General features: G+C 71.0%; 35 protein-coding genes. 25 read left to right on the top strand and 10 right to left on the bottom strand.

Translation table 11 applies throughout. The features are described 5' to 3' along the window. The first annotated feature begins 384 nt into the window (after window positions 1-384). The 7 genes from N5079_RS29540 (at window position 385) to N5079_RS29510 (ending at window position 6,850) form a co-directional block, all read left to right on the top strand. Window positions 385-582 carry a hypothetical protein gene (locus N5079_RS29540; protein ID WP_261587427.1) on the top strand — a complete coding sequence of 66 codons (198 nt, stop codon included), beginning with the start codon at window positions 385-387 and terminating at the stop codon, window positions 580-582. 333 nt (window positions 583-915) lie between these two features. After that, a complete protein-coding gene (locus N5079_RS29535; RefSeq protein ID WP_261587426.1) occupies window positions 916-1,239 on the top strand; it encodes a hypothetical protein in 324 nt (107 codons plus the stop codon). Between the two features lie 56 nt (window positions 1,240-1,295). After that, window positions 1,296-1,970, top strand: coding sequence for a dienelactone hydrolase family protein (locus N5079_RS29530; RefSeq protein ID WP_261587425.1), 675 nt, complete (start codon window positions 1,296-1,298; stop codon window positions 1,968-1,970). Between the two features lie 25 nt (window positions 1,971-1,995). Further along, complete coding sequence (locus tag N5079_RS29525) at window positions 1,996-2,973, top strand: aldo/keto reductase (RefSeq protein WP_261587424.1); 978 nt, start codon at window positions 1,996-1,998, stop codon at window positions 2,971-2,973. A 102-nt stretch (window positions 2,974-3,075) separates the two neighbouring features. Next, window positions 3,076-3,966, top strand: a complete 891-nt coding sequence (locus tag N5079_RS29520; protein WP_261587423.1) for a carotenoid biosynthesis protein — start codon at window positions 3,076-3,078, stop codon at window positions 3,964-3,966. Next, complete coding sequence (locus N5079_RS29515) at window positions 3,954-5,432, top strand: phytoene desaturase family protein (protein WP_261587422.1); 1,479 nt, start codon at window positions 3,954-3,956, stop codon at window positions 5,430-5,432. Before N5079_RS29520 ends, N5079_RS29515 begins: the two co-directional genes overlap by 13 nt. 23 nt (window positions 5,433-5,455) lie before the next feature. Beyond that, window positions 5,456-6,850, top strand: coding sequence for a glycosyltransferase (locus N5079_RS29510; RefSeq protein ID WP_261587421.1), 1,395 nt, complete (start codon window positions 5,456-5,458; stop codon window positions 6,848-6,850). Here N5079_RS29510 and N5079_RS29505 read toward each other — a convergent pair. Further along, a complete protein-coding gene (locus N5079_RS29505; protein ID WP_261587420.1) occupies window positions 6,780-7,403 on the bottom strand; it encodes a glycerol-3-phosphate acyltransferase in 624 nt (207 codons plus the stop codon). The two genes, N5079_RS29510 and N5079_RS29505, sit on opposite strands and share 71 nt — an antisense overlap. 43 nt (window positions 7,404-7,446) lie before the next feature. Here N5079_RS29505 and N5079_RS29500 point away from each other — a divergent pair, with 43 nt between their 5' ends. Continuing rightward, window positions 7,447-8,082: a spheroidene monooxygenase gene (locus tag N5079_RS29500; protein ID WP_261587419.1), complete on the top strand. Its 636-nt coding sequence runs from the start codon at window positions 7,447-7,449 to the stop codon at window positions 8,080-8,082. Between the two features lie 23 nt (window positions 8,083-8,105). Here the strand turns inward: N5079_RS29500 and plsX are convergent, their stop codons facing one another. The 3 genes from plsX to crtI are packed head-to-tail and all read right to left on the bottom strand — an operon-like array spanning window position 8,106 to window position 11,569. Continuing rightward, window positions 8,106-9,101, bottom strand: coding sequence for a phosphate acyltransferase PlsX (gene plsX, locus N5079_RS29495; RefSeq protein WP_261587418.1), 996 nt, complete (start codon window positions 9,099-9,101; stop codon window positions 8,106-8,108). Between the two features lie 42 nt (window positions 9,102-9,143). Beyond that, window positions 9,144-10,103, bottom strand: a complete 960-nt coding sequence (locus tag N5079_RS29490; protein WP_261587417.1) for a phytoene/squalene synthase family protein — start codon at window positions 10,101-10,103, stop codon at window positions 9,144-9,146. Beyond that, a complete protein-coding gene (gene crtI, locus N5079_RS29485; RefSeq protein WP_261587416.1) occupies window positions 10,100-11,569 on the bottom strand; it encodes a phytoene desaturase family protein in 1,470 nt (489 codons plus the stop codon). The genes N5079_RS29490 and crtI overlap by 4 nt, the downstream gene beginning before the upstream one ends. A 351-nt stretch (window positions 11,570-11,920) precedes the next feature. Between crtI and N5079_RS29480 the strand changes: the two genes are divergently transcribed. The 3 genes from N5079_RS29480 to N5079_RS29470 all read left to right on the top strand — a co-directional run bounded on the left by N5079_RS29480 (window position 11,921) and on the right by N5079_RS29470 (window position 14,651). After that, window positions 11,921-12,949: a MerR family transcriptional regulator gene (locus tag N5079_RS29480; protein WP_261587434.1), complete on the top strand. Its 1,029-nt coding sequence runs from the start codon at window positions 11,921-11,923 to the stop codon at window positions 12,947-12,949. Between the two features lie 173 nt (window positions 12,950-13,122). Then, a complete protein-coding gene (locus tag N5079_RS29475) occupies window positions 13,123-13,641 on the top strand; it encodes an RNA polymerase sigma factor (protein ID WP_261587415.1) in 519 nt (172 codons plus the stop codon). A gap of 2 nt (window positions 13,642-13,643) precedes the next feature. Beyond that, complete coding sequence (locus N5079_RS29470) at window positions 13,644-14,651, top strand: YbgA family protein (protein WP_261587414.1); 1,008 nt, start codon at window positions 13,644-13,646, stop codon at window positions 14,649-14,651. 97 nt (window positions 14,652-14,748) lie between these two features. Here the strand turns inward: N5079_RS29470 and N5079_RS29465 are convergent, their stop codons facing one another. Continuing rightward, window positions 14,749-15,243 carry a MarR family winged helix-turn-helix transcriptional regulator gene (locus tag N5079_RS29465; protein WP_261587413.1) on the bottom strand — a complete coding sequence of 165 codons (495 nt, stop codon included), beginning with the start codon at window positions 15,241-15,243 and terminating at the stop codon, window positions 14,749-14,751. 129 nt (window positions 15,244-15,372) lie between these two features. Between N5079_RS29465 and N5079_RS29460 the strand changes: the two genes are divergently transcribed. The 3 genes from N5079_RS29460 (at window position 15,373) to thrS (ending at window position 20,562) form a co-directional block, all read left to right on the top strand. Further along, the gene (locus N5079_RS29460; protein WP_261587412.1) at window positions 15,373-17,724 is read left to right on the top strand and encodes a phosphoketolase; all 2,352 of its coding nucleotides are present in this window, start codon (window positions 15,373-15,375) and stop codon (window positions 17,722-17,724) included. A 158-nt stretch (window positions 17,725-17,882) separates the two neighbouring features. Beyond that, a complete protein-coding gene (locus N5079_RS29455; protein ID WP_261587411.1) occupies window positions 17,883-18,452 on the top strand; it encodes a glycoside hydrolase family 25 protein in 570 nt (189 codons plus the stop codon). Between the two features lie 133 nt (window positions 18,453-18,585). Continuing rightward, window positions 18,586-20,562: a threonine--tRNA ligase gene (thrS, locus tag N5079_RS29450; RefSeq protein ID WP_261587410.1), complete on the top strand. Its 1,977-nt coding sequence runs from the start codon at window positions 18,586-18,588 to the stop codon at window positions 20,560-20,562. A gap of 176 nt (window positions 20,563-20,738) precedes the next feature. On the opposite strand, the gene N5079_RS29445 is transcribed toward thrS, so the two are convergent. After that, the gene (locus tag N5079_RS29445) at window positions 20,739-21,407 is read right to left on the bottom strand and encodes an Asp23/Gls24 family envelope stress response protein (RefSeq protein ID WP_261587409.1); all 669 of its coding nucleotides are present in this window, start codon (window positions 21,405-21,407) and stop codon (window positions 20,739-20,741) included. A 206-nt stretch (window positions 21,408-21,613) separates the two neighbouring features. On the opposite strand from N5079_RS29445, the gene N5079_RS29440 reads away from it, so the two are divergent. Beyond that, window positions 21,614-22,162 carry an HIT family protein gene (locus N5079_RS29440; RefSeq protein WP_261587408.1) on the top strand — a complete coding sequence of 183 codons (549 nt, stop codon included), beginning with the start codon at window positions 21,614-21,616 and terminating at the stop codon, window positions 22,160-22,162. 85 nt (window positions 22,163-22,247) lie between these two features. On the opposite strand, the gene N5079_RS29435 is transcribed toward N5079_RS29440, so the two are convergent. The 3 genes from N5079_RS29435 to N5079_RS29425 form a co-directional block, all read right to left on the bottom strand. Further along, the gene (locus tag N5079_RS29435; RefSeq protein WP_261587407.1) at window positions 22,248-24,401 is read right to left on the bottom strand and encodes a hypothetical protein; all 2,154 of its coding nucleotides are present in this window, start codon (window positions 24,399-24,401) and stop codon (window positions 22,248-22,250) included. 380 nt (window positions 24,402-24,781) lie between these two features. Continuing rightward, a complete protein-coding gene (locus N5079_RS29430; RefSeq protein WP_261587406.1) occupies window positions 24,782-26,503 on the bottom strand; it encodes a glycoside hydrolase family 10 protein in 1,722 nt (573 codons plus the stop codon). Window positions 26,504-26,681: 178 nt separating this feature from the next. Further along, a complete protein-coding gene (locus N5079_RS29425; protein ID WP_261587405.1) occupies window positions 26,682-28,811 on the bottom strand; it encodes an elongation factor G-like protein EF-G2 in 2,130 nt (709 codons plus the stop codon). Between the two features lie 279 nt (window positions 28,812-29,090). On the opposite strand from N5079_RS29425, the gene pgsA reads away from it, so the two are divergent. The 10 genes from pgsA to N5079_RS29375 all read left to right on the top strand — a co-directional run bounded on the left by pgsA (window position 29,091) and on the right by N5079_RS29375 (window position 37,717). Beyond that, window positions 29,091-29,696, top strand: coding sequence for a phosphatidylinositol phosphate synthase (pgsA, locus tag N5079_RS29420; RefSeq protein WP_261587433.1), 606 nt, complete (start codon window positions 29,091-29,093; stop codon window positions 29,694-29,696). Further along, window positions 29,693-30,670, top strand: a complete 978-nt coding sequence (locus tag N5079_RS29415; RefSeq protein ID WP_261587404.1) for a phosphatidylinositol mannoside acyltransferase — start codon at window positions 29,693-29,695, stop codon at window positions 30,668-30,670. Before pgsA ends, N5079_RS29415 begins: the two co-directional genes overlap by 4 nt. Next, window positions 30,667-31,797: a glycosyltransferase family 4 protein gene (locus tag N5079_RS29410; protein ID WP_261587403.1), complete on the top strand. Its 1,131-nt coding sequence runs from the start codon at window positions 30,667-30,669 to the stop codon at window positions 31,795-31,797. Before N5079_RS29415 ends, N5079_RS29410 begins: the two co-directional genes overlap by 4 nt. Then, window positions 31,794-32,339, top strand: coding sequence for a hypothetical protein (locus N5079_RS29405; RefSeq protein ID WP_261587402.1), 546 nt, complete (start codon window positions 31,794-31,796; stop codon window positions 32,337-32,339). The genes N5079_RS29410 and N5079_RS29405 overlap by 4 nt, the downstream gene beginning before the upstream one ends. A gap of 151 nt (window positions 32,340-32,490) precedes the next feature. Further along, complete coding sequence (locus N5079_RS29400; RefSeq protein WP_261587401.1) at window positions 32,491-33,495, top strand: DUF3048 domain-containing protein; 1,005 nt, start codon at window positions 32,491-32,493, stop codon at window positions 33,493-33,495. Between the two features lie 114 nt (window positions 33,496-33,609). Further along, entirely contained in the window at window positions 33,610-34,524 is a 915-nt protein-coding gene (gene pdxS / locus N5079_RS29395; protein WP_261587400.1) for a pyridoxal 5'-phosphate synthase lyase subunit PdxS, read from the top strand. A gap of 109 nt (window positions 34,525-34,633) precedes the next feature. Beyond that, window positions 34,634-35,059: a MarR family winged helix-turn-helix transcriptional regulator gene (locus N5079_RS29390; protein WP_261587399.1), complete on the top strand. Its 426-nt coding sequence runs from the start codon at window positions 34,634-34,636 to the stop codon at window positions 35,057-35,059. A 33-nt stretch (window positions 35,060-35,092) separates the two neighbouring features. Then, a complete protein-coding gene (locus N5079_RS29385) occupies window positions 35,093-36,304 on the top strand; it encodes an MFS transporter (protein WP_261587398.1) in 1,212 nt (403 codons plus the stop codon). A gap of 66 nt (window positions 36,305-36,370) precedes the next feature. Continuing rightward, on the top strand, window positions 36,371-36,961 hold the full coding sequence (gene pdxT / locus N5079_RS29380) for a pyridoxal 5'-phosphate synthase glutaminase subunit PdxT (protein WP_261587397.1): 591 nt from the start codon (window positions 36,371-36,373) through the stop codon (window positions 36,959-36,961). Window positions 36,962-36,964: 3 nt separating this feature from the next. Then, complete coding sequence (locus N5079_RS29375) at window positions 36,965-37,717, top strand: YebC/PmpR family DNA-binding transcriptional regulator (protein WP_261587396.1); 753 nt, start codon at window positions 36,965-36,967, stop codon at window positions 37,715-37,717. Window positions 37,718-38,130: 413 nt separating this feature from the next. Here N5079_RS29375 and N5079_RS29370 read toward each other — a convergent pair whose 3' ends face one another. Beyond that, window positions 38,131-40,125, bottom strand: coding sequence for a DUF222 domain-containing protein (locus tag N5079_RS29370; protein WP_261587395.1), 1,995 nt, complete (start codon window positions 40,123-40,125; stop codon window positions 38,131-38,133). Between the last annotated feature and the right edge of the window lie 393 nt (window positions 40,126-40,518).

Raw genomic sequence — 40,518 nt, 5'->3', positions numbered from 1 at the left:
GTAGGCTTGCAGCACGAGCACGGCGTCGTAGCCGCTCAACCGGGCGATATCCAGCCCGTCCAGAACGGCGGCGAGCCCCGGGCCGGGCGCCATCCGCGCGAGCCCTTCGGGGATTTGCTGCCGTTCGACAATCACACGGTAAAACTACCAACCACCACCGACAAAAACGCGGCACGATAACACCGGAAATCGCCGCCAGATTCTAGGCGTTATGGCTAAGCCTGCCGACCGTACGGAAATGGGGATTTTGCACCTTAAGGGCTTCTGTATTTGATGGTCCTGGCGCTGAAGGTCGGCTGGTGCGGCATCGCATTGATGTCTCACTGGCGGGTGAAGGGATCCATCAGTCCTTGATGAGGATGGTCGCGAGACTGGGAGAAGGCGATGTTCGTCCCGGCCAGGTCGAAGGTGCGCGCCGCTCAGGCATTCGGCACCGTGATGGACATGACCGAGCGTTCCGCATGTGGCGCCGAATGGCTGGAACGCGCGTTGAACGGCGAGCGCGGCAAGCCCGGACGAGACGTCCGCCACCACGTCCAGCACGACGGCCGAACCACCGACGGCAGTGCCGGCCCCGCCTGATGCTCGGTGCCGCAGCGGCCGTGATCGCCAGGCCCGGCACCGCGGACCCGGCACAACCGACACACAGGGCACATATCGGCATACCGGGCATCCGGTTTGTTGTCTGCCTATACGGGTATGGACCATCGCTCCATCGGGGGAGACGAGAGCCATGTGGATTGCCGGGACGCCGGTCGGGTGCTGGCCGGACTTCTCGATCACTACCGCGGCCTGCCTGACATCGTCGTCGGATCGCCACGCGGCAGGGTGCCCGTGGCGTACGAGGGGGCGGGCGATGGGGCTGAACGCGCCGCTGGACGTCTTCCTGCTCCGCAAGCTAGACGCTCCCGGCGGGTGAAGCTCCCGATGGGCACGATCGTGATCTGCGCGACCACGCCGACGCCGTTCGTCGCGGTCGGTGAGTCGTACTGGAACTTCACTCAGATGACGGACGAAGGGGTGCGTAGGCTCCTCCGTGAGGCGGCGGAGAAGCGTCCCCCGGGTGCGCCGCGACCCACGGACGTGGCGGTCGTCCGCTTCGAACTGGTGCCGACGGACAACGCCGTGCCGGCGGACGACGGCGTGCCGTCCGACGAGACCAGTGCCGTCGAGCCGCTGGAGCGCACGGCGCGATGGGAGGAAGGGGAGATCCCTGAGACCTATCCGGTCGCGGTCTGAAACCCCCCGGAGCCGGCCCCCGCCAAGAGGGGACAGAGGAGGGAGAGGGAGGACAGATGAGCGACGTCGAGGTCAGCGTCCGGATCCCGGCGGGAGACGTCGTGCTGGAAGCCGACGTCGTCGTGCCGCGCCCGGCGCACGGGATCGTGCTGTTCGCGCACGGCAGCGGCAGCGGCCGCCACAGCCCGCGCAACCGTTTCGTGGCGCGTGAGCTGCAACGGGCAGGGCTGGCCACGGTCCTGGCCGACCTCCTCACGCGGGAGGAGGAGCGGACGGACGCGGTGACGGGTCGGATGCGGTTCGACATCGGCCTGCTCGCGGAGCGGGTGGCCGCGCTGGTCGACTGGCTGCCGGAGGACGAGTTCGCCCGGGGCCTCCGCGTCGGGCTGTTCGGCGCCAGCACGGGAGCCGCGGCGGCGCTGGTCTGCGCGGCGACGCGGCCGGACGTGGTGACCGCGGTCGTCTCCCGTGGAGGGCGGCCCGACCTCGCCGGGGAGTTCCTCCGCCTGGTGCACCAGCCGACGCTTCTGATTGTCGGGGAGCGCGATCCCATCGTCATCGAGCTCAATCGCGAGGCGATGGACAAGCTCGTCGGCGAGGCCCGGCTGGAGATCATCCCTGGCGCGTCACACCTGTTCGAGGAGCCCGGAGCGCTGGAAGCGGTGGCCGGGCTGGCTCGCGACTGGTTCCTGCGCCACCTCGGAGACCACACCGGGACGGAGTCGCGCTGACCTGGCCGGGCTACGATCGGACGCCATGGAACAGCGCGTGATGGGGAGACTCGGGCGGCAGGTGGGCGTCGTGGGGCTCGGGGCCTGGCAACTCGGAGCCGACTGGGGCGAGGTGAGCGAGGCCGACGCGCTGGACACCCTGCACGCCGCCGTCGACGCGGGCGTGACGTTCATCGACACGGCCGACGTGTACGGCGACGGCCGCAGCGAGAAGATCATCCGCCGTCTGATCGAGGAACGGCCCGGCCTCACCGTTGCCACCAAGATGGGCCGCCGGGTGCCTCAGACGCCCGAGGCGTACACCCTCGGCAACTTCCGCGCCTGGACCGACAGGTCCCGGGCCAACCTCGGCGTCGACAGGCTCGACCTGGTGCAACTCCACTGCCCGCCGACCTCCGTGTTCTCCGATGACGAGGTCTTCGACGCGCTGGACACGCTCGTGGCCGAGGGCCGGATCGCCGCGTACGGCGTAAGCGTGGAGACCTGCGCGGAGGCGCTCACCGCGATCGCGCGGCCTGGCGTGGCGAGCGTGCAGATCATCCTCAACGCCTTCCGGCTCAAACCGCTCGACGAGGTCCTTCCGGCGGCGGAGAAGGCGGGGGTCGGGATCATCGCCCGCGTCCCGCTGGCCAGCGGCCTGCTCTCCGGCAGGTACGGCCCGCAGACCGTCTTCGAGGAGGACGACCACCGTAACTTCAACCGGCGGGGGGAGTCGTTCGACGTCGGCGAGACCTTCTCGGGCGTGGAGTACGGCGTGGGCCTCCAGGCCGTCGACAGCCTCCGGGCGCTCGTGCCGGACGGCATGACGATGGCCCAGTTCGCGCTCCGCTGGATCCTCGACCAGCCCGGTGTGAGCGTGGTGATCCCCGGCGCCCGCAACCCGGAGCAGGCCAGGGCGAACGTCGCGGCCGACTGCTTCCCTGCGCTGCCCGAGGCCGTCCACGCCGCCGTCCGGGCGGTCTACGACGAGCTGATCCGGCCCCAGGTGCATCACCGCTGGTAAGAGCGTGGGTTTCCAGAGCCCCGGCGGTGGAGACGCCACTCGCGGGGGAAGTGCCGGTCCCGGGGTGCATCTGACTGCGGGGGTTCCTCCGAAGGACCCTGTGTGGGAGACGCGCGGGAGACGGGTGCCGACCGGCTGAAGCACGCCTGCCCCCAGTCGGCCGGACGCCCCGAGCCGGCCGGACGCCTCGAGCCCGCCGGACGCCCGGCTCCGGGGGGACCGTCGCCCGCAGGACGGGCGGGGGCCGGGGGCGCGGCTTGGTGGGCGTTCACTGTCGCCGGAACGGTTCTGCTGGCCGCCATGGTGGTCGCCCAGGTCGCCTCGGGTCTCCAGCCGCGACCGGTTCAGCTCACGGGCGTCGTGGTCGTCCTGCTCGCGGCGAGCGCCGTCGCCTACGCGGCGGCGGTCCATACCCCTGCCCGGGCCCTGGGGGCGTTCGCGGCGGCGGTGACCGCCGGATACGTGGCCGAATGGGTCGGGATCAGGACCGGCGTGCCGTTCGGGGACTACCGGTACACCGACCTCCTGCAGCCGCAACCGGGCGGCGTCCCGCTGATCGTGGCGCTCGCCTGGGGCGGCATGGGCCTGGCCGCGCACGCGGTGGCAGCCGCCGCGGCCCCGCGGAGCAGGCCGTCCCGGATCGTTCTCGGCGCTCTGGCGCTCACCGCCTGGGACCTGTTCCTCGACCCGCAGATGATCCGGCTCGGTCTATGGGAGTGGACGGACCCCGGCCTCTATCGCGGCGTGCCGGTCAGCGACTTCGCCGGCTGGCTGGTCGTGTCCCTGCTGGTCATGACGTTGATCGACCGGCTCGTCCAGCACCCGGCCGCCCGGAGCCCGGGGCTCGCCGCGGTCTACGCGGTGATGGCGGTCATGGAGACGGTCGGCTTCGCCGCGGTCTTCCAGCCGCCCGACCCGCTGGTCGCCGCCGCCGGCGGCATCTCGATGGGGGTGTTCCCGCTGCTGGCATGGAGGCGTCGATGGCGGAAGTGATCGTGGTCGGAGGCGGGGTCGGGGGCATGGTGTCCGCCCTGCTGCTCGCCCGCGACGGGCACGAGGTCAGGCTCTACGAACGGCTGCCCCGGCTAGGCGGCAAGCTGGCCGAGCACCGGCGCGACGGGTTCACCTTCTCGATCGGCCCGTCGCTGCTCACCCTTCCCGGGCTCTTTCAGGATCTCGGGGTGTCGCTCGACCTCGTGGAACTGGACGAGCTCTGCCGCTACCGCTTCGCGGACGGCTCGGTGCTGTCGGCCCACCGCGACCCGGAGCGTACGGCACGCTCGGTGGACCGGCTCTCACCGGGCGAGGGGCAGGCCTGGAGAGCCTATTACCGCTGGGCGCGGGGCTGCTTCGAGGCGTCGCGGCGCACGTTCTTCGCGGGCCCGATCCCGGGCCCGCTCACCCGGCCGCCCACCGAGGCTCGGCTGTCCGATCTGTGGGCCGTCGCGCCGGGCCGTACGCTCCATGGCCTCGCGAGCCGGTTCTTCCGGGACGCCCGCCTCCGCCAGTACGTCGACCGTTACGCCACCTATGCCGGGTCCAACCCTTACCGGGCGCCCGCGGCGCTCGGCTGTGTCCCGGCGATCGAGCACGGCGACGGCGGGTGGTACGTCCCCGGCGGCCTGCCTCGTGTCGCCGACGCTCTCGGAGTCCTGCTTGACAAGGCCGGGGTCGAGGTCCACCTAGGCACCGAGGTCGCCGGAGTGCTCGACGGCGGCGACCGGGTCCGCGGCGTGCGGCTGGCGCCCAACGGGGAGTCCAACGGGGAGAGGGTCGGAGCCGACGCCGTGATCGTCAACGCCGACGCGGCCGCGCTCTATGGGCGGCTGCTGCCCGACCGTCGGCGCCTGCGCCGGATCGCCGGCCTGGGCCGCTCGTCGTCGGCCTTCCTCATGCTCGCGGGAGTCGAGGGACGCACCGAGGGGCTTCCCCACCACTCCATCGTGTTCTCGGCCGACTACGAGCGCGAGTTCGCCGACATCTTCGACCGGGGCCTTCCTCCGGAGGATCCCACCGTCTACATCGGCTGCTCGTCCGTGGACGACCCGTCGCAGGCGCCCGGCGGCGCGGAGAACTGGGTGATGCTCGTCAACGTCCCCGCCCGCGACCCGAGCCGCTGGCCGATGCCGCCCGAGGCGTACAGCGGCCTGGTGCTCGACCGGCTGGCCGCCCGCGGTCACGACCTTTCGGGGCGGCTCCGGTTCGTCGACCTGTTCACCCCCGCGGACCTGCGCGACCGCTACGGAGCTTGGGGCGGGGCCATCTACGGCGGCGCCTACTCGGGGGCGCTCGCCCCCTTCCGGCGCCCCGGCAACCGGGGGCCTCGGCGCGGCCTCTACCTGGTCGGCGGGTCGGCTCATCCGGGAGGCGGCCTGCCACTGGTGGCGATGGGCGGTCGCATCGTCGCCGATCTCGTGAACGAGGACTTCCCCTCCCTCGGGAAGGGCTCCCGGCGATGAACCGCGCCAGGAGGAACCGTCCGATGAGGCCGCTTGACGTGGCACAGGCCGTCGCCGCCGTCGCCGTAGGCGTACGGCTCGCACGCGGCCGCCGTCGCCTCCCGCCCCTCGCGCCTGTCCCGCGTTCATGGGCCGGGCCGTTCGTCTCGGTCGTGGTGCCCGCGCGCAACGAGGAGGGGCGCATCGGGCCCTGCCTTTCCGCCATACTCGCCGACCCGGCCGCCGGTGAGGTGATCGTCGTGGACGACCAATCGTCGGACGGTACGGCGAAGCTCGCGGCGGAGATGGGCGCGAGGGTCGTCGCGGGGCGGCCGCCACCCGACGGCTGGGTGGGCAAGCAGTGGGCCCTCCACCAGGGGGTCGAGGCGGCGAGCGGTGAGATCATCGTCACCCTCGACGCCGACACCCGGCCGAAGCCCGGCCTGCTCGAAGCCCTCGTCACGGCCCTGTGCCACCCCGATGGAGAGCGCCACCCCGATGGAGAGCGCCACCTTGACGGAGAGCGCCACAGCGCGGCCCGCCATGGCTCCGGTCACGAAAGCGCGGGTCATGAAAGCGCGGGTCATGAAAGCGCGGGTCATGAAAGCGCGGGTCATGAAAGCGCGGGTCATGAAAGCGCGGGTCATGAAAGCGCGGGTCACGAGAGCGCGGGTCATAAAGGTGCGGGCCACGGCGGTTCCCGGCGCTACGACCTCGTCAGCGCCGGGCCTCGGTTCATCTGCGACGGTCCCTTGGAGCAGGCATTGCACGCGTCGTTTCTGGCGACGCTCGTCTACCGCTTCGGGCCGATCGGCCCCGCCACGCCGCCGGCGGCACACCGTGTCGTGGCCAACGGCCAGTGCATGGCCTTCCGGAGAGAGGCCATGCGGGCGGCGGGCGGGTTCGCCCGGATCCGGGGGCACATGACCGACGATGTGGCCCTGGCGCGGACTCTGGCCGCGAGCGGCTGGGTGGTCGGCTTCCTCGACGCCGGCGGGCTGCTGGAGGTGGACATGCACGAGTCCGTCACCGGCGTGTGGCGGGAGTGGGGACGGTCGCTCCCCTTGCGGGACGTCACCGGCCCCGCCTGGCAGGCGGCCGACCTGGCCGTGGTGTGGCTCACGGCGGCCCTCCCCGTGTTGCGGCTCGTGGCGGGGCGGCCGACCCGGCTGGACCTGGGGCTGATCACGCTCCGGACGCTCCTGGGTTCGGCTCTGCGGGGGAGCTACACGCGGCCCGGCATCGGCGTGCTGCTGTCGCCCCTGCTCGATCCGGCCACCGCCGTACGGCTCACGCAGGCGACGCTGCGGCCGGTGCGCACCTGGCGAAGCCGTACATATCCGCATGTCAGCGGCGGCCATTCGGAGATCATGAGTGGCCGTCCGCAGGTTGCGAGCGGCGCCCGGCCAGCGCCGCCTGCCCGAAACGCAGCCCGATGAGGCACATCAGCGCGCCCGTCCCCGCCACGTGCCCGATCGGGGCGAACAGGATCTGCGCCAGCGGGATGACGAACACCCCCGCACGGGCTCCGATCGCGAACGATCGCGTGAGCAGGCTGGTCACGACGAGGACGCCGACGGCGAGCAGGAACGCGGGCGGGCAGATGACGGCGAATCCACCGGTGAACGTGAGGATCGACCGTCCGCCCCTGAAGCCCGCGAACACGGGCCAGGCGTGTCCGATCATCGCGGCGGCCACGGCGGCGTACACGGGGATCGTGCTCGGCCCCGCCACCACCCCCAGCCCGGCCGTATGGGCCCCGCTCGCCCACAGCCCGAGCAGCCCCGCCAGGGCGCCCTTGCCCATGTCCCCGCAGAAGACCGGCGCGGACGCCCGCCGGCCGAGTTGCTCCTTGACGTTCCAGAAGCCGGGGTTGCGGTCCCCGCGCTCACGCGGGTCGAAGCCGTGCACGCGGGCAACGAGCACGGCCACCGGCACCGAGCCGAGAAGGTAGCCGCCGATGACCGCGACCAGCAGGGGAACGATCGCCACGTTTCACCTCAACAGATATGCGGATCTCGGTGCCATGCGGCACATGGCGTTCGATCGGCCGGTGCTGCGCCGCACGAGCGGGTTGCTGTTCTGGCGGCTGCTCGGCACCGGAAGAGGCACGTCGATGAGTCTCGGCGCGGACCCGCGCCGCTGGGCCCTGTTCGCGGTCTGGCGCGACGAGCGGTCGCTCCGCGACTTCCTGGAGCGCTCGCCCATCCCGGCCCGCTGGCGGAGGGAGGCGCAGGAGTCCTGGCAGGTGCGGCTCGCGCCCCTCGCCTCGCGCGGCCGGTGGAACGGCGTCGACCCGTTCGCCATCACCCCGGCGGCCGAGCCGTACGGCCCAGCCGGGCCGATCGCCGTGCTGACCCGGGCGTCGATCCGGCCCTCGCGCATGGTCGCGTTCTATCGGTCGGTTCCCGGGGTGGACCGGCTCCTGCGTGAGCAGGATGGCTGCCTGGCCTCGATCGGCATGGGGGAGTGGCCCCTGATCAGGCAGGCCACGTTCTCGCTGTGGCGTGACGCCGCCGCCGTCCGCGACTTCGCCTACCGGGGGCGGGCCCACCAGCAGGTGATCGAGCGGGTCCGCGCGTGCGACTGGTACTCCGAGGAGATGTTCGCCCGGTTCGTCCCCTACGGCAATGAGGGAACCTGGAACGGAGCCGACCCCCTCGCCCGGTGACCCCTTGATCCGGGGATGCGGCGTCATGTGGCGGGATTCACCGTGAGGTGGTCCCTGACGCGGGCGACGACCCCGCCCTCGGCGAGATCACGCGCCACCACGCAGGCCCGCGCGATCGTCCCAGCCCTGGAGGAGCCGTGGGCCACCACCACGGTGCCGGTCAGCCCGAGAAGCGCCGCGCCGCCGTGCGTCTCCGGGTCGTAGTGCCGGGCGACCTCCCGCAGCTCCTCCGCCCGCGCGATTCCGGCCGCCGCCGCCATGGTCAGCGCCGCCCGGACCGTCCCCTCGACGTTCTTGAGGACCACGTTGCCGGTGAAGCCGTCCGTGACGATCACGTCCACGGTCCCGGCCAGCACGTCGTGGCCTTCGACGTTGCCGTAGAACCGGAACGGCAGCCTTCCGGGGAAGGACAGCCCCACGCCGCGCAGCAACTCCTCCGTCCTGCGGGTCAGCCGGTTTCCCTTCCCGGGCTCGGACCCGATGGACAGCAGGCCCACCAAGGGGTCGGACACTCCCAGCACGAGCTCGGCATAGGAGGAGCCGAGAAGCGCGAACTGGGCCATCATCTCCGGCGTGGGGTCGGAGGTCGCGCCGGCGTCCACGAGCACCGTGGCTCCGCCGGTGACCGAAGGGAGCGCCACGGCAAGCGCGGGCCGGAGCACGGTCGGGGCCGTGCCGAGCCTGGTGATCGCGCTCACCACGACCGCCCCGGTCGAGCCCGCCGACACCAAGGCCGCGCCCGCGCCCTCCCGCACCAGGTCGCAGCCGACCGCCAGGCTGGAGCCGCCTCTGGCGGCCGCCCCGGCTCCCCGCTCGCTCATCGGTACGACGTCGTCGGCGTGCGTCACGTCGATCTCGCCGACGGCGCCGAGCTCCGCCAGCTCCCGCCGGATCACTCCGGCCTGGCCGACGAGGACGACGGGAACGCCGTGTTCCCGGGACGCGGACACCGCTCCTCGCACGGTCTCCGTGGGACCGTGGTCGCCGCCCATGGCGTCGACGACGACTGACTTGGCCATCCATCCTCCCGGCGGACTCGTACGATCTGCGGGGGCCTTGGGTCAGGGGACCACGATGGTCACGCGGCGCTCGGCCCTGTCGGCCGCGGACGCGGCGAACAGATGCCGGGCGAAGATGGCCAGCCTCCGCCTTCGCGGCACCCGTGCCCGCTGGGCGAGGACGTCGTAGCCGGCGGCCTCGATCTCGTCGAGGATGCCGCTGTACAGCTCGTAGGCCGCCTGGATGCACGGCCTCGACGAGGGCGCCAGCAGTTCGATCCCCTGGAGCGCCGCGGCATAGTGATCGCGCGCCCGTCCGGCTTCGAAGGCGAGGAGTTCGCGGACGGCCCGGGTGGCTCGTGGACGGCCCAGGTCGGCTTCGCTCACGCCGAACTTGTCGAGATCGGCGAGCGGCAGGTAGATCCGGCCCCGTGCGAGATCCTCCGCCACATCCCGGAGGAAATTGGTGAGCTGGAACGCCAGGCCGAGCTGCCGGGCGGGTTCCCGTGCCCTGTCGGCCGCGCCGCGGCGGGGTTCGAGCACCGGCAACATCATCGTGCCGATCGCGGCGGCGGATCCCTCCATGTACCCCAGCAGGTCGTCGTAGGTGGCGTAGCGGCGCACGGTCAGATCGGCCCGCATGGAGGCGAGGAACGCGTCGACGTCCTCCAGGTCGATGGCGAAGGACCGCACGGTGTGCGTGAACGCCGGGAGCACCGGGTCGTCGACCGGGTCGCCCGCCAGCGACCTGATCAGCCTGGAGGACAGGGCGTCGAGGGCGGCCGCGCGGTCGTCGATCAGGTGGAACGAGTCCACGATCTCGTCGGCGTAGCGGGCGAAGCCGTACAACGCGTGCACGTGCGGCCGTTTCCAGGCGGGCAGCAGGAGGGTGGCCAGGTAGTACGACCGGCCGTAACGGGCGTGCAGCTTGCGGCACCGCTCGTAGCCGGCGGTCAAGGTCATGGCGGCCGCCCTGCGCGCGGGCACGGGGCTGGTCGGCGAGGGGGTCTGGGGCCAGGTCATGGGGAGCTCTCCAGGATGCGCTGGGCGGCCAAGCGGCCGGATATGAGCACCGGCGGCACCCCCACTCCGGGGGCGGTGTACATGCCCGCGAAGTGCAGTCCGGGGATGCGCCGGGCGACGCCGGACGGTCTGAACCAGGCCGTCTGGGTGAAGCGGTGGTCGAGGGCGAACGGGGTGCCGGCCGAGTGGCCGAGCCGCCCCCACGCCGGAGGGTCGAGGATGAGCCGGGGGGCTCCCGACAGGTCGCCGTAGCCGAGCCCGGCGAGCCGCTGGAAGAGGCGGTCCACCAGCCGGGGCGTCAGCCGCTCCCAGTCGCCGCCGCCCCGCAGGTTGGCGGTGGGCTCCAGCACGCTGAGCGTGGCGTGGCCGGGCGGGGCGGCGCCCGCGTCCGACTCGGGGTAGGTGACCAGCAGACTCGGGTCCGGCTGCGGCCGCCCCGCCTCCAACGCGGAGAACGTGGACGCCCACTCACGTCCGAAGTGGATCGTGTGGTGGGCCTGATCGGGCAGCCGCCGGTCGAGGCCGAGATGCACGACCAGACAGGACGGCGAGTAGCGGGGCCGCCGGAGCCGCCAGTCCCCGGCCTTCTCCGGCAGCAGGCCCGCGTGAGCCGCCGGCAGGTCGCAGGCCACCACGACATGGCTCGCGGCCAGCCGTTCCCCGGTGTCCAGCCGTACGGCGACCACGCCCGCGGAGTCCGCCTCGATCTTCGTGGCCCGCGTGCCGTACCTGATGGACGCGCCCGTCTTCTCCGCCACGGCGGCCATGGCGCGCGGGATGGCGTGCATGCCGCCCTGGCGGGGGAAGTAGACACCGCCGACGGTGTCCATGTGCGCGATCGTGGCGTAGACACCCAGCGCTCGCCGGGGCGACAGACCCACGTAGAGCGCCTGGAACGTATGGGCCCTGATCAGTCTGTCGTCCGTGAGATGCCGCCTGACCAGCCCGTCCAGCCTGCGGAAGCCGCCGAGCGTGGCCAGCCTCCACAGCGCGTACGGCCGGGCGAGGCCGCGCAGCCGCGTCATGTCGCTGTCGATGAACGACGGCCACTCGGCCTCGAACATCTCGCCGAGGTGCCGCCGGAATCGCCGGTAGCGCTCGGCCTCCGCCGGTCCGCACAGCCCGCGCACCTGCTCGGTCATGTGGTCGGCGCCCGCCACCACGTCGAGTTGGGAGCCGTCGGCGTAAGTGAGCCGGTAGTACGGATCGAGCCGTCGCAGCGGCAGCCACCGCTCCAGTTCCTCGCCCGCGGCGGCGAACGTGTCGGCCAGCACGGCCGGCATGGTGAGCACGGAGGGGCCGGTGTCGAAGCGGTAGGCCTCCACATCGGCGGTGCCGCAGCATCCGCCGGGGACGTCGCGCGCCTCCACCACCGTGACCGGACGCCCGGCGGCGGCGACCCGGATCGCCGCCGCCAGGCCGCCCAGTCCCGCCCCGACCACCACCACGGGGTCACGCGCCGCCATCAGGCGCTCCTGCTGGTCGTGAGCTCGGCCGGCTCGAACAGGGCGGCGCCGGCCCGCGGGCGAGCGTCCGTGTCCCTGTTGGGCGGCACAGTCTCGATGTTCATCAGTAGAGTTTTCGGACTTGGTCGTTCCGGCGGTTGCATCCATGGCAGGCCCGCGTGGCGAAGTACCGGGATGGAGGAGCGCGGAGGGGCGGCACGCTTCGGGCCGGCGCGGCACGACCGAGTTTGTGCGCCAGAGCTCGGCACCGCAGTATGGCGACCAGTAAAGGTGCGCTAGGACGGTTCGCCAGGGACGGTGCGCCAGGACGGCGCGGTAGGACACGGACGACGGCAACGGAGCGGGGCGGTGATGGACGACGGTGGGCCGAAGGCCGGAGGGACACCGGTCTCCGACGATGAACCGGGATACGGCATCGGAGCGGTCGCGCGCAGGCTCGGCGTTCCAGCGCCCACCCTCCGCACCTGGAATCTGCGGTACGGCATCGGCCCCAGCCGGCGCAGTCCGGGGGGTCACCGGCGGTACGACGCCTCCGACCTGCGGGCGCTGGAGGAGATGAACCGGCTCATCCACGCCGGGCTACCACCGGCCGACGCCGCCATGCTGGCGCTCAGGCTCCGGGCTCCGGCCGCCAGTGCCGACGCCGGAGCCGTCACGCCCGCCGCCCCGCTCGACACGGAGGCGGGGGCGGAGGCCGTACGGGGCGGTCTCAGGCCGGAGGCGGCCTCTGCGGCGGACGCGGAGGTCGCCAGGCTGGCGGCGGCATCCGGGGACGGCCTCCTGAGTCCCGCGATGGTGGCCCGGGCAGCGATGGCGCTGGACAGCCGTACGGTCGGCGACGCCGTGCGGGCGGCGCTGAACCGGCACGGGGTCATCTGGACGTGGGAGCAACTCGTCATCCCGGTCTTCGCGACCATCGTCCGGAAGCAGCGGGAGACGGGCTTCGGCGTCGATATCGAGCACCTGTTCTCCGACCGCGTCCTGGCGGGGCTGAACGAGGTCGCCAGACGGTCCTTCGAGCCCTTGCACCCGAGGCCGGCGCTGCTGGCCTGCGCCGAGGACGAGCAGCACAGCCTGCCGGTGCGCGCCTTGGCCGCCGCGCTCGCCGAACGCCGGGTGGAGACCCGCGTGCTCGGCGCGCGGACGCCGTACTCCGCGCTCGCGGACGCGATGCGGCGGCTCGGCCCCGCCGTCGTCTTCGTGTGGTCGTCGCAAACGATGACCGGCGACCCCGCTCCGCTGGCCGGGCTGCCGAAACTGCGCCCCGCCAGCCGCGTCGTCGTCGGCGGACCCGGCTGGTGGGACGCCCTCCCGCCCGGCGTCCCACGGGTGTCCAGCCTTCCCGACGCCATCTCAGAGGTCATGTCCGCCCTGCGCTGACCGGCCCTTCCGCGCGCCTGAAACCGCGCGTCTGGAACCGCGCGCCGTCGCGGGTGCCTTTACGGAACCGTGCCCTGGGCCTTTGGCAAACCCGTGTCCGAAGCGGTTGCGCCTCTTACCCACGAGCGGATATGAATAGGTTTTGAATAAGTTTCTCAGGCAGGGGACATCGTATGAACGACTCGCTGGAGTTCCGCCTCGCCTCTGGAGACGCGGGAGCGCTGGGGGAGTGCTACCACGCGCACGCGCCCGCGGTCCGCTCCTACCTGCGGCGGCTTGTGCCGCAGGAGGACGTGGACGACGTGCTGCAGGTCGTGTTCACCGAGGTGTGGCGCTCGCGGAGCCGGTTCGACCCGGCGAGGAGCCTCCCCGCATGGCTGTTGGGAATCGCCCACAACCGGGCGGTGGACCATCTCAGGGCGCGCAGGCCGCAGACCGTGCCGCTGGAGGCGGTGGCCGACCCGGCAGGGCCGGACGGCCGGATCGACGGCGACGAGCTGGCCCACCGCGACGAGGTCCGCAGGGCGCTGGAGGAGCTGCCCGACGTCCAGCGCCAGGCCATCGAGCTCGCCTACTACGGCGACCTGACGCAGCGGCAGATCGCCGACCGGCTGCGGGTGCCGATCGGCACGGTCAAGGCCCGTACGGCACGCGGCCTGCATCGCCTGGCGACGCTTCTACCGGCGGCCTGATCATGGACCAGGTCAGGCCCCGTGTCGCGGTGTCGAGCTGTCTGCTCGGCGAGCCGGTGCGGTACAACGGGGGCCACAGCCGCGACCGGTTTCTCTCCGGAGCACTGTCGGACCATGTCGAGTGGGTGCCGATCTGCCCGGAGATGGAGATCGGCCTGGGCAGCCCCCGGGAGACGCTCCGCCTCGAACGCGGGCCTGACGGACCCCGGCTGATGACTCGCCGGACGCGGACGGATCTCACCGCGCCCATGGCGAGTCTGGCCACGGCCCGGGCGGCGGCGCTCGACGTGGACGGCTACGTGTTCAAGGCCAAGAGCCCGAGCTGCGGCATCCACGGCATCCCGATCTACGCGTCCTCCGGCACCCCTGATGGCCCCGAGGCCGCCGCCGACGCCGCCGCGGCCCCGGCGTCCGGGAACGTCGTGGACCGGCGCGGCAGGGGCCTGTTCGCCGGAGCGGTGATGGACGCCCATCCATCGCTGCCCGTGGAGGACGAGGGGCGGTTGCACGACGCCGTCCTGCGCGAGGCGTTCGTTGAGCGGATCTTCGCGGTGGCACGGCTGCGGAGTCTCCTGAAGAGCGACTGGCGGCCCCACGACCTGGTGGCCTTTCACGCCCGCCACAAGATGCAGCTTCTCGCCCACGCACCCGACGCGTACCGGGGGCTGGGCAGGATCGTGGCCGAGGCCGGCGCGCGCCCGCATGACACGCTCGCCGTGTCCTACAGCGAGGCGTTCCGTACGGCACTCGCCGCCAAGGCCACCATCGGGCGCAACGTCAACGTCCTGCACCACTGCCTCGGCATGATCAGCGACCACCTCGACCCGGCCCGCCGTGCCGATCTGGTTGAGGTCATCGAGTCGTACCAGGCCCGTCGCGTCGCGCTCTGCGTGCCCGTGACGCTGCTCCGCCACCACGCCCGAGGGGAGGGCGCCGCCTACGTGCGCGACCAGACCTACTTCTCGCCCTACCCGGAGGACCTCGGGCTGCGCAACCACGTCGTGTCCTGAGTCCTGCGGGTGGACGCCGTTGGCCACGGCCCCAACGCCTCCGTCGGCCGACACCACCGTCCGGCCTGAGCGCGTTCCGCCGCGCGTCGGATAACCGTCAGGTGGTGGCCTCCCCGGTCGGCGCGGTGAAGGTGGGAGGGCATTCGATGCCCGACAGGATCGTGGAAAGGATGTCGTGGAACTGGCGTATCTGGTCGCGGGTGAGGGGGTCGAAGAGGAAGCGCCGCACCTCCTCGACGTGGCCCGGCGCGGCCTCGGCCAGAGCCTTGAAGCCCTCGTCGGACAGCTCGGCCACGGTGGCGCGCCGGTCCTCGGGATGCTTGACCCGGCGGACCCAGCCCTTCTCCTCCAGCCGCGCCATGGCGTGCGAGAGCCGGCTCGCGGAGAACTGGGTGACGACGCCGAGCTGGGTCATGGTCATCGTGCGTCCCGGCGACTCCGAGAGGCACACGAGGATCATGTAGTAGGCGTGAGGCATGCCCGAGTCGCGCTGCAACTGCCGTTCGAGCGCCTCCTGGAGCAGGTGGCTCGTGGACAGGTACGCGCGCCAGGTCCGCTGCTCCTCGTCGTCAAGCCACCGCGTCTCGGACATGACCCAAGCCTACCGATGCTCTTGAGATTTCAAATCTTCGCAGCTCACACGCGCCGGGCCCGGCCCCACCCCCGCAGGACAGCCCGGTTCGTACGGGTTTGAATCCCTCAGGGGAGGAACTGTCGAAACATGGACGAACTCGCGAAGGTCGACGCCTATTGGCGGGCCGCGAACTATCTGGCGGTCGGGCAGATCTATCTGCTGGACAACCCGCTGCTGGGTGAGCCGCTGCGGCCGGAGCACATCAAGCCGCGGCTGCTCGGCCACTGGGGGACCACGCCGGGCCTGAACTTCTGCTTCGCGCATCTGAACCGGGTGATCCGGGAGCGCGACCAGGACATGATCTACATCTGTGGTCCCGGGCACGGCGGCCCCGCGGCGGTCGCGCACGCCTGGCTGGAGGGGACCTACACCGAGCTGTATCCCCACGTCAGCCAGGACGCCGAGGGGATGCGGCGGCTGTTTCGGCAGTTCTCGTTCCCTGGGGGCATTCCGAGTCATGTGGCTCCGGAGACGCCGGGGTCGATCCATGAGGGCGGGGAGTTGGGGTATGCGCTCTCCCACGCCTACGGCGCGGCGTACGACAATCCGGGTCTTGTGGTGGCGTGTGTCATCGGTGACGGTGAGGCGGAGACCGGGCCGCTGGCGACCGGCTGGCACTCAAACAAGTTCCTCAACCGGGAGAAGGACGGGGTCGTGCTGCCGATCCTGCACCTGAACGGCTACAAGATCGCCAATCCCACCGTGCTCGCCAGGATCCCGGAGAACGAGCTGGTCAAGCTCATCGAGGGGTACGGGTATCGCCCGCATATCGTGGCCGGGGACGACCCCGCCGTCGTCCACCAGGTGATGGCCGAGACGCTCGACACGGTCTTCGGCGAAATCGCCGAATACAAGGAGGGCGGGGACCGCAGGCTCCCGATGATCGTCCTGCGTACGCCGAAGGGATGGACGGGCCCCCGCGAGGTCGACGGCGTCCCTGTCGAGGGGACGTGGCGGGCGCACCAGGTGCCCCTCGCCGCCGTCCGCGACAACGGCGAACATCGCGCGATGCTGGAGGAGTGGATGCGGTCCTACCGGCCGCAGGAGCTGTTCGACCCCGAGGGCAAGCCGAAGACCGAGATCCTCGACACTGTGCCCGAGGGCGCGCGCCGGATGAGCGCCAGCCCGCACGCCAACGGCGGCGAGTTGCTGCGGCCGCTCGTGCTGCCGGACTTCCGTGACCACGCGGTGGAGGTCAAGTCGCCGGCTTCGACGACGAGCGAGCCGACCCGGGTGCTGGGCGGTTTCCTGCGGGATGTGATCGCGGCCAACCCGGACAACTTCCGGTTGATGGGCCCGGACGAGACCGCGTCCAACCGGCTGACGGCGGTGTTCGAGGTCACCGGCAAGGCCTGGGACGCCGAGGTTCTCCCGACCGACGAGAACCTCTCGCCCGATGGCCGGGTGATGGAGGTGCTCAGTGAGCATCAGTGCCAGGGGTGGTTGGAGGGCTACCTCCTGACCGGCCGTCACGGGTTGTTCAACTGTTATGAGGCGTTCATCCATATCGTGGATGCGATGTTCAACCAGCACGCCAAGTGGTTGGAGGCCAGCCGGAGGATCACCTGGCGGCGGCCGGTGGCGTCGCTGAACTATCTGTTGTCGTCGCATGTGTGGCGGCAGGATCACAACGGTTTCAGCCATCAGGATCCGGGTTTTCTGGATGTGGTGGTGAACAAGAAGGCCGAGGTTGTGCGGGTTTATTTGCCGCCGGACGCGAACACGCTGCTGTCGGTGGCCGATCACTGCCTGCGGTCTCGTGACTACGTCAATGTGGTGGTGGCTGGCAAGCAGCCGGTGCTCGATCTGTTCACGATGGACGAGGCGATCGCCCACTGCACGCGTGGTCTGGGCATCATCGGCTGGGCCTCCACCGACCAGGGTCAGGAGCCCGACGTTGTTCTGGCGTGCGCGGGTGATGTGCCGGCTTTGGAGACGCTCGCCGCTGCCGCGCTGCTGCGTGAGCATCTGCCCGAGTTGAAGGTCCGCGTGGTCAACGTTGTCGACCTGATGCGGCTCCAGCCGCCGTCGGAGCATCCGCACGGGATGAGGGACGCGGAGTTCGACACCGTCTTCACGGCCGACAGACCGATCATCTTCAACTTCCACGGCTACCCCTGGCTGATCCACCGGCTGACCTATCGGCGGAACGGCCACGACAACCTCCACGTGCGGGGTTACAAGGAGGAGGGCACCACCACCACGCCCTTCGACATGGCGATGCTCAACGACATCGACCGCTTCCACCTCGTCATGGACGTGATCGACCGCGTCCCCGGCCTGGCGACCAGGGCGGCGGGGCTCCGGCAGCACATGGCCGACGCCCGCCTCCGCGCCCGGGCGTACACCCGCGAGCACGGCGAGGACCCCGCCGAGATCCGCGACTGGACCTGGCCCTATGGCCGTGATCATGCAGACGTTCCCGCGCATGACATGTGACCTGCTCAAACCTGGTCCGTGATCATGCACGTGTTCCCGGGTAGGGCACAGGCCTGCTGGAACCCATGCGTGATCATGCACGGGGGAGACCCGCGCGGATCGACGTCGTTCGGCGAAAGGGCTCGCGGGCCGATCACATCGTCATTAGGGTCTTAGCGATGATCCAGGGCATAGACGTCTCCGACTGGCGGCCCTCCGTCGACTGGAACGGGGCCGTGTTCGGGTTCGCGCGGGCGACCGAAGGCGACACCGAGACGGACCCCGCCTTCGACCGGCACCGGGCGGCCATGGAGCGGGCCGGTGTGCTGTCCGGCGCGTACCACGTGGCGCGGCCGGCCGGCGACCCCGCCGTCCAGGCCCGCCACTTTCTCGATCACGCGGGAGCGGGTCTGCTCGCCGTCGATCTGCGCACCTCGGACGGCCTGCCGCCGGCCGAGGTGGCCGCCTTCGCCCGGCGCTGGTGCGCCGAGGTCGGGAGGCTGGCCGGGGTCTCACCGATCGTCCGCACCGTGCGCCACTTCGCCGCCGAGGGGAACTGCGAGGGCCTGGGGGAGCTTCCGCTGTGGATCGCCGCGCCGGGACGTCCCATGGGCAAGCCGGCCGTACCGGCGCCGTGGACGACCTGGGCCCTGCACCAGTACTCGAACAGTCCCGTGAACCTGAACGTCTTCGCCGGGTCCCTGGAGGAGCTGGCCGCTGTCGCCGCGCGGGAGTCGCGGGGGCGTTAAGCGCGCGAATTCGGGGTGGCGGCACCGGTAGCATCGGATGCGGGAGGCCCTCATAACACAAGCCGCCCGGCTCTCGCGGCCGGGTTGTCTCCCGGGGTCCCCGCAAGAACCCGTTCCCGAGCAAGGAGACACCGTGTCTGCCGCCCTAGAAATACACATCACCCTCGCCGGAGCCGAGCGCGTGGTGGCGGCGGGCACGACGGCCGGGGAAGCGCTGGAAGCCGACGGCAGGTCGGTCGTCGCCGCCCGGATCAACGGAGAGCTGCGCGACCTGGCCGCCGAGGTGGCCGAGGGCGACGTCGTCGAGCCGGTGGCCATCGACAGCCCGGACGGCCGGGCCATCCTGCGGCACTCCACCGCCCACGTCATGGCCCAGGCCGTCCAGGAGATCTTCCCCGAGGCGAAGCTCGGCATCGGGCCGCCCGTGGAGAACGGCTTCTACTACGACTTCGACGTCAAGCAGCCGTTCACCCCTGACGACCTCAAGCGCGTCGAGAAGCGCATGCGGGAGATCGTCAAGCAGGGCCAGACCTTCCGGCGGCGGCCGGTGTCGGACGACGACGCCCGTGAGGAGCTCGCGGCCGAGCCGTACAAGCTGGAGCTGATCGACCTGAAGGGCGGCGCGGCCGACTCGGAGGACGGCGCGAACGTCGAGGTGGGCGGCGCGGAGCTGACCATCTACGACAACCTGGACCCGAAGTCGGGCGAGCTGTGCTGGAAGGACCTGTGCCGCGGGCCGCACCTGCCGACCACCCGCGTGATCCCGGCGTTCAAGCTCATGCGCTCCGGCGGAGCCTACTGGCGGGGCAGCGAGAAGAACCCGCAGCTCCAGCGCATCTATGGCACCGCGTGGGAGTCCCGCGAGAAGCAGGACGAGTACCTCCACCTGCTGGAGGAGGCCGAGAAGCGCGACCACCGCAAGCTCGGCGCGGAGCTCGACCTGTTCAGCTTCCCCGACGAGCTGGGCTCGGGCCTGCCGGTCTTCCACCCCAAGGGCGGCATCATCCGCCGGCTCATGGAGGACTACTCGCGCCGTAGGCACGAGGAGGCGGGCTACTCCTTCGTCAACACGCCGCACATCACGAAGGAGCACCTCTACAAGGTCTCCGGGCACCTCGACTGGTACGCGGACGGCATGTTCCCGCCCATGGAGCTGGAGGGCGCGCGCTACTACCTGAAGCCGATGAACTGCCCGATGCACAACCTGATCTTCAGGGCGCGCGGGCGGTCCTACCGCGAGCTGCCGCTCCGGCTGTTCGAGTTCGGCACGGTCTACCGCTACGAGAAGTCCGGCGTGGTGCACGGCCTCACCCGCGTCCGCGGCCTCACCCAGGACGACGCGCACATCTACTGCACCCGCGACCAGATGCGCGACGAGCTGAAGTCGCTGCTGCGCTTCGTGCTCGAACTGCTGCGCGACTACGGCCTCGACGACTTCTACCTGGAGTTGTCGACCAAGGACCCAGTCAAGTACGTCGGCACCGACGAGGCGTGGGAGGAGGCGACCGAGACTCTGCGGGAGGTCGCCGAGTCCGAGAAGCTGGAGCTGGTGCTCGACCCGGGCGGCGCCGCGTTCTACGGCCCGAAGATCTCGGTGCAGGCGCGTGACGCCATCGGCCGGTCGTGGCAGATGTCGACCATCCAGCTCGACTTCAACCTGCCCGAGCGTTTCGAGCTGGAGTTTCAGGCGGCCGACGGCTCGCGTCAGCAGCCGGTGATGATCCACCGGGCGCTGTTCGGGTCGATCGAGCGGTTCTTCGGCGTGCTGGTCGAGCACTACGCGGGCGCGTTCCCTCCCTGGCTCGCCCCGGTGCAGGTCATCGGCATCCCGATCGCCGACGCCCACGCCCCCTACCTCCAGGACGTCGCGAAGCGGCTGCGGGAGCGGGGCATCCGGGTCGAGGTCGACGTCGCCGACGACCGGATGCAGAAGAAGATCCGCAACGCGCAGAAGGCCAAGGTGCCGTTCATGCTGCTGGCCGGCGACGACGACGTGGCCGCCGGCGCGGTGTCGTTCCGCTACCGGAACGGCGAGCAGAAGAACGGCGTCCCGATCGACGAGGCCATCGCGGAGATCGTCGACGCGGTGGAGCGCCGCATCCAGGTCTGACCGCCCACCCCGGCGTGATCATGCACGAATGCCCGGATCCAGGGGCTGACCGGCCACAACATCCGGTGTGATCATGCACAGGTTCCGTGTCAGCTCCTCTTGGTACGGCTCGCGCCCCTGTGGGAGCGAGCCGTACCGGATCTGAGAAACCCTGAGACCTGAGAAGCCCCTGGACCTCAGAAGGCGTCGTCCTGGTGGGTGGAGGACACGGCGACCTCGCCGGGCAGGCGGACGTCGTCCACGGTCACGTTGACCTCGACCACCCGCATGCCGAGCATCCGGCTGACCGACCTGGCGACATTGGTCTTGACCTCGTTCGCCACTTCCATGACCACATGGCCGTACTCGATGACGATGGTGACGTCCACGGCCACCTGACGGTCCTGGATCTGCGCCCGGACGCCCTGGTTGGCCCGCTTGGTCCCGAGCCCGATGCGGTCGCGCACGTTCTCGAACGCCCGCTCCAGGTCGCCGCCGAGGTCGGCGACGCCGGGGATCTCCAGCGCGGCGAGCGCGGCGACCTTCTCGACGACCTCGTCGGCCACCTTGATCCGGCCCTTGACGACGGCGGCCGTGAGCGGGTCCGCCGCGGGCTGGATCCTGCTGACCTGCTCCTGCGTGCCGTACGGGGACTGGCGGGGCGTGCCGGCCTCTCCGAAGAGCCGGCCGACCGGCTCGTCCGCCTGCTCGTCCGCCTGCTCGTCCCGCTGCCGGCCGAGTTCCCGCTCGAGCTGCTGCTCGACCTGCTGCTCGACCTGCTGCTCGACCTGGTGGCCGGCCGGCTCCTCGACGGGATCGTGGTCTCCGGAGGGATGGATCGACTCCACTGCGACGACGTCGGTCATGTGCAACTCCTCGGCGGTTGAGGGCCCCCGCGGGCTCCGCGCAGCGGAATTCTGCCGGAAGATCGAATGCTTTGTCCCGCATAAAGCCCGGCCGACATGGGGAGATCCGTGCGTCATATGCTGCTTCACATGCGGCAGGTGCGGCGATCCGGCAGCGTGGCCCAGCCGACCAACAGGGGACGGCGAACAAGGAGGAGAGGGCGACCGTGAGCTCAGACCCGATCGAGCAGGGCGGCGTCGGGGTGCCCGACAACTTCCAGCGGCTCTGGACTCCCCATCGGATGGCCTACATCAAGGGCGAGAACAAGCCCAGCGGGTCGGGGGAGAACGACGGCTGCCCGTTCTGCGAGATCCCCAAGATGCCGGACGAGGACGGCCTGATCGTCGCCCGCGGCTCCGCCGTCTACGCCGTGCTCAACCTGTACCCGTACAATTCCGGCCATCTGATGGTCTGCCCGTACCGGCACGTGGCCGACTACGCGGACCTGGACGAGGCGGAGACCGCCGAGCTGGCCGAGTTCACCAAGCGGTCGACCCAGGCGCTCAGGAAGGCCAGCGGAGCCCAGGGGTTCAACGTAGGCATGAACCTCGGCAGCGTGGCGGGGGCGGGCATCGCCGCCCACCTGCACCAGCACGTGGTGCCCCGGTGGGGCGGCGACACGAACTTCATGCCCGTGGTCGGGCACACCAAGGTCCTTCCGCAGCTCCTGCGCGACACCCGGGAGTTGCTGGCGGACGCCTGGCCCGTCTCCTGACGCCCTCGCTCGGCCCCCGGCCCGTGCCTAGATCGGGCCCGTGCCTAGATCGGGCCCGGGTCGAATCGGCGCGGTTCGGACGGCGTCAGGGCGCGGGGCTGGGCTCCGGCCGGGGTGCCGGGCCGGAGACGGGCTCGCCCACCTGGAGGGCCCGGATCCCGGCGCTGAGGACGAGCGGGACGGCCAGCGCGAGCGCCATGGACAGCACGGCGGCCCCCGAGTCGTTGACCAGCATGCCGACCACCCCGCTGACCAGCGCGCCCAGCAGGCCCGCCTTGAGCATCGGCGCCCGCTCGAACGCCACGGGGAGCACGCCCGCGCTCGCCGCTCCCGGCCGGAACAGCGCGAAGATCAGGAACGCGAACGCGGCGATGACCACCGGCATCAGGTTGGGGCTGATGAGCGTGTGGAGCATCGCCCCGAGCTTGCGCGAGATCACCGGCAGGAACGTGCCGTCGAGGACCTGTCCGACGAACCGCCCGAGATGGGTCTGGTCGGCCGCGGGACGCAGGTAGTCGAGGTAGGCGATGGCCATGACGACGACGCCGCCCGCCACGCAGAACGCTCCGAGCCTGACGACCGAGACCCGCTTGCCGGCCACGAGGAGCGCCGCCACGGCGATGCCCGGCACGAACGCGATCACGCCGCCGAAGTCGCTGCCCACGCCCGGCCAGCCGTCCAGCAGCATCGCGAAGCAGCCCAGGCCGGCCACCAGGCCCACGCCCAGGACCTTGTGGCCCGACCGGGCGAGCCCGTCGGCGATCGCCGTCGTGACGAGCAGGACGGCGGTCGCGAGCAGCGCGAACGGGATGTTGCCGAGGCCGTAGTAGCGGGCGCCGACCACGCCCGTGTACCCCATCACGCTGTTGAGCTGGAGCGGCGTGCCCGTCAGGAGGTCGGCGAGCAGGACCCCCGCCGTGACGGCCGCGACCACCACGGGCGGCCCGAGCACGCTCCTGCGCCACGGCCCCGCGAGGGCGATCACGCTCAGCACCGCCGCCGTCGCCAGGATTGCCGCCACCAGCACGAGCGTCGGCTGTGCCGTACGCGCCCACGGGGTCAGGTTGACGAGGTAGGTCGAGACGGGGATCGAGGCGAGTGCGACCGCGGCGATCCGGACCCCGCCCAGGCCCTCCCGGCGGCGCAGCAGCAGGAACGCGGTGACGTAGAACAGCACCTGGAGAACGGCCAGGGACGTGAAGAAGACGCCGCCCATGTTCCTGATCGTCTGGCCGGCCACATCGGCGATCTTGAGCGCGTCGACCCGCTGCGCCACGGTCCGCTCACCGGCGGCGTGGGTCTCGGCGGGCACCCCCACGACCGTCGCCGGGACGGAGCCGGCGACCTGGTTCAGCATTGTGGCGGTGAGGTCCGGGACGATCAACATGTCGTCGCGGTGGGTAGACCGGGCGCCGAGCGTGAAGGCCTGAGCTCCGCCCGTCTTCAGGGCCGGGCCGTACAGCATGGCCGCGCGGAGGTGCGGGACCGGGCCGTGGTCGGAGAGCCCGGCGACGAGGATCGTGCTGGCGCGCAGGTGGGGGAGGACGGCGGCGAGCTTCGCGTCGGCCGCGCGGACAAGGGCCCGGCGGGCCTCGGGAGCGAGCTTCTCGGTGGTGAGCGTGACCTTGCCGTCCTCGATGTACGGCGCGGCCACGTCGTCGAGGTCCACCGCGACGACCGGGCAGCGGGCCCAGTCGGCGACCTTGGCCGGGGTGCCGGCGTACACGTCGACCTTGCCCTGCCGGTCGGCCAGGGCGAGCGCCGCCCCCGGGCCGACGGCCATCGTGCACTGCCGGGCGTCGTGGACGGCCTGGCCGAGCGTGCCCGCGTACCGCCTGCTCTCGTCAGGGAGGAGGCTCAGGTCGGGTACGACGGCGCCCTCGCCCTGCGGGGCCGGGGCGGGCGGAAGGCCGCACCTGTGCCCCACGGCCGACCGGACTCCCGCCGAGACGGTGAGCCACCCGTCGTACGGGCAGGTGATGTTGCCCACGGTCCGCACGGAGAGCGAGCCGAGGGCGCTCGATCCGGCGAGGCTCCAGAGGTTCGGCGTGTCGGAGGGGGTGACGTCGCTCCACATGAGGCCCGGCACGCCGATGAGGACGACCTGCCCCCCCTGAGCCCGTACGGCCTCGCCCCCGGCGGCCTCGGCGGCCCCGGCCGCGTGCGCCATCGCGGAACTCGTGGGCAGGAGCAGGCCGACCAGCATGCCCATCACCAGCGCGACCAGCGCACGCCTCACCGAGACCTCCCCGAAGTCGGGCTCCCCCTCTCAAGGAGAGCAAGGGGCCACCGTAGGGGCAACACGTGTACCCCGTCCACGTTCACCGCTTCCGCCGGCGCGGGCACGCGCCGCCGCTTCCGGCGTGATCATGCGGATTTTCGCGTCCACGCTACCGGACCAGCGTCAACCCTGTACGTGATCATGCACAAGTTCCCGGAAAGGCCCTTTGCGCCGGTCTGACGCAATCGGTGATCATGCAGGTGCCAGATCACGGAGAGCGTTTGCCAGGCCAAGCGCCATCAACGGGAATCCGTGCATGATCACCGATGGGGGTTGGGGCAGGTGGGAAGCCGTTCCCCGGAACCCGTGCATGATCACGACATGATCACGCGCGAGCATCACACTCCGGGGACCCCGGGGGTGGGGGCGCTTTCGTTGTTGAGGCGGTCAAGGGCGGTGACGTAGTAGGTCCCGGGGTCCTTGGTGACGTAGGACGGGGCGGCGCTTCCCGGCACGACGGCCACCAGGTTGCGCGCGTCGGCCAAGGAGCAGTCGCCCGCCCTGCCGTCGACCCGATAGACCGCGTACGCCCGGGCGTCGGGCTGCGCCTGCCACTGGAGCGTGCCGCCGGCGTTCCGCACCCCGCGCGGGGCGGCGGGCGCCTTCGTGTCGAATCCCCTGTCCTTGAGCAGCGGGAGGAGGGGGAGCAGCGCCGGCTTGCTGTAGTGCTGCGTGACGAGGCGGTCAAGGACGGTGAGCGGGTTCTGGACGAGCTGGCTGGCGCTGAAGTAGACGTCGCCGCTGACCTCGGGGTACTTCTGGTTGACGAGCAGGTGGGAGGGCATCTCCGCCGCCTTGGTCCAGGCCGCGGTGTCCCGGGTGCCCACCCGGTAGAGGGCCTGGCCGATGTAGAGGTCGACGCCCGAGCCCTTCACCGCGTTCGCCCACCACGGCACGAGCGTGTCGTAGTCGGCGACCGCGAAGCCGCGCGGCCAGTAGAGCTGGGGGATCAGGTAGTCGACCGACCGCGCCTTGATCCACGCCTTCGCGTCGGCATAAATCTGGTCATAGGCGGACATGCCTTTCGTGTTGGACCCGGCGGGGTCCTCGGCCTTGTTCCGCCAGATCCCGAAGGGGCTGATGCCGAACTTCACGTACGGCTTGGCCGTGTGCACGGCGGCGGAGACCTGCGCGACGAGCCTGTTGACGTTGTCCCGCCGCCAGTCGGCCAGCTTCGCCCCCTTGCCGTACTTCTTGAAGGCCGCCTGGTCGGCGAACCGCGTGCCCTGCCCGGGATAGGGGTAGAAGTAGTCGTCGAAGTGCACGCCGTCCACGTCGTAGCGCTGGACCACGTCGGTGACGACCCGGGTCACCCAGTCGCGCACCTGCGGCAGCCCGGGGTTGTAGTACAGCCCGCCCTCGTGCTTGACGACCCAGTCCGGGTGGATCCGGGCGGGGTGGGACGCCGGGAGCCGGGACAGGTCGGTGGACAAGCCGGCCCGGAACGGGTTGAACCACGCGTGGAACTCCAGGCCGCGCTTGTGCGCCTCGTCCACCAGGAAGGGCAGCGGGTCCCAGCCCGGGTCCTTGCCCGCCGTGCCGGTGAGAACCTCGGACCACGGTTCGAGCGACGACCGGTAGAGCGCGTCGGACGCGGGCCGCACCTGCACGAAGACCGCGTTGAACCGGCGCTTGACCGCGTTGTCCAGGATCTTGACGTACTGCGCCTGCTGCTGGGCGGCGGACAGGCCGGCGCGGGAGGGCCAGTCGAGGTTGTGCACGGTGGCGATCCAGACGCCCCGGAGTTGGCGCTTGCGATACCGGGCGCTGGTCGTGCACGTGACCGCCTCGGCCGCCCGCGATGAGGCGCCGGAGCCCGCCGTGCCAGACGCGCCGGAAGTGCCGGAAGCGCCCGAGGACCCGGACGTCCCGGTGCGCGCCGACCTCCCCGTGGCCGTCTCGTTACCGGTCCGCTCCGTCCTACCCGCCTGCTCGGTCTTGCCCGCCTGCTCGGCCTGCGCCCCGGGTCCGAAAGTGTAGGCGGCGCCCGTGGTGACCGCCGCGACGACGGTCGTGGCGATCAAGGCGCGACGGACGTGTCTGTGGCCCCGTTCGGTCACGTGGCGGCCCTCCCGATTTCCCGATGCATACGGCCATCAGTCTTACATCGGCAAATGGATGGTTTCGCCCGAAAAAAGAAATCGTGTTGTGATGCGGATGTGACGGGAGGCACGTAATGGGATTCCCCGGGCGCCGGCCCGGTGAAACTCCGGCACCCGGGAAACGCCGAAGAAAGTGCTAGTCGGCCGTGGCGGCCATCTTTTCGGCCAGATGGGAGGGCAGCGGTTCGTATCGCAGGAATGTGCGATGGAAGGTCCCGGTGCCGTGAGACATCGAGCGCAGGTCGATGGCGTACCGGGTGATCTCCAGTTCGGGCACCTCCGCCTTCACGAGCGTGCGGCCCGTGCCGACCGGCTCGGTTCCGAGCACCCTGCCCCGGCGCGAGGAGAGGTCGGACATGACGGCCCCCACGAACTCGTCGGAGACCAGGACGGAGACCTCGTCGACGGGCTCCAGCAGCAGGGCCTGAATCTTCGCGGCGGCCTCCTTCAGCGCGAGCTGCCCCGCGATCTGGAAGGCCATGTCCGAGGAGTCCACCGAGTGGGCCTTGCCGTCGTAGAGCGTCACCCGGATGTCCACGACCGGATATCCGGCGACGACCCCGCGCTCCATCTGCGCCCGGACGCCCTTCTCCACGGACGGGATGAACTGCCGGGGCACCACGCCTCCGACGATCCTGTCGACGAACTCCATCCCGCCGCCGGACGGCAGCGGCTCCACCTCGATGTGGCAGATGGCGTACTGCCCGTGGCCGCCGGTCTGCTTGACGTTGCGCCCGGTGCCCTGGGCCTTGCCGCCGAAGGTCTCCCGGAGCGGCACCCGCAGGTCGGTCTTCTCCACCTCGACGCCGTGCCGTTTGGCCAGGCGGTCGAGCAGGACGTCGGCGTGGGCCTCGCCCATGCACCACAGCACGAGCTGGCGGGTCTCGGCGTTGTTCTCCAGCCGGAGCGTCGGGTCCTCGGCCACCAGCCGGGCGAGCGCCTGGCTCAGCTTGTCCTCGTCGGCCTTCGACTTCGCCCTGATCGCGACGGGCAGCAGCGGATCGGGCATCGTCCACGCCGTCATGAGCAGCGGGCGCTCCTTGTCGGACAGCGTGTCGCCGGTCTCGGCGCGGGAGAGCTTGCCGATGGCGCAGATGTCGCCCGCGACGCACTTGGCGAGCGAGCGCTGGATCTTGCCCAGCGGCGAGGTCAGGCCGCCGATCCGCTCGTCCACGTCGTGGTCCTCGTGGCCCCGGTCGGCGAGGCCGTGCCCGGAGACGTGGACGACCATGTCGGGGCGGAGGGTGCCCGAGAACACCCGGACGAGGCTGATCCGGCCGACGTAGGGGTCGCTCGTGGTCTTGACGACCTCGGCGACCAGCGGCCCGTCGGGGTCGGCGGAGATGTTCGCCACGGGCTTGCCGTCGATCGTGGTGATCTCGGGAAGCGGGTGTTCGAGCGGCGACGGGAAGCCCTGCGTGACGATTTCGAGGATCTCCCGCATGCCCACCCCGGGCCCGGCCGCCAGGACGGGGTAGAAGCTGGCCCGCGCGACCGCCTTCTCCAGGTCGTCGATGAGGACCTTGGTGTCGATCTCCTCCCCGGAGAGGTAGCGGTCCATGAGGGACTCGTCCTCGCTCTCCTGGATGATCCCCTCGATCAGCTCGCTCCGGTACTGCTCGATCAGCCCGAGTTGCTCCGCGTCCGGCTCCCGCTCGGTACGGCTGCCGCCGCTGTAGTCGAAGAACCTTTGCGAGAGCAGGCCCAGCAGGCCCGTGCCGTTCACGGGAAGATAGAGGGGCGCGACGCCTTCGCCGAAGACGTCCTGGCAGCTCGCGAGGACTTCGTCGAAGTTGGCCCGCTGGTGGTCGATCTTGGTTATGACCACGGCGCGGGGCATGCCGACCAGGCCGCACTCCTCCCAGAGCATCCGGGTCAGGCCGTCGACGCCCTCGGCCGCCGAGACGACGAACAGCGCCGCGTCGGCCGCGCGCAGCCCGGCGCGCAGGTCGCCGACGAAGTCCGCGTAACCGGGGGTGTCGAGGAGATTGATCTTGATGCCGTTGTGCACGATCGGGGCGACCGACAGGTTGACGGAGCGCTGCTGGCGCACCTCCACCTCGTCGAAGTCACTGACCGTGGTGCCGTCCTCGACCCGCCCGGGGCGCTGGATGGTGCCCGTCGCCGCGAGCAGCGCCTCGACCAGGGTGGTCTTGCCGGCTCCGGAATGGCCGACCAGCACGACATTCCGTACCATGTCCGGCCGATCGGCCGCAGGTGCCCTGCCGGCGGCTCCCGCTGCCGCGCCGGTTGATCTTTCGGCCACATCGCCTCCCGCGTGTCTGAGCGGTCGGGATGGGCGCGTCGCGCGTGCCCCGCGCCGGCCGCTCGTGCCGTCGCTGTCCGCGCCCGTGGCCCCGCCCTCGCGGAGCCCGCGCGGGATGCGACGTCGGGTTTCACCGCACGTCTCACTGCAGGTCATCTCCGCGCGGCCTCGCAGGCGCGTGTTCTTCACCCTTTACCCATGTGGCGCATATCACAAGACATTTCGCCGGAATGTGCTTGCGAGCTCGGCGTGCCGTTCATGGCCTACGATCGGACGGCGATGTTGAAAGTCCTGCGCCCTGCCGTCACCCGTGTCATGACCCCGCTGGGGCGTGCGCTCGCCCGCCTCGGGATCTCTCCTGACATGATCACCATCGTGGGCACCCTGGGCGTGGTCGTCTCCGCCCTCGTCTTCTACCCGCGCGGGCAGCTCTTCCTCGGCACCGTGGTGATCACTGTGTTCGTCCTCGCCGACATGCTGGACGGCGTGCTCGCCAGGATGACGGGTAAGGGCAGCACCTGGGGGGCGTTCCTGGACTCCACGCTCGACCGTCTCGGCGACGCCGCGGTCTTCTCCGGGCTGATCCTCTACCTCGTCCTGGAGGACGAGCCGGAGATCGTCCTCGCGGGCGTCGCGCTGTTCTGTCTCGTCGCGGGAGCATTGGTGTCGTACGCCAAGGCGCGGGCCGAGGGCCTCGGGATGACCGCGAACGTGGGCATCGCCGAGCGGGGGGAGCGGCTCGTCGTCGTGCTGGTCGCGGCCGGGCTATCCGGGCTTGGCGTGCCGTACGTCCTGGCGATCGGGCTCTGGCTGCTCGCGGCGGCGAGCGCCGTCACGGTCGTCCAGCGCATGATCCATGTCTACCGGCAGGCGGTGGTGAGATGACGCGCGCGGCCGGCACTCCGGGGAGTCCCCACCCCCGCGTGCCGCTGGTCGACCGGCTCGTGGCGGCCGCCTACTCGGCGGGCTGGCTGGTCGTACGGCACGTGCCGGAACGGCTCGCCGCGTGGTTCTTCCGCGCGCTGGCCGACGTTCTGTGGCGCAGGCAGGGCAGGCTGGTGCGGCGCCTGGAGTCCAACCTGGCCCGGGTGGTGGGCGAGGACGCCGCCGCCCCGGCCGTCCGCGAGCTGAGCCGCGCCGGGATGCGCTCCTACTTCCGCTACTGGATGGAGGCGTTCCGCCTTCCCTCCATGAGCCGCGAGCGGATCCTGGAGGGCACCTACGCGATCGGCGCCGAGCAGATCTTCGACAACCTCGCCGCGGGCCGCGGTGCGGTGATGGCCCTGCCCCACATGGGCAACTGGGACGTGGCCGGCGCGTGGCTCGTGCACAAGGGCCATCCCTTCACGACGGTCGCGGAGCGGTTACGCCCCGAGTCGCTGTTCGAGCGGTTCGTCGCGTACCGGGAGGGCCTCGGCATGGAGGTCCTCCCGCTGACCAAGCAGGGCGGCGGCAGCGCGATGGCCTTCGGCACGCTCGCCAAGCGGCTCCGCGAGGGACGGCCGGTGTGCCTGCCCGCCGAGCGCGACCTGACCGCCTCCGGCGTGGAGGTCGACTTCTTCGGCGCCCGGACCCGCATGGTCGCGGGCCCCGCCCTGCTGGCGATCCAGACAGGTGCCGCGCTGCTGCCCGCCGTCATCTGGTTCGAGGGGGACGGCTGGGGCATCCACATCCATGAGGAGATCCCGGTCCCGGCCGAGGGGACGCGGCAGGAGAAGGTCGTCGCGATGACGCAGAGCATGGCGGCCGTGTTCGAGAAGGGCATCGCCGAGCACCCGGAGGACTGGCACATGCTCCAGCGCCTCTGGCTCGACGACCTGCTCGACGAATGGGAACCCCGTCCCGGGGGAGCGCCGTGAAGATCGGCATCGTCTGCCCGTACACCTGGGACGTCCCCGGAGGTGTGCAGGCGCACATCCGCGACCTCGCCGAGGCGCTCATCGCCGACGGCCACGAGGTGTCGGTCATCACCCCGGCCGCCGACGACGCCCCGCTGCCGTCCTACGTGACCTCGGCCGGCCGCGCGGTGCCCGTGCCGTACAACGGGTCGGTGGCGCGGCTGGCGTTCGGCTTCCTCTCGATGAACCGCGTCCGCAAGTGGATCAGGGAGGGCGGGTTCGACGTGCTCCACGTGCACGAGCCCGCCGTGCCGTCCCTCGGCGTGCTGGCCTGCTGGGTGGCGCGCGGGCCGATGGTGGCGACCTTCCACGCCTCCTACGAGCGCTCCCGGGCCATGTCGGTCGCCGCACCCATGCTGCAGAGCGCCCTAGAGAAGATCACCGCCAGGATCGCGGTCTCCGACGCCGCCCGGAAGACCCTCGTGGAGCATCTCGGCGGCGACGCGGTGCTGATCCCCAACGGGGTGACCGTCAGCCGGTACGCGGCGGCGACGCCGCTCCCAGGATGGGGCCCCGACGGCGACGTCATCGGGTTCCTCGGCCGGATGGACGAGCCGCGCAAGGGCCTTCCCGTGCTGCTGGAGGCCTTCTCCCTGCTCGCGCCCGAACGGCCCGGCCTCAGGCTGCTGATCGCCGGTCCCGGAGACCCCGACGACGTGCTCGGCCGGGTGCCCAAGCCGTACCGCGACCGGGTGGGGCTCCTCGGCATGGTGAGCGAGGCGGACAAGGTCCGTGCCTACCACTCCGTGGACGTGTTCTGCGCGCCCAACCTGGGCGGCGAGAGCTTCGGCATCGTCCTGACAGAGGCCATGTCCGCCGGGGCGCCGATCCTGGCGAGCGACATCCCCGCCTTCCGCCGGGTGCTCGGCGACGGGCAGGCCGGGGCGCTGTTCGCGACCGGCGACGCCGCGGCCCTCGCCAAGGAGGCCGCGCGGCTGCTCGACGACCCCGCCCGCAGGGCCAAGCTCTCCGACGAGGCCCGCAGCGCCGTCCGGAAGTACGACTGGTCGACCGTCGCCCGGGATGTCGTGCGGGTCTACGAGACCGTGACGCACGCCACCGCCGGGGTCGTGGAGGACACCGCGTGACAACGACGACGATCCTGATCCTCGTGGTGGGCGTGCTCGTCGTGCTCACCGCCGTCTACATCTCCTGGCGGGCGGGCCGGCTGGACCGCCTGCACATCCGGCTGGAGACGGCCCAGGCCGCGCTCGACGCCGCCCTGCTGCGCCGCGCCGCCGTCTGCCTGGAGCTGGCCGGGTCGCGCATCCTCGACCCCGCGACGTCGCTCGTGCTCGCAGCGGGCGCCCACGAGGCCCGTACGGCCGGCCCGGACGAGCGGGAGCACGCGGAGAGCGACCTGTCCAAGACGCTGCGCGCGGTCGTCGGCCAGGAGCGGTTCCGGGAGAAGCTGGCCGAGCACCCGGCGGGCACGGCGCTCATGGAGGAGCTCGACACGGCGGTGGCCAAGGTCGTCTACTCCCGCCGGTTCTTCAACAACGCCGTCGCGGTCACCCGTACGGCCCAGCGTCGCTGGCTGGCCCGCACGCTGCGGCTGGCCGGGCACACCGACTACCCCCAGTTTTTCGAGATCGACGACGCCCCGCCGGACTCACTCGCCGCGGAATAGGCCGTTGTGGCCGATTGGTGGAGGACACGTCATGGTTCGCCGGTAAGCTCATGCCGTTTCGTGGCGTGTTTGTGGCGTGTTCGCCATGTGGTCCGTGCGAACCAGGTGCGTCCTGCCTGCTCGCGGGGTCTCCATCGGGAGGAGCTGAGCGGTGCGGGCAGTGATCGGCTTCACGGTGATCCTGGGGGTCGCCCTCACCGGGACGGCGTGCTCTTCCAGTGGCGGCGCGCCCGGCACGCCGTCGCAGGGAGCGTCCGCCTCGGCCTCCCCGTCGCCCACCGCGCCCCCCGAGCACCCGTTCACCGGCCGTCCGGTGGCCGAGCGCAGGCCCGTGCTGGCCGTGAAGATCGAGAACACCTCGGCGGGCAAGCCCCAGATGGGCCTGCGCAGCGCCGACATCGTGTTCATCGAGCAGGTCGAGGGCGGCCTGACCCGGCTCATGGCCATCTTCAGCTCGAAGCTGCCCGCCCAGGTCGGGCCGGTGAGAAGCGCGCGCATCTCCGACCTGCACATCCTCCCGATGTTCGGCAAGCCGGCGCTGGCCTACTCGGGCGTGCAGACCAAGATGATCCCGTTCGTGCGCAAGGCTTCGCTGTGGGACGTGTCCGACAGCAGCGCGTTCTCGGCGTACTCCCGCGTGCCCGGCCGGGTCGCGCCGTACAACCTGTTCGGGACCCCGAAGAAGCTGCTCGCCAAGGCGCCGAAGGCCGGCAAGGCCGAGGACATCGGCTTCGTGTTCTCCGACGAACCGCCGGCCGGCGGCGTCCCGCAGAAGCAGGTCAGCGTGCGCTACCCGGCGGCGCGGTTCACGTTCACCTGGTCGGCGGCGCAGAAGCGATGGCTCGTCACGCAGGACGGGGCGAAGGACATGGCCGCCGAGGGCGGCCAGCAGGGCGCCCCCACGGTCGTGGTCCAGTGGGTCAAGACGGACAGGTCCCAGTTCCACGACTTCCACGGCAGCTACACGCCTCTCGTCCACACGGTGGGCAAGGGCACCGGCGTCGTGCTCCGGGACGGCCAGGCCTACAAGGTCAACTGGTCGCGGGCCTCCGAGGAGAAGGGCACCACGTACACGACGGCCGACGGCAAGCCGATGCCGTTCGCCCGTGGACAGGTGTGGGTCGTCCTCGCGTCGCGGAAGCCCGTGGCGCCCTGATGGGCGAATAGTACAAAAACAGTGATCAACCCTGACAGAGTGGAACGTCAGGGGAGGGATTGGCCAGGACCTACCATGGAGGGGAATCCATACCCGCCGTCGTGAGGTAGCACCGTGTCCAGCAGCACCCCCGAAGTCAACGAGTCCACCGCCGTCGGCACCGCCCGCGTGAAGCGTGGCATGGCCGAGATGCTCAAGGGCGGGGTCATCATGGACGTCGTCACCCCGGAGCAGGCCAAGATCGCTGAGGATGCCGGAGCGGTCGCCGTCATGGCGCTGGAGCGGGTGCCCGCCGACATCCGCGCCCAGGGTGGCGTGTCCCGCATGAGCGACCCCGACATGATCGACGGCATCATCAACGCCGTGTCGATCCCCGTTATGGCAAAGGCCCGGATCGGCCACTTCGTCGAGGCCCAGGTGCTGCAGGCGCTGGGCGTGGACTACGTCGACGAGTCCGAGGTGCTCACCCCGGCCGACTACGCAAACCACATCGACAAGTGGCAGTTCACCGTGCCTTTCGTCTGCGGCGCCACGAACCTGGGCGAGGCGCTGCGCCGCATCACCGAGGGCGCGGCGATGATCCGCTCCAAGGGCGAGGCGGGCACGGGCGACGTTTCCAACGCCACCACCCACATGCGGAAGATCCGTGGCGAGCTCAAGCGCCTGACCTCCCTGCCGGAGGATGAGCTGTACGTCGCCGCCAAGGAACTGCAGGCGCCGTACGAGCTGGTGGCCGAGGTCGCGAAGACCGGCAAGCTGCCGGTGGTGCTGTTCACCGCCGGTGGCATCGCCACTCCGGCGGACGCCGCCATGATGATGCAGCTCGGAGCCGAGGGCGTCTTCGTCGGGTCGGGCATCTTCAAGTCCGGCGACCCGGCGAAGCGCGCCGCCGCCATCGTCAAGGCCACGACGTTCTACGACGACCCGGACGTCCTGGCCAAGGTGTCGCGGGGCCTGGGCGAGGCGATGGTCGGCATCAACGTGGACGAGATCCCCGCCCCGCACCGCCTCGCCGAGCGCGGCTGGTAGATCCCCGGCCTCATCCCGGCCTGATGACGTAGGGAATCCCAGGGCGTAAGCCTGCCCTGGGATTCCTTATTGACGAATAGTTAGCTTAGCTAAGTTAGACTGCCTAAGTATGACGACGGACGACACCGGATCTCTGGCCGACAGCCTGTCGCGCGAGCTGCGTCACCTCGTGATGCTGCTCCGCCGTACGACCGCGGGACAGCCCGTGACCTCGCAGCAGTACTCCGTGCTCGGCTCCCTCGAAGGCGCCCCCCGCCGGATGACCGAGCTCGCCGAGGAGCACGGCGTCCAGCTCCCCACCATGACCGTGCAGATCAACCGGCTCGAGGACGCCGGGCTGGTGGCGCGCGGCAGCGACGCCTCCGACGCCCGGGTCCGCACCGTCGAGCTGACCGGCGAAGGCAGGTCCCGCCTGCGCGGCGTACGGCAGGCCAGGATCGCCTACCTCGCCCGGCAGCTGGAAACCCTCACCCCCGAGGAGCGGTCGGCCATCTCCGTTGCCCTTCCCGCCCTGGCCAAGCTGGGCCGGGCCTGACCTTCGGCCTCATCTTCTGAAGGAGAGCCACGCATGCCATCGCAGAGCGGCGGGATGCTCCGCCAGCCCGTGTCCGTCTGGGCCACCGCCTTCGCCGCGGTGGTCGCGTTCATGGGCATCGGCCTGGTCGACCCCATCCTGCCGTCCATCGCCAGGGGCCTGAAGGCCACCCCCAGCCAGGTGTCGTTACTGTTCACCAGCTACTTCCTCGTGACCGCCGTCGCCATGCTGATCACCGGCTGGGTCTCCAGCCGCGTCGGCGGCAGGCGGACGCTGCTCCTCGGGCTCTCCCTCGTGGTGCTCTTCGCCGCCCTCGCAGGCACGTCCGGCAGCGTCGCGCAGCTCGTCGGCTTCCGCGCGGGCTGGGGGCTCGGCAACGCGCTGTTCGTCGCCACGGCCCTCGCCGTGATCGTCGGCGCGGCCAGCGGGGGAGCGGAGAAGGCGATCATCCTCTACGAGGCCGCGCTGGGTCTCGGCATCTCGGCGGGACCCCTCCTCGGGGCGGCGCTGGGCGAATGGAACTGGCGGGCGCCGTTCTTCGGCACCGCCACGCTGATGGCCGTCGGCTTCGTCCTCATCGTCACCCTTCTCAAGGAGACGTCCAGGGCCGCCAAGAGGACACGGCTCAGCGAGCCCATCCGCGCCCTCGCTCATGGGGGCCTGTCCACGACCGCGTTCACCGCGCTGTTCTACAACTTCGCCTTCTTCACCGTGCTCGCGTTCACGCCCTTCATCCTCGGCATGACCGCGTACGGCATCGGCGCCGTGTTCTTCGGGTGGGGCGTCTGCGTGGCGCTGTCCTCCGTCTTCGCCGCGCCGTGGTTCCAGCGCCACCTCGGCTCGGTGCGGGTGCTGTGCCTCTCGCTGGCCGTCCTCGCCGTGTTCCAGGTCGGCATCGCCCTGTCCGGGCACGCGGGCATCGTGATCTTCACCGTGCTCTGCGGGATCCCCATCGGGCTCAACAACACGATCTTCACCGAGGCCGCCATGAAGGTCTCCGACGCGCCACGCTCCGTCGCCTCCGCCGGGTACAACTTCGTCCGCTGGCTCGGCGGCGCGCTCGCGCCGTACATCGCGACCAAGCTCGGCGAGGAGGCCGGCCCGGCCGTGCCGTACTATCTGGGCGCCGTGTGCTGCCTCGCCGGGATCGCGGTCCTGGTCACCCGCCGCCGCCACCTCGCGGCGCTGGACCACGTCGACGTGGGCCGCACCTTCCAGGACGCCACGCCCGCCGCGGCGGCGTAACGGCCGGTTTGGGCGGTTGCCGGACATGGCCATACGCTGAATCGGCCACCAGACGAAGGGACCGCTGTGACCTCTGCGCCGAAGATCGGCGTGCTCGCCCTCCAGGGCGACGTGCGCGAGCACATCCGCGCCCTGGAAGCCTCGGGCGCCGAGGCGACCGCCGTACGCCGCCAGGAGGAGCTCAACGCGGTCAGCGCCCTCGTCATCCCCGGCGGGGAGTCCACCACGATGTGGAAGCTCGCGACCGCGTTCGAACTGCTGGAGCCCCTGCGGCTGCGGATCAAGGAGGGCATGCCCGCGTACGGCTCCTGCGCCGGGATGATCATGCTGGCCGACCGCATCGAGGGCGGGATCGACGGCCAGCAGACCCTCGGCGGGATCGACATGGTGGTCCGCCGCAACGCCTTCGGCCGCCAGGTCGACTCCTTCGAGGCCGACCTCGACTTCGCCTCCAGAGGCCCGATGCGGGCCGTGTTCATCCGCGCGCCCTGGGTTGAATCCGTCGGCCCGGACGTCGAGGTGCTGGGCAGAACCGAACCTGGGGATAGGATCGTCGCGGTCCGTCAGGGACCTCTGCTCGCGACGTCCTTCCACCCGGAGCTGACCGGCGACGCGCGGGTTCATTCGTATTTTGTCGAAATGGTGAGGGAGTTCTAGGCGATGTCCGGCCACTCCAAATGGGCGACGACGAAGCACAAGAAGGCGGCGCTCGACTCCAAGCGCGGCAAGCTGTTCGCCAAGCTCATCAAGAACATCGAGGTCGCGGCCAGGACCGGCGGCCCCGACCCGGACGGCAACCCCACGCTGTACGACGCCATCACCAAGGCCCGCAAGAGCTCCGTCCCCATCGACAACATCGAGCGGGCGCGCAAGCGCGGCGGCGGCCTTGAGGCCGGCGGCGCCGACTGGCAGACCATCATGTACGAGGGCTACGCCCCCGGCGGAGTGGCCGTGCTGATCGAGTGTCTCACCGACAACCGCAACCGTGCGGCCTCCGAGGTGCGCGTCGCCCTCACCCGCAACGGCGGCTCCCTGGCCGACCCCGGCTCGGTGTCGTACATGTTCAACCGCAAGGGCGTCGTGATCGTCCCCAAAGGCGAGCTGAGTGAGGACGACGTGCTCATGGCCGTCCTCGACGCCGGCGCCGAGGAGGTCAACGACCTCGGTGACACCTTCGAGGTCGTCTCCGAGGCCTCCGACCTCATCCCCGTCCGCAAGGCCCTGCAGGACGCCGGGATCGACTACGAGTCGGCCGAGGCCGGCTTCATGCCGACCATGAACGTCCCGCTCGACGAGGAAGGCGCGCGCAAGGTCTTCCGCCTCATCGACGCTCTCGAAGACAGCGACGACGTCCAGAATGTCTGGGCCAACTTCGACGTCAGCGACGAGGTCATGGAGAAGCTCGACGTCTAGTCCCTGGGTGTTCGTCTGTTCCTGAGCGCTCGTCCCCCTGGTGAGAGCCCACGGAACATGGGCCTGCTGGACACGAGGACGGGCGTCGTGCTGCCCACCGTTGTCAACCGCACCACCTGGCGTGGCCGTCGCCCACACCAGGCGGTGCGCCAACGCCAGGCTGGCAACCCCCTCCACGTTTCAGCACGCAGCACCAAGGCCTATTGCGCCCTAACGCCAGGGCGGCGGTAGCAGTTGCGCCTGGTGATACGGGCGCTGGCGCGTATCGCGGCGCCAACGCCGGGTGGGCACCGCCTCCATGCCATCCATGCGCCAGGGGAGGCGCTTCCACGCCTGTACATGGCCGTGCGGCGGGTCAGGAGGCCCAGCGTGCTCCAGCGGAACCCGCTGCGTGTGTGCGTCGCCTTGCCTGCTCAGGTTCGGAATCGGGCGGCGTAGCGGCCTTTTCTGCCGAGGTGGGTGAGGGTCCAGGTGCCGTCGGGGTTGCGGTGGGTGGTGTAGCGGTCGGGGTGGGCGGCTTTGTCGCGGTTGTGCCAGGTGCAGGCGGGAGCCATGTCCTCCAGGTCGGTAGCGCCGCCGTTGATCCACCCGTTGACGTGGTCGATCTCGGCCATGTCGGCGGGGATCGCGCAGCCGTCGCAGTAGCAGGTGGCGTAGCGGGCGATCAACGCCTGGCGTTGGGCGGGGGTGGCCAGCCGTACCGCGCGGCCCATGTTCAGGACCTGCCCCTTGGCGTTCACCACCATGCGGACCAGGCGGGAGGTGCGGGCCAGCCGGTGCACGTCGGAGATCGGCAGCAGTTGCCCGGTGGCGATCAGCAGCCCGGGCGCGAGCCGGTCGGGGTGGTGTCCACACCTCCCACACGCCGCATCCCCCACCCCCTCACCCGCGCCGCCGCCAGCGTCCGCACCGGCACCCGCGCCTACGTCGTTGCCGACACCCGCCGCCGCGCTCGGGTCCACACCCGTCTCCGCGCTCGTGTCCGCGCGGTCGCCCCCGGTGGGGTCGTCGTCCAGGCCGTCGTGCGGGTCAGGGGCGTCGTCGGTGTCGGCGGTGGGGGCCGCCCCTGAGCCGGTGTGATCGCCGCCGGTGGAGTCGCCGGCTCGGTCGCCGTTGGTGTCGCCGGCGCGGTGGGCGTTGGGGTCGGCGGCGCGGTGGGCGGTGGGGTGGGTGGCCGGGGTGCTGTGATCGCAGCCGGCGGGGTTGTCCGGGGTGGGGTTGGTGGGGGTGGGGTCGTCGGGGAGGGATTCGGCGCGGACCAGGACCAGCAGTTCGGTGCTGACCTTCTTGCTCAACAGCGCCGCCAGTGCATCAGCCTGCCGCACCCGCAGCGGCCGGTCATCGTCTTTGCCTTTGGGGCGGGCGTAGGCGGCCAGGAACTCCCGCAGCCGGGCGGCCGCCTCACGCGGCAGCCGGAACTCTCCCTCCACCCCACCGGTGGAGGAGGGGCGGACCAGCAGGAACCGCGCCGCGTAATCGGCATCCGCCTCATCATCCAGGCTGCCGGGATCCAGCAGCTCGCGCAGGTACCGTCCCGCTTTGGCGATCTCGGCCGGGGTGGCATGGTCGGCCAGGTCCACCAGGATCTGCTCCACCAGCCCGACCTGCTCATCGGTCAACCCGGAGGTCACCTGGGTGATCGCATCAACCGACCCCTCAGCCAGGGTGCCGGCCGCGAACCGCCCCCGCACCACAGGCAGCCGCGCCAGCTCCGTGGCCAGCCGGAGCAGCCGCGACGCCCCCGCACCCGTCATCCCCGCCGCGCCACGCAGCCACGTCCCCGTCGAGGCATACCCAACACTCTTGGCCTCCCCGGTGGCGTGAACCCGGCCCACCCGCGCGGCGACCGCCGAGACCAACCGGTCCCGCGCGTACAGCAACTCCTCAGCCTCGGCCAGGCAGATGGCGGCGGTGCCGGGCAGGTCAGCCACCGCCAGCCGGGACGCCAGCTCCCGCAACTCCGGCACCAGCACCCCAGAGCCCACCGGCCCGCCCGACCCCGACGACCCTCCCGGCGACCCGGCCGGGTCGCCTGAATCTGCCGACCTCACCGGCTCGTCCGATTCCGCCGGTCCAGAACCCATAGATAGCCCTGGCTCTCCGGAACCCGTGGACCCGGCAGGAGGCTCATACCCGCCAGACGGTTCACCGCCGGAGGGTTCACTGTCGAAGGACTCACTGCCGGAAGGGGCGGAATCACCGCTCGCGGAAGGATCCGATGCGCCAGTGCCGGTGGAGCGCCGCCGGACGAACTGCCGGTACGCCTCGTCGGCCGGGGCGTCGGCCGAGCGCTGCGGTGGGACGTAGTCAGGGTCCAGCACAGTGCCCTTGAGGATCTCGGGCAGCTTGCGCTTGGATGCGCCCGCCGTACGAAGGGAACCCAGCAGGTCGATCGGTGGTCCGACCATCGAAAGGCACCTCCCCGCGCATCCGAGCCGTCCCGAGAACTGCCCTCACGCTATCCAGCACCTACGACAAATCCGAGCTTGATCCACTAGAAAACCGCAGGTCGGAGCGCTGTCCAAAAGATCTACCTAACGAGCCCCGGCAACTCAGCAAGGAAGGGCCGTTCGGAGCAGCCGTACACGGGGACCCGTTCACGGCTGCAGAGGGGGCGGGAGCACGGCGGTGCCACCAGCCGTCCTCCGCCGCTCGCTTATAGGCGAACAAGGGGCTGACCTGATCAGGGAGCAAGGGGCTGAGCTGAAAACGGCGCGCAGGCCAGCCGGGGCCCGGCCCCCGCCCGGCTGCGTAGGTGGGCATCGGTGCATCCGGTGCCCGCCCCGTGCGCTCGTAGCAGG

It is taken from the genome of Planotetraspora sp. A-T 1434 (genome assembly GCF_025420585.1).
In the GTDB taxonomy this organism is placed as follows: Bacteria; Actinomycetota; Actinomycetes; order Streptosporangiales; family Streptosporangiaceae; genus JAOEGB01.
Note: the sequence above shows the minus strand (reverse complement) of the source record. Positions and strands in the feature narration are given on the sequence as shown.

What these genes read in the sequence shown, in the direction of transcription:
- N5079_RS29540 (WP_261587427.1), top strand. Translation starts at nt 385, where the DNA reads ATGTTCGTCCCGGCCAGGTCGAAGGTGCGCGCCGCTCAGGCATTCGGC.
- N5079_RS29530 (WP_261587425.1), top strand. Translation starts at nt 1,296, where the DNA reads ATGAGCGACGTCGAGGTCAGCGTCCGGATCCCGGCGGGAGACGTCGTG.
- N5079_RS29525 (WP_261587424.1), top strand. Translation starts at nt 1,996, where the DNA reads ATGGAACAGCGCGTGATGGGGAGACTCGGGCGGCAGGTGGGCGTCGTG.
- N5079_RS29515 (WP_261587422.1), top strand. Translation starts at nt 3,954, where the DNA reads ATGGCGGAAGTGATCGTGGTCGGAGGCGGGGTCGGGGGCATGGTGTCC.
- N5079_RS29510 (WP_261587421.1), top strand. Translation starts at nt 5,456, where the DNA reads ATGAGGCCGCTTGACGTGGCACAGGCCGTCGCCGCCGTCGCCGTAGGC.
- N5079_RS29500 (WP_261587419.1), top strand. Translation starts at nt 7,447, where the DNA reads ATGGCGTTCGATCGGCCGGTGCTGCGCCGCACGAGCGGGTTGCTGTTC.
- plsX (WP_261587418.1), bottom strand. Translation starts at nt 9,101, where the DNA reads ATGGCCAAGTCAGTCGTCGTCGACGCCATGGGCGGCGACCACGGTCCC.
- N5079_RS29490 (WP_261587417.1), bottom strand. Translation starts at nt 10,103, where the DNA reads ATGACCTGGCCCCAGACCCCCTCGCCGACCAGCCCCGTGCCCGCGCGC.
- crtI (WP_261587416.1), bottom strand. Translation starts at nt 11,569, where the DNA reads ATGGCGGCGCGTGACCCCGTGGTGGTGGTCGGGGCGGGACTGGGCGGC.
- N5079_RS29480 (WP_261587434.1), top strand. Translation starts at nt 11,921, where the DNA reads ATGGACGACGGTGGGCCGAAGGCCGGAGGGACACCGGTCTCCGACGAT.
- N5079_RS29475 (WP_261587415.1), top strand. Translation starts at nt 13,123, where the DNA reads ATGAACGACTCGCTGGAGTTCCGCCTCGCCTCTGGAGACGCGGGAGCG.
- N5079_RS29470 (WP_261587414.1), top strand. Translation starts at nt 13,644, where the DNA reads ATGGACCAGGTCAGGCCCCGTGTCGCGGTGTCGAGCTGTCTGCTCGGC.
- N5079_RS29465 (WP_261587413.1), bottom strand. Translation starts at nt 15,243, where the DNA reads ATGTCCGAGACGCGGTGGCTTGACGACGAGGAGCAGCGGACCTGGCGC.
- N5079_RS29460 (WP_261587412.1), top strand. Translation starts at nt 15,373, where the DNA reads ATGGACGAACTCGCGAAGGTCGACGCCTATTGGCGGGCCGCGAACTAT.
- N5079_RS29455 (WP_261587411.1), top strand. Translation starts at nt 17,883, where the DNA reads ATGATCCAGGGCATAGACGTCTCCGACTGGCGGCCCTCCGTCGACTGG.
- N5079_RS29445 (WP_261587409.1), bottom strand. Translation starts at nt 21,407, where the DNA reads ATGACCGACGTCGTCGCAGTGGAGTCGATCCATCCCTCCGGAGACCAC.
- pgsA (WP_261587433.1), top strand. Translation starts at nt 29,091, where the DNA reads ATGTTGAAAGTCCTGCGCCCTGCCGTCACCCGTGTCATGACCCCGCTG.
- N5079_RS29415 (WP_261587404.1), top strand. Translation starts at nt 29,693, where the DNA reads ATGACGCGCGCGGCCGGCACTCCGGGGAGTCCCCACCCCCGCGTGCCG.
- N5079_RS29390 (WP_261587399.1), top strand. Translation starts at nt 34,634, where the DNA reads ATGACGACGGACGACACCGGATCTCTGGCCGACAGCCTGTCGCGCGAG.
- N5079_RS29385 (WP_261587398.1), top strand. Translation starts at nt 35,093, where the DNA reads ATGCCATCGCAGAGCGGCGGGATGCTCCGCCAGCCCGTGTCCGTCTGG.
- N5079_RS29375 (WP_261587396.1), top strand. Translation starts at nt 36,965, where the DNA reads ATGTCCGGCCACTCCAAATGGGCGACGACGAAGCACAAGAAGGCGGCG.
- N5079_RS29370 (WP_261587395.1), bottom strand. Translation starts at nt 40,125, where the DNA reads ATGGTCGGACCACCGATCGACCTGCTGGGTTCCCTTCGTACGGCGGGC.